This window comes from Agrobacterium sp. 20P9.1.2 (genome assembly GCF_057799395.1).
The window spans coordinates 398,375-452,561 of record NZ_JBYOKI010000004.1; the positions used below are offsets into that span (position 1 = coordinate 398,375).

The 54,187-nt window shown below is 57.9% G+C and carries 58 protein-coding genes (2 of these 58 cut by a window edge); 35 read left to right on the plus strand and 23 right to left on the minus strand.

Features of this window, described 5'->3' with window-relative positions:
* Positions 1-541 carry the 5' portion of a 3'(2'),5'-bisphosphate nucleotidase CysQ gene (gene cysQ / locus AC27VJ_RS14575; RefSeq protein ID WP_488684625.1) on the minus strand. It extends 233 nt beyond the left edge of the window, so the window shows 541 of its 774 coding nt (coding positions 1-541); its start codon is at positions 539-541; the stop codon falls past the left edge of the window.
* On the opposite strand from cysQ, the gene AC27VJ_RS14580 reads away from it, so the two are divergent.
* From AC27VJ_RS14580 to AC27VJ_RS14615, 8 genes are all read left to right on the plus strand, one after another.
* The gene (locus AC27VJ_RS14580) at positions 492-800 is read left to right on the plus strand and encodes a hypothetical protein (protein WP_488684626.1); all 309 of its coding nucleotides are present in this window, start codon (positions 492-494) and stop codon (positions 798-800) included. The genes cysQ and AC27VJ_RS14580 overlap by 50 nt on opposite strands.
* A gap of 98 nt (positions 801-898) precedes the next feature.
* A complete protein-coding gene (locus tag AC27VJ_RS14585) occupies positions 899-1,801 on the plus strand; it encodes a branched-chain amino acid ABC transporter permease (RefSeq protein ID WP_488684627.1) in 903 nt (300 codons plus the stop codon).
* A 4-nt stretch (positions 1,802-1,805) separates the two neighbouring features.
* Entirely contained in the window at positions 1,806-3,203 is a 1,398-nt protein-coding gene (gene livM, locus AC27VJ_RS14590) for a high-affinity branched-chain amino acid ABC transporter permease LivM (protein WP_488684628.1), read from the plus strand.
* The gene (locus AC27VJ_RS14595) at positions 3,203-4,066 is read left to right on the plus strand and encodes an ABC transporter ATP-binding protein (RefSeq protein WP_353577461.1); all 864 of its coding nucleotides are present in this window, start codon (positions 3,203-3,205) and stop codon (positions 4,064-4,066) included. The genes livM and AC27VJ_RS14595 overlap by 1 nt, the downstream gene beginning before the upstream one ends.
* Positions 4,066-4,794 carry an ABC transporter ATP-binding protein gene (locus AC27VJ_RS14600; protein WP_113088847.1) on the plus strand — a complete coding sequence of 243 codons (729 nt, stop codon included), beginning with the start codon at positions 4,066-4,068 and terminating at the stop codon, positions 4,792-4,794. Before AC27VJ_RS14595 ends, AC27VJ_RS14600 begins: the two co-directional genes overlap by 1 nt.
* 165 nt (positions 4,795-4,959) lie before the next feature.
* Positions 4,960-5,313, plus strand: coding sequence for a DUF6867 family protein (locus AC27VJ_RS14605; protein WP_488684629.1), 354 nt, complete (start codon positions 4,960-4,962; stop codon positions 5,311-5,313).
* A gap of 116 nt (positions 5,314-5,429) precedes the next feature.
* Entirely contained in the window at positions 5,430-6,548 is a 1,119-nt protein-coding gene (locus tag AC27VJ_RS14610; RefSeq protein WP_113088845.1) for a branched-chain amino acid ABC transporter substrate-binding protein, read from the plus strand.
* A 143-nt stretch (positions 6,549-6,691) separates the two neighbouring features.
* Positions 6,692-7,432, plus strand: a complete 741-nt coding sequence (locus AC27VJ_RS14615; RefSeq protein ID WP_488684630.1) for a polysaccharide deacetylase family protein — start codon at positions 6,692-6,694, stop codon at positions 7,430-7,432.
* Here the strand turns inward: AC27VJ_RS14615 and AC27VJ_RS14620 are convergent.
* Positions 7,410-7,952 (minus strand): AAA family ATPase, encoded by a 543-nt coding sequence (locus tag AC27VJ_RS14620; RefSeq protein WP_488684631.1) that lies wholly within the window; start codon positions 7,950-7,952, stop codon positions 7,410-7,412. The genes AC27VJ_RS14615 and AC27VJ_RS14620 overlap by 23 nt on opposite strands.
* A gap of 124 nt (positions 7,953-8,076) precedes the next feature.
* Here AC27VJ_RS14620 and AC27VJ_RS14625 point away from each other — a divergent pair, with 124 nt between their 5' ends.
* Positions 8,077-8,307, plus strand: a complete 231-nt coding sequence (locus AC27VJ_RS14625) for a hypothetical protein (RefSeq protein WP_113088842.1) — start codon at positions 8,077-8,079, stop codon at positions 8,305-8,307.
* A gap of 51 nt (positions 8,308-8,358) precedes the next feature.
* Here the strand turns inward: AC27VJ_RS14625 and AC27VJ_RS14630 are convergent, their stop codons facing one another.
* From AC27VJ_RS14630 to AC27VJ_RS14645, 4 genes are all read right to left on the minus strand, one after another.
* Complete coding sequence (locus tag AC27VJ_RS14630; protein ID WP_488684632.1) at positions 8,359-9,285, minus strand: response regulator; 927 nt, start codon at positions 9,283-9,285, stop codon at positions 8,359-8,361.
* Positions 9,282-12,680: a hybrid sensor histidine kinase/response regulator gene (locus AC27VJ_RS14635; protein WP_488684633.1), complete on the minus strand. Its 3,399-nt coding sequence runs from the start codon at positions 12,678-12,680 to the stop codon at positions 9,282-9,284. Before AC27VJ_RS14635 ends, AC27VJ_RS14630 begins: the two co-directional genes overlap by 4 nt.
* A 94-nt stretch (positions 12,681-12,774) precedes the next feature.
* A complete protein-coding gene (locus AC27VJ_RS14640; RefSeq protein WP_488684634.1) occupies positions 12,775-13,545 on the minus strand; it encodes an SDR family oxidoreductase in 771 nt (256 codons plus the stop codon).
* 153 nt (positions 13,546-13,698) lie between these two features.
* Positions 13,699-14,733, minus strand: a complete 1,035-nt coding sequence (locus AC27VJ_RS14645) for a glutamine synthetase beta-grasp domain-containing protein (RefSeq protein WP_045228543.1) — start codon at positions 14,731-14,733, stop codon at positions 13,699-13,701.
* 486 nt (positions 14,734-15,219) lie between these two features.
* Here AC27VJ_RS14645 and AC27VJ_RS14650 point away from each other — a divergent pair, with 486 nt between their 5' ends.
* The 19 genes from AC27VJ_RS14650 to ureG all read left to right on the plus strand — a co-directional run bounded on the left by AC27VJ_RS14650 (position 15,220) and on the right by ureG (position 31,212).
* Positions 15,220-15,420 carry a DUF2735 domain-containing protein gene (locus AC27VJ_RS14650; RefSeq protein ID WP_113088838.1) on the plus strand — a complete coding sequence of 67 codons (201 nt, stop codon included), beginning with the start codon at positions 15,220-15,222 and terminating at the stop codon, positions 15,418-15,420.
* Positions 15,421-15,587: 167 nt separating this feature from the next.
* Positions 15,588-16,877 carry an urea ABC transporter substrate-binding protein gene (urtA, locus tag AC27VJ_RS14655; RefSeq protein WP_113088837.1) on the plus strand — a complete coding sequence of 430 codons (1,290 nt, stop codon included), beginning with the start codon at positions 15,588-15,590 and terminating at the stop codon, positions 16,875-16,877.
* 297 nt (positions 16,878-17,174) lie between these two features.
* Complete coding sequence (gene urtB, locus AC27VJ_RS14660; RefSeq protein WP_488684635.1) at positions 17,175-18,791, plus strand: urea ABC transporter permease subunit UrtB; 1,617 nt, start codon at positions 17,175-17,177, stop codon at positions 18,789-18,791.
* Complete coding sequence (urtC, locus tag AC27VJ_RS14665) at positions 18,788-19,966, plus strand: urea ABC transporter permease subunit UrtC (RefSeq protein ID WP_488684636.1); 1,179 nt, start codon at positions 18,788-18,790, stop codon at positions 19,964-19,966. Before urtB ends, urtC begins: the two co-directional genes overlap by 4 nt.
* A gap of 5 nt (positions 19,967-19,971) precedes the next feature.
* Entirely contained in the window at positions 19,972-20,733 is a 762-nt protein-coding gene (gene urtD / locus AC27VJ_RS14670; protein ID WP_488684637.1) for an urea ABC transporter ATP-binding protein UrtD, read from the plus strand.
* A gap of 214 nt (positions 20,734-20,947) precedes the next feature.
* Positions 20,948-21,643, plus strand: a complete 696-nt coding sequence (urtE, locus tag AC27VJ_RS14675; RefSeq protein ID WP_353577447.1) for an urea ABC transporter ATP-binding subunit UrtE — start codon at positions 20,948-20,950, stop codon at positions 21,641-21,643.
* 255 nt (positions 21,644-21,898) lie between these two features.
* Positions 21,899-23,122, plus strand: coding sequence for a CE1 family esterase (locus AC27VJ_RS14680; protein ID WP_488684638.1), 1,224 nt, complete (start codon positions 21,899-21,901; stop codon positions 23,120-23,122).
* Positions 23,053-23,880, plus strand: coding sequence for an urease accessory protein UreD (locus AC27VJ_RS14685; protein WP_488684639.1), 828 nt, complete (start codon positions 23,053-23,055; stop codon positions 23,878-23,880). The genes AC27VJ_RS14680 and AC27VJ_RS14685 overlap by 70 nt, the downstream gene beginning before the upstream one ends.
* A 19-nt stretch (positions 23,881-23,899) precedes the next feature.
* Complete coding sequence (locus AC27VJ_RS14690; RefSeq protein ID WP_062451978.1) at positions 23,900-24,202, plus strand: urease subunit gamma; 303 nt, start codon at positions 23,900-23,902, stop codon at positions 24,200-24,202.
* 12 nt (positions 24,203-24,214) lie between these two features.
* Complete coding sequence (locus AC27VJ_RS14695; protein WP_488684640.1) at positions 24,215-24,472, plus strand: DUF1272 domain-containing protein; 258 nt, start codon at positions 24,215-24,217, stop codon at positions 24,470-24,472.
* 18 nt (positions 24,473-24,490) lie between these two features.
* Positions 24,491-24,796, plus strand: a complete 306-nt coding sequence (locus AC27VJ_RS14700; RefSeq protein ID WP_488684641.1) for an urease subunit beta — start codon at positions 24,491-24,493, stop codon at positions 24,794-24,796.
* A 2-nt stretch (positions 24,797-24,798) separates the two neighbouring features.
* Positions 24,799-25,155, plus strand: coding sequence for a GFA family protein (locus AC27VJ_RS14705; RefSeq protein ID WP_488684642.1), 357 nt, complete (start codon positions 24,799-24,801; stop codon positions 25,153-25,155).
* Between the two features lie 17 nt (positions 25,156-25,172).
* The gene (locus AC27VJ_RS14710) at positions 25,173-25,592 is read left to right on the plus strand and encodes a lysozyme inhibitor LprI family protein (protein ID WP_488684643.1); all 420 of its coding nucleotides are present in this window, start codon (positions 25,173-25,175) and stop codon (positions 25,590-25,592) included.
* Positions 25,593-25,640: 48 nt separating this feature from the next.
* A complete protein-coding gene (gene ureC / locus AC27VJ_RS14715; protein WP_488684644.1) occupies positions 25,641-27,350 on the plus strand; it encodes an urease subunit alpha in 1,710 nt (569 codons plus the stop codon).
* A 159-nt stretch (positions 27,351-27,509) separates the two neighbouring features.
* Positions 27,510-28,046, plus strand: coding sequence for a peroxiredoxin (locus AC27VJ_RS14720; protein WP_113088826.1), 537 nt, complete (start codon positions 27,510-27,512; stop codon positions 28,044-28,046).
* Between the two features lie 459 nt (positions 28,047-28,505).
* The gene (locus AC27VJ_RS14725; protein ID WP_488684645.1) at positions 28,506-29,249 is read left to right on the plus strand and encodes a GGDEF domain-containing protein; all 744 of its coding nucleotides are present in this window, start codon (positions 28,506-28,508) and stop codon (positions 29,247-29,249) included.
* A 110-nt stretch (positions 29,250-29,359) separates the two neighbouring features.
* A complete protein-coding gene (gene ureE, locus AC27VJ_RS14730) occupies positions 29,360-29,839 on the plus strand; it encodes an urease accessory protein UreE (protein ID WP_488684646.1) in 480 nt (159 codons plus the stop codon).
* 3 nt (positions 29,840-29,842) lie between these two features.
* A complete protein-coding gene (locus AC27VJ_RS14735; RefSeq protein WP_488684647.1) occupies positions 29,843-30,514 on the plus strand; it encodes an urease accessory protein UreF in 672 nt (223 codons plus the stop codon).
* A gap of 86 nt (positions 30,515-30,600) precedes the next feature.
* Positions 30,601-31,212, plus strand: a complete 612-nt coding sequence (gene ureG, locus AC27VJ_RS14740; protein WP_488684648.1) for an urease accessory protein UreG — start codon at positions 30,601-30,603, stop codon at positions 31,210-31,212.
* 24 nt (positions 31,213-31,236) lie between these two features.
* Here ureG and AC27VJ_RS14745 read toward each other — a convergent pair whose 3' ends face one another.
* The 10 genes from AC27VJ_RS14745 to AC27VJ_RS14790 form a co-directional block, all read right to left on the minus strand.
* Complete coding sequence (locus AC27VJ_RS14745) at positions 31,237-31,908, minus strand: Crp/Fnr family transcriptional regulator (protein ID WP_488684692.1); 672 nt, start codon at positions 31,906-31,908, stop codon at positions 31,237-31,239.
* Between the two features lie 251 nt (positions 31,909-32,159).
* A complete protein-coding gene (locus tag AC27VJ_RS14750) occupies positions 32,160-35,489 on the minus strand; it encodes an efflux RND transporter permease subunit (protein ID WP_488684649.1) in 3,330 nt (1,109 codons plus the stop codon).
* Positions 35,490-35,502: 13 nt separating this feature from the next.
* Complete coding sequence (locus AC27VJ_RS14755) at positions 35,503-36,684, minus strand: efflux RND transporter periplasmic adaptor subunit (RefSeq protein ID WP_488684650.1); 1,182 nt, start codon at positions 36,682-36,684, stop codon at positions 35,503-35,505.
* A gap of 330 nt (positions 36,685-37,014) precedes the next feature.
* On the minus strand, positions 37,015-38,007 hold the full coding sequence (locus AC27VJ_RS14760; RefSeq protein WP_488684652.1) for an ABC transporter substrate-binding protein: 993 nt from the start codon (positions 38,005-38,007) through the stop codon (positions 37,015-37,017).
* A gap of 22 nt (positions 38,008-38,029) precedes the next feature.
* Positions 38,030-38,902 (minus strand): ABC transporter permease, encoded by an 873-nt coding sequence (locus tag AC27VJ_RS14765; protein WP_488684653.1) that lies wholly within the window; start codon positions 38,900-38,902, stop codon positions 38,030-38,032.
* On the minus strand, positions 38,899-39,774 hold the full coding sequence (locus AC27VJ_RS14770; RefSeq protein WP_488684654.1) for an ABC transporter permease: 876 nt from the start codon (positions 39,772-39,774) through the stop codon (positions 38,899-38,901). The genes AC27VJ_RS14765 and AC27VJ_RS14770 overlap by 4 nt, the downstream gene beginning before the upstream one ends.
* Before the next feature lie 213 nt (positions 39,775-39,987).
* Positions 39,988-40,782 (minus strand): ABC transporter ATP-binding protein, encoded by a 795-nt coding sequence (locus AC27VJ_RS14775; RefSeq protein ID WP_077117880.1) that lies wholly within the window; start codon positions 40,780-40,782, stop codon positions 39,988-39,990.
* Positions 40,779-41,141 carry a hypothetical protein gene (locus tag AC27VJ_RS14780; protein WP_488684655.1) on the minus strand — a complete coding sequence of 121 codons (363 nt, stop codon included), beginning with the start codon at positions 41,139-41,141 and terminating at the stop codon, positions 40,779-40,781. Before AC27VJ_RS14780 ends, AC27VJ_RS14775 begins: the two co-directional genes overlap by 4 nt.
* A 2-nt stretch (positions 41,142-41,143) precedes the next feature.
* Positions 41,144-42,598, minus strand: a complete 1,455-nt coding sequence (gene hydA, locus AC27VJ_RS14785) for a dihydropyrimidinase (protein ID WP_488684656.1) — start codon at positions 42,596-42,598, stop codon at positions 41,144-41,146.
* Complete coding sequence (locus AC27VJ_RS14790; RefSeq protein WP_488684693.1) at positions 42,595-43,866, minus strand: Zn-dependent hydrolase; 1,272 nt, start codon at positions 43,864-43,866, stop codon at positions 42,595-42,597. Before AC27VJ_RS14790 ends, hydA begins: the two co-directional genes overlap by 4 nt.
* Before the next feature lie 263 nt (positions 43,867-44,129).
* Between AC27VJ_RS14790 and AC27VJ_RS14795 the strand changes: the two genes are divergently transcribed.
* On the plus strand, positions 44,130-44,786 hold the full coding sequence (locus AC27VJ_RS14795; RefSeq protein ID WP_488684657.1) for a TetR family transcriptional regulator C-terminal domain-containing protein: 657 nt from the start codon (positions 44,130-44,132) through the stop codon (positions 44,784-44,786).
* A gap of 99 nt (positions 44,787-44,885) precedes the next feature.
* Entirely contained in the window at positions 44,886-45,296 is a 411-nt protein-coding gene (locus AC27VJ_RS14800; protein WP_113088954.1) for a DUF2325 domain-containing protein, read from the plus strand.
* 3 nt (positions 45,297-45,299) lie between these two features.
* On the opposite strand, the gene AC27VJ_RS14805 is transcribed toward AC27VJ_RS14800, so the two are convergent.
* The 3 genes from AC27VJ_RS14805 to AC27VJ_RS14815 all read right to left on the minus strand — a co-directional run bounded on the left by AC27VJ_RS14805 (position 45,300) and on the right by AC27VJ_RS14815 (position 47,856).
* On the minus strand, positions 45,300-45,668 hold the full coding sequence (locus tag AC27VJ_RS14805; protein WP_488684658.1) for a DUF423 domain-containing protein: 369 nt from the start codon (positions 45,666-45,668) through the stop codon (positions 45,300-45,302).
* Positions 45,665-46,066 (minus strand): group II truncated hemoglobin, encoded by a 402-nt coding sequence (locus tag AC27VJ_RS14810; RefSeq protein ID WP_488684659.1) that lies wholly within the window; start codon positions 46,064-46,066, stop codon positions 45,665-45,667. Before AC27VJ_RS14810 ends, AC27VJ_RS14805 begins: the two co-directional genes overlap by 4 nt.
* Positions 46,067-46,440: 374 nt before the next feature.
* Positions 46,441-47,856 carry a phosphomannomutase gene (locus AC27VJ_RS14815; RefSeq protein ID WP_488684660.1) on the minus strand — a complete coding sequence of 472 codons (1,416 nt, stop codon included), beginning with the start codon at positions 47,854-47,856 and terminating at the stop codon, positions 46,441-46,443.
* A 208-nt stretch (positions 47,857-48,064) separates the two neighbouring features.
* On the opposite strand from AC27VJ_RS14815, the gene AC27VJ_RS14820 reads away from it, so the two are divergent.
* A complete protein-coding gene (locus AC27VJ_RS14820) occupies positions 48,065-48,274 on the plus strand; it encodes a hypothetical protein (RefSeq protein ID WP_113088958.1) in 210 nt (69 codons plus the stop codon).
* Here AC27VJ_RS14820 and AC27VJ_RS14825 read toward each other — a convergent pair.
* From AC27VJ_RS14825 to AC27VJ_RS14835, 3 genes are read right to left on the minus strand one after another with little or no spacing between them, the layout of a single operon-like run.
* Positions 48,247-48,798: a hypothetical protein gene (locus tag AC27VJ_RS14825; RefSeq protein WP_488684661.1), complete on the minus strand. Its 552-nt coding sequence runs from the start codon at positions 48,796-48,798 to the stop codon at positions 48,247-48,249. The genes AC27VJ_RS14820 and AC27VJ_RS14825 overlap by 28 nt on opposite strands.
* A 3-nt stretch (positions 48,799-48,801) precedes the next feature.
* A complete protein-coding gene (locus AC27VJ_RS14830) occupies positions 48,802-49,833 on the minus strand; it encodes an SAM-dependent methyltransferase (protein ID WP_488684662.1) in 1,032 nt (343 codons plus the stop codon).
* A 1-nt stretch (position 49,834) separates the two neighbouring features.
* The gene (locus AC27VJ_RS14835) at positions 49,835-50,623 is read right to left on the minus strand and encodes a DUF1295 domain-containing protein (RefSeq protein WP_488684663.1); all 789 of its coding nucleotides are present in this window, start codon (positions 50,621-50,623) and stop codon (positions 49,835-49,837) included.
* A 180-nt stretch (positions 50,624-50,803) separates the two neighbouring features.
* On the opposite strand from AC27VJ_RS14835, the gene AC27VJ_RS14840 reads away from it, so the two are divergent.
* From AC27VJ_RS14840 to AC27VJ_RS14850, 3 genes are all read left to right on the plus strand, one after another.
* Positions 50,804-51,175: a DUF2147 domain-containing protein gene (locus AC27VJ_RS14840; RefSeq protein ID WP_488684664.1), complete on the plus strand. Its 372-nt coding sequence runs from the start codon at positions 50,804-50,806 to the stop codon at positions 51,173-51,175.
* Between the two features lie 25 nt (positions 51,176-51,200).
* Entirely contained in the window at positions 51,201-51,617 is a 417-nt protein-coding gene (locus AC27VJ_RS14845; protein WP_353577420.1) for a DUF2177 family protein, read from the plus strand.
* Positions 51,618-51,741: 124 nt separating this feature from the next.
* Positions 51,742-52,746, plus strand: a complete 1,005-nt coding sequence (locus AC27VJ_RS14850; RefSeq protein WP_488684665.1) for an alpha/beta fold hydrolase — start codon at positions 51,742-51,744, stop codon at positions 52,744-52,746.
* A 44-nt stretch (positions 52,747-52,790) separates the two neighbouring features.
* On the opposite strand, the gene AC27VJ_RS14855 is transcribed toward AC27VJ_RS14850, so the two are convergent.
* Entirely contained in the window at positions 52,791-53,576 is a 786-nt protein-coding gene (locus AC27VJ_RS14855; RefSeq protein WP_113088965.1) for a DUF4394 domain-containing protein, read from the minus strand.
* A 185-nt stretch (positions 53,577-53,761) separates the two neighbouring features.
* Here AC27VJ_RS14855 and AC27VJ_RS14860 point away from each other — a divergent pair, with 185 nt between their 5' ends.
* Positions 53,762-54,187 carry the 5' portion of a sigma-70 family RNA polymerase sigma factor gene (locus AC27VJ_RS14860; RefSeq protein WP_488684666.1) on the plus strand. The gene runs 135 nt beyond the window's last position, so only the first 426 of its 561 coding nucleotides appear in the window; it begins with the start codon at positions 53,762-53,764; its stop codon lies beyond the right edge, outside the window.

Sequence of the window (54,187 nt, forward strand, 5' to 3'; positions counted from 1 at the left end):
TGCTGTCGATCAGGCCATGCTCGGCGACGAAGGCCTCCGTCTTCGGCGTGCAGTGCGAGCGGCTGATGACGGCAATCGGAATGGTCGGCTTGGCGCGGCAGCGCACCTTGCGCGCCTCTGTCTGCTCGAATTCATCGGAAACATGCACCTTGCAGGCCACATTGCCATCGCCCGTCCACAGCACTTTCAACGCCGGTGCGTAGACCACACCAAGAACCGGCGCGCCATTGCGGACGAGCGCGATGTTGACGGTGAAATCCTGCTTGCCGGAGATGAATTCCTTGGTGCCATCGAGCGGATCGACCAGAAAAAACTCGTCGCCTGCCTCTGGCACGATGCCGTTGGCAGCGGCTTCTTCGGCAATGACGGGGATGTGGGGAAAATGCTCGGCCAGCGCATCCAGTATGATCGTCTCGGCACGCTGGTCCGCCTCGGTGACGGGGGAACAGTCGTTCTTATAGGTCACATGCGGACCGGCGGCATGGACCGACATGATCTCTCTGCCCGCCTTCAACGTGGCCGCTGTTAATATTTCGAGCATCGAAGTCCCTTTTGCCGGTGGCCGGACGCGTCGTTCCGACGAAAACGACATAAGCTTTCAAAGCGCAATTTACAACGCAACCGGTTTCTGGCGCAGACATGAAAATAGACGGCGCTTGGCAGGATTTTGCGATGATGAGGCGCTTTTTGTGGCAGTTTCTGCCAAAATTATGATCGTTGTGAGTGCTGAGGAAGCATTCAATGTGGAAATTCCAAATAAAAAGCTGTTTTACAGATTTTTGACTTCACATTTCGCCTGAACGCGATATGGATTTCAACCAAGGGGGACAAAAAATGCAGCCCCCGGAATCAACATAAACGAGACCTGTTCCGTTGAGAGTAGGTCCGGGGGAAAGATATGGAGTACTTTATCCAGCAGCTCATAAACGGGCTGACTCTTGGATCGATCTATGGCCTTATCGCTATTGGCTATACGATGGTTTACGGCATTATCGGCATGATCAACTTCGCCCATGGCGATATTTTCATGCTCGGCGGCTTCGCTGCCCTGATCGTCTTCCTTATTCTCACATCGTTTTTTGCAGGCATTCCCGTCGCGCTTCTGCTTCTGGTGATGATGGTCGTCGCCATGCTGATGACCGGCCTGTGGAACTGGGCAATCGAGCGCGTGGCCTACCGCCCTCTGCGCGGCTCTTTCCGCCTTGCGCCGCTGATTACGGCTATCGGCATGTCGATTGCGCTGTCCAACTTCATTCAGGTGACGCAGGGCCCGCGCAACAAGCCTATCCCGACGCTCGTGACAGAGGTCTACCATTTCGGTGCCATCACCATTTCGCTGAAGCAGTTGTTGATCGTGGTCATCACGTCGGTTTTGCTGCTCGCCTTCTGGTATATCGTCAACAAGACGCCGCTTGGTCGTGCACAGCGCGCAACCGAGCAGGACCGCAAGATGGCGGCACTTCTGGGTGTGGACGTCGATCGCACGATTTCCATCACCTTCGTCATGGGTGCTGCGCTGGCTGCCGTCGCAGGCTCCATGTATCTGATGTATTACGGTGTTGCCTCGTTCAACGACGGCTTCATTCCGGGCGTCAAGGCGTTCACGGCGGCTGTTCTGGGCGGTATTGGTTCGCTTCCGGGCGCGGTGCTGGGTGGTTTGCTCATCGGCCTCATCGAAAGCCTGTGGTCTGCCTATTTCTCTATCGCCTACAAGGACGTCGCAGCCTTCGGCATTCTCGCTTTCGTGTTGATTTTCAAGCCGACCGGTATTCTGGGCCGTCCGGAAGTCGAGAAGGTTTAAGATCATGGCAAATATCGCTTCCGAAAACGGAACGTCCGGCCCGAGCCTGATGGCGCAGGCTGTGAAGGAAGGCATCTTCGCAGGCCTCGTGTCGCTGGGAATGTTCATTCTCTATGTCGGCATCGTTACCTATCAGGACATCAACAACCAGCTGATCTGGGGTACGCGCTGGGGCCTGCTGGCCATCTTCGTTGGCATCGCCGCCGTTGGCCGCTTCCTCGTCGTCGGCTTCATCCGCCCGCATCTCAACCGTCGCAAGCTGGCGAAAGCCAAGTCCGGCGTACTGGAGATTTCCGAAGACAAGGGCTTCTTCCACAAACATTTCCTCAAGATCGCGCTCATCTTCCTGCTGATCTATCCCGGCATTGCCGTCGGTCTCTTCGGTTTTCAGGGATCGCTGAAGCTGGTGGACAATTTCGGCATCCAGATCCTGATCTATGTGATGCTGGCCTGGGGTCTGAACATCGTGGTCGGTCTCGCTGGCCTGCTCGATCTGGGTTACGTCGCCTTCTATGCGGTCGGCGCTTACTCCTACGCGCTCCTGTCCAGCCATTTCGGATTGTCCTTCTGGGTTTTGCTGCCCATGGCCGGTATTCTGGCTGCTTTCTGGGGCATCATTCTCGGCTTCCCGGTTCTGCGTCTTCGCGGCGACTATCTCGCCATCGTGACGCTTGCCTTCGGTGAGATCATTCGTCTGGTTCTTCTGAACTGGACCGATGTGACCAGGGGTACTTTCGGCATCTCGGGCATCGCCAAGGCATCCATCTTCGGCATCTGGTCCTTCGATGTCGGTGCGCCAAACAATTTTGCCAAGGCCTTCGGCCTGCCGATGTCCTCGGCCTATTACAAGATCTTCCTGTTCTACGTCATTCTGCTGCTCTGCATGCTGACGGCCTATGTGACCATCAAGCTGCGCCGCATGCCGATTGGCCGTGCCTGGGAAGCTCTTCGTGAAGACGAAATCGCCTGCCGTTCGCTCGGTATCGATACGGTCAAGACCAAGCTCACGGCCTTTGCAACGGGTGCGATGTTCGGTGGTTTTGCTGGCTCGTTCTTTGCGGCGCGTCAGGGCTTCGTTTCGCCAGAAAGCTTCGTGTTCCTGGAATCGGCGGTCATTCTTGCCATCGTCGTTCTCGGCGGCATGGGGTCGCTGACGGGCATTGCCATTGCGGCGGTCGTCATGGTCGGTGGTACGGAACTGCTGCGCGAGATGGAATTCCTCAAGCACATCTTCGGCCCTGATTTCACGCCGGAACTCTACCGCATGCTGCTGTTCGGCCTGGCGATGGTTATCGTCATGCTGTTCAAACCACGCGGTTTCGTCGGTTCGCGTGAACCCACGGCTTTCCTGAAAGAGCGTAAAGCCGTCTCCGGCAGCTTCACCAAGGAAGGTCACGGCTGATGGCTTCCGGAAACAGTGCAATGACGAAAGACACCATTCTCAAGGTCGAACACCTGTCCATGAAGTTCGGCGGCCTGATGGCCATCAACGACTTCTCCTTCGAGGCCAGACGCGGTGAGATCACCGCGCTGATCGGCCCCAACGGTGCGGGCAAGACGACCGTGTTCAACTGCATCACCGGCTTTTACAAGCCGACGATGGGCATGATCACCATGCGGCGCAAGACGGGCGAGGAGCATCTGCTCGAGCGTCTGCCGGATTTCGAAATCACCAAGAAAGCCAAGGTCGCTCGTACCTTCCAGAATATCCGGTTGTTTTCCGGCCTGACGGTTCTGGAAAACCTGCTGGTTGCCCAGCACAACACGCTGATGAAGGCGTCCGGCTACACGATCCTGGGTCTCTTAGGCCTGCCGACCTACAGCAATGCAGCGGCAGCGGCCATCGAGAAGGCCAAATACTGGCTGGACAAGGCCGATCTGACCGAGCGAGCCGACGATCCCGCAGGTGACCTTCCCTATGGCGCGCAGCGTCGTCTGGAAATTGCCCGCGCCATGTGCACGGAACCGGAACTTCTGTGCCTGGACGAGCCTGCTGCAGGTCTCAACCCGAAGGAATCGCTGGCGCTCAACAATCTGTTGCGCGGCATTCGCGCCGAAGGCACGTCGCTGCTTCTCATCGAGCATGACATGTCTGTTGTCATGGAGATTTCCGACCACGTCGTGGTGCTCGAATATGGCCAGAAGATTTCCGATGGCACGCCTGACCATGTGAAGAACGACCCGAAGGTCATCGCCGCCTATCTGGGTGTCGAGGATGATGAAGTGGAAGACGTAATTGCAGAAGAACTTGGGGGGACGATTTGATGTCCGGTGAACCCCTTCTCAAAGTCCAGGGCGTAGAAACCTATTACGGCAATATCCGTGCATTGGCTGGCGTCGATGTCGAAGTCAACAAAGGCGAAATCGTCAGCCTTATCGGCGCCAACGGTGCTGGCAAATCGACGCTGATGATGACGATCTGCGGCAGCCCGCAGGCACGCACCGGTTCGGTGATTTTCGATGGTGAAGACATCACGAAGGTGCCGACGCATCTCATCGCCCGCCGTCGCATTGCGCAATCGCCTGAAGGCCGTCGCATTTTTCCGCGCATGACCGTTCTGGAAAATCTCCAGATGGGTGCCAATCTCGACAATCTGAAATACTTCAAGGAAGACGTCGAGAAAATCTTCACGATGTTCCCGCGTCTGAAGGAACGTCAGAGCCAGCGTGGCGGCACGCTTTCGGGTGGTGAGCAGCAGATGCTGTCCATCGGCCGCGCGCTGATGTCGCGTCCCAAGCTGCTTCTGTTGGATGAGCCATCGCTTGGTCTCGCACCTTTGATCGTCAAGGGTATTTTCGAGGCGATCAAGACGCTGAACAAGGAAGAGGGGCTGACCGTCTTCCTCGTGGAGCAGAATGCCTTTGCGGCGCTGAAGCTTTCCGACCGGGCCTATGTCATGGTCAACGGCAAGGTCACGATGAGCGGTTCCGGCAAGGAATTGCTGGCCAACCCGGAAGTGCGCGCTGCCTATCTCGAAGGCGGTCGTCACTAGGAATATCGGTGCCTGTCATCTGGCGGGCGCTGGTTAACGGCAGGTTCCGTCACTGCGACGGGGGCTGCTGGGTCAACATAACAATAAAGCCTGCCGGCAAACGGCGGGCGAGAAATCAAAGGCAGGTCCCGCGGTAAAAAGCCAAGGGCGCTGATGGGGAAAAAGATGCAGGGACTTTTTTTCGAAAGTGACAGCGGCGTTCGCTACGTGTTGCGTGGGCTGGTTGTGCTTCTCGGGTTCTGGACGGCATGGCGCACCGGCAAGTCCGTGGCCGATGGCTGGGGCGAATATCCAAGGGTTGTCATCTACACGCTGCTTCTGGGCGTCGTGATGCGCTTTTTGCACTATGCGCTGTTTGCCGGGCCAATGCTGGACGGCTTTTATTACCTGATGGATGTGGTCGTTCTGCTGGTTTTTGCGACTGTCGGTTTCCGCATGCGCCGGACCAGCCAGATGGTCGATAACTACTACTGGCTCTACGACCGAACTTCATCATTTTCTTATAAGAAGAAAGATTGACAGCGGCGTTTTTCTGAATTCAGAATACCCGCAAGAGTGGAACAGCCTGAGCAGTTAAGGTGGGTGCTGAGCAGGCAGGGATAATCAACCCAACCAATGGAACTGGGAGTAATATAATGAAGAAGTCTCTTCTTTCCGCAGTTGCGCTGACCGCAATGGTCGCCTTCAGTGGTTCCGCCTGGGCTGACATTCTCGTCGGCGTCGGCGGCCCGCTGACCGGCCCGAACGCGGCTTTCGGCGCACAGCTCCAGAAGGGTGCTGAACAGGCTGCGGCAGATATCAATGCTGCAGGCGGCATCAATGGCGAAAAGATCAAGATCGTGCTGGGCGACGACGTGTCCGACCCTAAGCAGGGTATCTCGGTTGCCAACAAGTTCGTTGCTGATGGCGTCAAGTTCGTTGTCGGTCACTTCAACTCTGGCGTTTCCATTCCGGCGTCTGAAGTCTACGCGGAAAACGGCATTCTCGAAATCACGCCTGCTGCGACCAACCCTGTCTTCACCGAGCGCGGCCTGTGGAACACGTTCCGTACCTGCGGTCGTGACGACCAGCAGGGCAGCATTGCCGGCAAGTATCTCGCAGATCACTTCAAGGACGCGAAGATTGCCGTCATCCATGACAAGACGCCTTACGGTCAGGGCCTTGCCGATGAAACCAAGAAGGCGCTCAACGCTGCTGGCATGAAAGAAGCCATCTACGAAGGCGTTAACGTTGGCGACAAGGACTTCTCGGCCCTCATCGCAAAGATGAAGGAAGCTGGCGTCTCGGTCATCTACTGGGGTGGTCTCCACACCGAAGCCGGTCTCATCATCCGTCAGGCTGCCGACCAGGGTCTGAAGGCCAAGCTCGTTTCCGGTGACGGTATCGTTTCCAACGAACTTGCGTCCATCGCTGGCGACGCCGTTGAAGGCACGCTGAACACCTTCGGTCCTGATCCAACCGTCAACCCTGCCAACAAGGACCTCGTTGCGAAGTTCAAGGCAGCAGGCTTCAACCCTGAAGCCTACACGCTCTACTCCTACGCAGCCGTGCAGACCATTGCCGGTGCTGCAAAGGATGCAGCCTCGCTCGACCCAGAAAAAGTCGCTGCTGCGATGAAGAAGGGCAAGTTCTCCACCGTTCTCGGCGAAATCTCCTTCGACGAAAAGGGCGACCCGAAGCTTCCAGGTTACGTCATGTACGAGTGGAAGAAGGGCCCAGACGGCAAGTACAGCTACTTTCAGCAGGGCAGCTAAGCCTTAAGCGGAATTGCACCAGAAAGCCCGGCAGCGATGCCGGGCTTTTTTCGTTTTGAGTTTGGTTGTTTTGCAATTGCCATAATGGAGCCAACAAGGCAGAGAAGATCAACGGCTCGCGGAAATTGCAAACAGAGGTAGCAATGGCGGTAAAGCGGTTTGTTCTCTGGTTCCTCGTTCTTGTCGTCCTCGCCGGTGCCTTGGCGGGCATGCACCTATTCAGCAAATCCCGCACCAGCCAATTGTTCGGCGACATCATCGCGCGGGTGGAAACCGACAAGCCTGTTGTGGCGCTGACCTTCGATGACGGCCCGTCACCGCGCTTCACGCAGGACGTCTTGAGCATTCTGAAAGATCGCAATGTCACGGCGACGTTTTTCCTGACCGGCAAGGAGATCGAGGAAAACCTGCCGCTGGCACGATTGGTCATGGCGGCTGGCCACGAGATCGGCAACCATTCCTATTCGCATTCCAGCATGGCATGGATGGGATCGACGCGGGTGAAGGAGGAGATCGAGCGGACCGATGTGGCTATCCGCGCCGCAGGCTATCAGGGTGAAATCCTGTTTCGTCCACCCTATGGCAAAAAGCTCGTGACCTTGCCTTGGTATCTTTCGCAGCATGATCGAAAAACCATCATGTGGGATGTCGAGCCGGAATCATTCCCCGAGGTGGTCGATAATGCCGAGGCGATGACGCGATATGTCGTCGATAACGCCAAAAATGGATCGATCATCATCCTGCATGTCATGTATCGCAGCCGCGACGTGTCACGTCAGGCCCTGCCGCAGATCATCGATGGCCTGCGTCAACGCGGCTTCGAATTCGTCACCGTGTCGCAGCTTTTGCAGAATGGCTCGCTCAATCCAGACGGCCCAAAATGAAATTGGCACGTTCAGGCACGCTCAGTTTCGGCAATATGATGGTTTCATAGCCAAGGTCGCTATAATCGCGACGCAGGCGCTCATATTCTTCGATAGCTGCTGCGAGATCATGCTGCCGCTCTCCATCCGTCACATAGATTTCCGGCCATGGCGGTGTCAGAAAGACAAGGGGATTGTAGCGATGCTTCTGCTTCAGCTCGTGAAGAAAGCCATCGCCGCAAACGTGGTGAAGCGCCGAAGCCGCATCGATGAGGCCACGATCAAAGAAGACCCTGCCGCTGTCAGGCGCATTATCCAGATCTGCTAGCGCCATGGCTACCGCGCGGCGGGCGAAGGCTTCCATGTCGATCCATGGAAGGGCCGTTCCCTGCTGCTCTGTTTCCTGTATGACGACACGCCGTCCCGGTTCCTCGACCGTGGTGTAACCACGCTTCGCAAGTTCGTCCAGCAGGGTGGATTTGCCGCCGCCGGAGCAGCCGGACAGGACGATCATATTATTCGTTTCTTCGCTAATATTCATTCTCCTATGTCGCTGGAAGGGTTGCGCTTTTTTGGATGAGCAACATTACGCAGGTTTAATGTTTTTCGCGGGAACCAGTGGCAGGATCGAACGTTTGTTCGCAACCTAACAATGAGGTCTCGCCATGAAAACACTTCTCATCTCTTCTTTGATTGCAGTTTCTTCCGTCTTCGTTTTTTCGGCCCCGTCCTATGCTGATACGGTGACAGTCACCACTACGCAGAAGGTTCGTACGCCGATGCGCGAAGAGTATCGTCCTCGTCATCACCGCGTTGCCCGCGATTGTTTCGTGAAGAAGGTTCGCACGCACCATCACGGTCGTGTCGTCATCAAGGAAACGCGCGTCTGCCGTTAATCCGCTGATACAGTCGTTTGACAGACGGGTGCAGCTTCTGCGCCCGTTTTGTTATGCGTCGTGCAGTATATGGGCGGCTTTGACGGCTGCTGAAGCGCGGTTTTCCACGCCGAGTTTGACGTAAATCTGCTCCAGATGCTTGTTCACGGTGCGGGCAGACAGGCCGAGAATATCGCCAATATCCCGGTTTGACTTGCCCTTAGCGATCCACAGCAACACTTCCGATTCACGGATCGTCAAAGCAAAATGCTGGCGCAGCAGCGCATCAGCGGGTTTGTCGCTTGCCGCCGTCAGCCGGAACAGATGCTCGTCCGGCCCCATGGCACCGAGAAACGTCAGTTGCAGCGTGGCCCGGTCTGCCTGCTGAATGGTCAGCGGGCCATCACGCAGCGCATCGTTGCCTCGATTGGCGAGCCATCCCGCGATATGCTGCGTGACGATTTCCAGCCCGTCATCACGACCCGTCGCGGCATTGACCAGCCGCGTTGCCTGTGGGGTCGACCAGTGAATGGCACCGTTGGCCCGCACCGCCAGCAAGTGACGACCTGCGGCATCCAACGCCACGCGCGCACTTTGGGCAGAACGTGCATTCGATAGATGCACGCGAATGCGGGCGCGCAACTCATCGATATTGATCGGCTTTGTCAGATAATCGACACCACCGGATTCCAGCGCCCGCACCACATGTTCCGTCTCGGTCAGGCCGGTCATGAAGATGACCGGCACTTGCGTGACGGCAGCATTGGATTTCAGCCTCGTGCAGGTCTCGAAACCATCCATGGATGGCATGACGGCGTCGAGCAGGATGATATCGGGGGTGATGCGCTCTGCGATATTGAGGGCGGACTGCCCGGAGGTGGCGATCAGAACGGAAAAGCCGGACTGCTCCAGCGCATCGGTCAGAAAACCCAGCGCGTCCGGGCTATCATCCACCAGAAGCACGATATCCTTCGCTAGCGCGGCAGACGGGACGCTCATGGCTGACGCTCCTTTTTGATGCTGGGCTGGTTTTCGAAACGGCTGAGAAAGGCGGCGTAGCCCGCCATATCGAAGGACTGTACGTAACCTGTCAGTTCTTCGGTAAAGGCCAGATTTTCAGATGTGCGGGCGAGATCGGCAAGTTTTGCCTCGATGCCTCTGATATAGCCGATTTCACCCAGCTGCTGCAAATCCTTGATGTGCGATGGCCCAGGCGTGGTGATCTCGGCCCTGGCGGGTGTGGGCAGGGCAGGGGCATCCGTATCATAAACCCATGTCAGGCCCAGATGCACGGCGAGCTTGTCGCACAGGCGGCGGATATCGACTGGCTTGGCAATCGTGTCGTTGTGATTGTCCTCGCCCGCCCCGGCAATCGAACCATCGCCAATATTGGCCGAGAGCATGATAAGAGGCGCGGCCTGGCCCGCCTCGCGCAGCTTCGTCACCAGCTGCCAGCCGCTCATGCCGGGCATGGAAATGTCGATCAGGAACAGATCGGGTTTGACGCCTTCAATGAGGGTCAGGCAATCCGGGCCGCTCTGGGCTGTCAGCACCACGAAATCGAGCGGGCCAAGTACCTCGCGCATCAATTCGCGATGGTCCTCATTATCGTCAACCACGACGATGGTGCGGCGCGGGCCGGAATAGGAGACAATGGTTTTTTCCGGCGCAGGCGCTGTGCTGGGACGATCCACCGCGGAAAGCATCAGACGCACCTTGAAGGTCGAGCCCTTGTCTTTCTCGCTGACCACGGAAATTTCGCCGCCCAGCGTGTTGGTCAACAGCTGGGTGATGGTCAGCCCGAGGCCTAGGCCGGGCATGGGGCGAATGCTCTCGGCTTCGCCACGCTGGAACGGTTCGTAAATGCGGTTCAAATCCTTCTCGGCAATGCCGCGTCCTGTATCGGAAATGGTGAAGGTCGCGACCTGGCTGCGATAGGCGACATCGAAGCGCACCTGTCCCGCATCGGTGAATTTGATGGCGTTGGACAGAAGATTGACGAGGATCTGGCGCAGGCGCTTTTCATCCGTTCGGACATATTGCGGCAGCGCGCGGGTGCGCTCATGCAGCAGCTCCAGCCCCTTTGCCTGCGCCTGCGGGCGGAAGAGATCGATGATCTGGTCGAGAAAATCCTGAATGTTGATTTCGTTGGAATAGACCTGCAAGCGGCCCGCTTCGATCTTGGAAATATCCAGCAATCCATCAATCAGCCCTGAGAGGTGATCTGCGGAGCGGCGGATGACCTTGATGGCAGATTGGCGCGGCTGCGGGATGGTGTCGTCTCGCTCAAGGATCTGCGCATAGCCGAGAACGGCATTCAGCGGCGTGCGCAACTCATGACTAAGGCCGACGACGTAGCGGCTTTTCGCGCGGTTGGCGGCTTCCGCCGTGTCCTTGGCGTTCTGCAAGGCCGCGTCAGTCTTTTTGTGGGCGGCGATCTCCTTCAGCAGAAGAGTATTCTGGCGCGAGGATTCTTCCTCGGCTACCACGCGGCTGTCATGGGCGAGAACCAGAAACCAGCAGACGATGCCCGCGATGACGGCAAAGACGAAGAAGACCGCAAGGATCGTGCGGTTCACCACATCCACAGTGGCGGGGGAGGAGGTGCCCACCTGATGGGCAATCAGGGCCAGCGTTGCGCCCAAGACGATGATGGCCAGCGCCGCAGACATGGCGTAGCGCCCCAGCCGGGTGGCGAGCCGGGCCACCAGATCATTCGGCAAGAAGGTGCGCGCGACGGTGGCGACCTGATAGTTCAGCTTGGCCTTGGGCTTGCACATATCGTGGCAACGGCTGTCCAGCGAGCAGCAGAGCGAACAGATCGGCGCGGCATAAGCGGGGCACCATGCCATGTCTTCCGGCTCGAACGGATGTTCGCAGATGGAGCAGGTGATGCTGCTTTCCAGTTTCCACTTCTGTCGCGGTTTGCGCGCAAGGTAGAATTTACCCTTCGTGCCCCAGGCAATCAGCGGCGATACCGTAAACGCAACGATGAGGGTGAGGTAGGGCGCAAGCGACGCGGCCAGCGTACCGAACAGGCCGAAATGGGCCGTCAGCGCGATGGTTGCCGATAGCGCCATTGTGCCGACGCCGACGGGGTTGATGTCGTAGAGATGCGCGCGCTTGAACTCGATGCCCGGCGGCGCAAGGCCGAGCGGCTTGTTGATGAAGAGATCGGCTGAGATGGTGCAGAGCCACGCCATGGCGATGATGGAGAAGATGCCAAGCGTTTCTTCCAGCAGCCGGTAGATGCCGAGTTCCATCAACAGCAGCGCGATGATGACGTTGAACACCAGCCAGACGACGCGGCCCGGGTGGCTGTGGGTGAGGCGGGAGAAGAAGTTCGACCACGCCAGCGACCCGGCATAGGCGTTCATGACGTTGATCTTGAGCTGCGAGACGACGACGAAGGCCACCATCAGCAACAAAGCCGCGTTCTCGTTGGGGATCATGTAGCCGAAGGCGGTCAGATACATTTGCGAGGGGTCGGCGGCGCGGTCTACGGGAACGCCGGAGCTGAAGGTCAGCACCACAAGGAAGGAGCCAGCCAGCAGTTTCGGCACACCGACCAGAACCCAGCCTGCACCGGCCAGAAACACGGCAAAGCGATGCCGCAGTTTCAGCTTGCCATCGGCAGGCAGGAAGCGAAGGAAATCCACCTGCTCACCGATCTGCGACATCAGCGCCAGAATGACGGCGGACGCCGCACCGAATTCGATGAGGTTGAAATCCGCTGTCGTCCCCGGTGGGCCGGAGGCGTGGTGAATACCCGCAAAAGCCCGCCACAGATCGAATTTTCCCCAGTCCATAAAGGCGATGAAGATGAAGGGCAGGATGTTGAGAATGATCCAGAAAGGCTGAGTGATGATCTGGAAGCGGCTGATCAGCCGCACGCCGTGGGTGACGAGCGGAATGACCATGACGGCGGAGATGATGTAGCCAATCCACAAGGGTATGCCGAGCGCTAGCTCCAGCGCGCCGGACATGATCGATGCCTCGATGGCAAAGAGCATGAAGGTGAAGGCGGCATAGATGAGCGAGGTGATGGTGGAGCCGATATAGCCGAAACTCGCACCACGCGTTAGAAGGTCGATATCGACGCCGTAGCGGATGGCGTAGCGGCTGATCGGCACACCCACCGCCAGCATCACGGTGGCAGCGACGAGGATGGCGAAGAAGGCATTCGTGGTGCCATAGGACAGTGTAATCGCGCCGCCGATGGCTTCCAGCGCCAGAAACGATATAGCGCCGATGGCGGTGTGGGAAATGCGGCTGGAGGAAAACTGCCGCGCGCTTTTGGCGGTAAAGCGCAGCGCATAATCTTCCAGCGTCTGGTTGGCGACCCAGCGGTTATATTCGCGCCTGACGGGGATGATGCGTTGCCGTGCGGCCATGCCTAAAAACCAGCGCCTTTTTGGGTGTGATGCTCAATTGTGCAGTTTCCAGCCAAAGGCCTTTGTTTGCAAGGGAAATACGGCAGTCTTCGCCTCAAAGACGCACCGACATGCCGCCATCCACAGTCAAGACATGACCATTGACGAAGGAGGCCGCATCGCTGGCCAGAAACAGAGCTGCGCCAGCGATTTCATCCGGTTTTCCCCAACGCTCCAAGGGAACACGCAGCTTGGCGAAGGCCAGCATATCCGGGTCTTGCGCAAGGGCGGCGTTGGTTTCCGTGGCGAACATGCCGGGCGCGATGGCGTTGCTGGTAATGCCGCGCGCGCCGTATTCAACGGCAATGCTGCGCATCAATCCGGTTAGTCCCTGTTTTGCGACGGGGTAGATCGCATCGCCCGGTCGCACAACATGGCCTAGAATGGAGGTAATGGTAATGATGCGCCCGTAACCATTTGCTGCCATGGCCTCCGCCGCATCGCGCGAAAGGCAGATGGAGGAGGTGAGGTCGGTGCGGATGAGATCCAGCACGTCCTCGTCCCTAAAGTCGCGCAGCGGACGCCGGTCGCGCGCGCCGACATTGTTGACGAGAATATCGAGGTGTCCGACCTCGTCCATGATGCGGCGGACGAGATCGTTGCCAGCGGCAGTGTCCGCTATATCGAAGGCGGCGTAGTCAGCTTTTCCGCCTGCGTTGCGCAGGATGTCGACCGATGCTTGCAGCGTCTCGGCGTTACGTCCGGTCAGCCAGACATGCGCACCCGCCTCGGTAAAGGCCTTGGCAATCTCAAAGCCGAGACCGCGCCCGCTGCCGGTGATGATGGCCGTGCGGTTTTCCAGAGAGAATTTTTGGAGAATGCCCATCGCTCACCATCCCGTTTTGATTGGTTCATCAGCGCGAAGAATACGCGGGGCGAAGAGGAGGGAGAAAGGTCAACTGATCGACCAGCGGTTCGCAAGTGTGGACTCTGGACAGAAAAATGGCGTCGCCCGGATCGAGCGACGCCATTTCAAATATTAGGCAGCAGCCGACTTTGCGAGTGGCACTTCTGCAATCGTCTTCAGAACGACGGAAGCGATCTGGTATGGGCAGCCCTGGGAGTTCGGACGACGGTCTTCGAGGTAACCCTTGTAGCCGTTGTTGACGAAGGAGTGCGGAACGCGGATCGACGCGCCACGGTCAGCAATGCCGTAGGAGAACTTGTTCCAAGGCGCTGTTTCGTGCTTGCCGGTCAGGCGCAGATGGTTGTCTGGGCCGTAAACGTCGATGTGCTCTTTCCAGTTCTTTTCGAAAGCACCCATGAGCGCTTCGAAATACTCCTTGCCGCCAACTTCACGCATGAACTTGGTGGAGAAGTTGCAGTGCATGCCGGAACCGTTCCAGTCGGTGTCGCCGAGCGGCTTGCAATGGAATTCGACGTCGATGCCGTACTTTTCGCAAAGGCGAAGAAGCAGGTAACGCGCGATCCAGATCTGGTCGGCAGCGCTCTTGGAGCCCTTGCCGAAGACTTGGAATTCCCACTGGCCCTTGGCCACTTCGGCGTTGATGCCTTCGTGGTTGATGCCAGCTTCGAGGCAGAGGTCCAGGTGCTCTTCAACGATTTCGCGAGCGATGGAGCCGACGTTCTTGTAGCCGACGCCTGTGTAGTATGGGCCCTGTGGAGCTGGGTAACCCTGCTCAGGGAAGCCGAGCGGACGGCCATCTTCGTAGAAGAAGTATTCCTGCTCGAAGCCGAACCATGCGCCTTCGTCGTCGAGGATCGTCGCGCGGCTGTTGGAAGCGTGCGGTGTTACGCCATCTGGCATCATGACTTCGCACATAACGAGTGCGCCGTTGGTGCGGGCCGGGTCTGGATAGATGGCGACAGGCTTCAGAACGCAATCCGAGCTATGGCCTTCGGCCTGCATCGTGGAGGAGCCATCGAAGCCCCAGAGCGGAAGCTGCTCGAGTGTCGGGAATTCGTCGAATTCCTTGATCTGCGTCTTGCCGCGCAGGTTAGCTACCGGCTTGTAACCATCCAGCCAGATGTACTCGAGTTTGAACTTAGTCATTACGAACCTCTCATAGGTTAAGATGCGAAGCCTTGATATCCTTATGCGAGCAAAGCCGTCTTTTCAGACCACTCTCTCTTTCAAGTGCTGCCAAGGTAGATGCATTCGCCGTGCCAGTTTGAAAGGTGAAGTCAATTGCCGCGCTATTTTTTTGGAAGCTGCACCGGGCAAATCTCGAATTTCAATTATTTTAGAAAATTTCAATTTAAGAAAAACGCATAGATTTCCGATGCTTTTGTGCGGGCAGGGCCATTTTTCTGATCAAAAATGATGCCGTTTTTGAAAAGACGCGTATTTTTTCGTTCAAAATTTCGATTTTCGCTCACCAACTGCATAAAGACTGTTCTTTGAACTTATGCTTTGGTGATATGCCTAAATTTTAGTCTTTTTGATATTTTTTTAATCAAAAGGGGTGAAATGAAGCTTGGTTTGTATTATATTCGTAACGAAGCAAATGCTTGAGGTATTCAACGAAGAGTAACTGTCATGAGAAGCGAACCGAACATGGAAAGTGCAAAGATTTATCAGTTTCCGGTTGGTGGCCGCGCAGGCTTTAAGGGTTTCCGAAAGGATGCCGTCTCAAAGGTGCAGGCTGTTAGCGCGCAGACGACATATGTAGACTTCGACAGCTGGTATCATCAGGAAGCGATCTCGGAAAGTTCCGACGCCGACAAGCCGCACAACTGATAGACAGGCACGCCGCATCACAGCGGCGTCACGCTGTTCCTGTTTCGCCACCCCTCCTACGTCAATTGACGTATACGGTTTCAATCTCGTGAGGCCGATAGTCCCCTCCAGCAGCGGTAACAAAACCGCTGAGCCCACAGAGGCTAAACAGGAGAGGGGTTCTTCCGATGACATTTCAAAAGATGCTGAGTGGCGCTTTGCTTGGCGCTATTATGTCCACCACCGCATTCCACGGTGCCTTTGCCGCTGACGACACCATCAAGGTCGGCGTGCTGCATTCGCTGTCCGGCACTATGGCGATTTCCGAAACGACCCTTAAAGACGCCATGCTGATGCTCATCGATGAGCAGAACAAGAAGGGCGGCGTTTTGGGCAAGAAGCTCGAAGCCGTGGTTGTCGATCCGGCCTCCGACTGGCCGCTCTTTGCTGAAAAGGCTCGCCAGCTGATTTCTCAGGATAAGGTCGCCGCCGTCTTTGGTTGCTGGACCTCGTCTTCGCGCAAATCCGTTCTGCCGGTTTTCGAAGAGCTGAACTCCATCCTCTTCTATCCCGTGCAGTATGAGGGTGAAGAATCCTCCCGCAACATCTTCTACACCGGCGCCGCACCAAACCAGCAGGCCATTCCGGCGGTTGATTACCTTGCCAACACCGAAGGCGTCGAGCGCTGGGTTCTGGCCGGTACGGACTATGTCTATCCGCAGACAACCAACAAGATCCTGAAGGCCTACCTGATGTCGAAGGGCGTCAAGGAAGAGGACATCATGATCAACTACACGCCATTCGGTCATTCCGACTGGCAGACGATCGTGTCCGACATCAAAAAATTCGGCTCTGCCGGCAAGAAGACCGCCGTGGTTTCCACCATCAATGGTGACGCCAACGTGCCGTTCTACAAGGAGCTGGCAAACCAGGGCGTGAAGGCGGAAGATATTCCGGTCGTTGCCTTCTCCGTCGGTGAAGAAGAACTTGCCGGTCTCGATACCGGCCCGCTGGTTGGCCACCTTGCCGCCTGGAACTACTTCCAGTCCGTCGATGCCCCTGTGAATGCAGAGTTCATCAAGGAATGGCACGCTTTTACCAAGAACGACAAGCGCGTGACCAATGACCCGATGGAAGCCGCCTATATCGGCTTCAACGCCTGGGTCAAGGCCGTAGAAGCTGCTGGCACGACTGATACCGACAAGGTGCTGGACTCGATCATCGGCGTTTCCGTGCCGAACCTCTCCGGCGGCTACGCCACCGTCATGCCGAACCACCACATCACCAAGCCGGTGCTGATCGGTGAAATCCAGTCCGACGGCCAGTTCCAGATCGTTCAGCAGACCCCACAGGTCGTGGGCGACGAATGGTCGGATTATCTGCCGGACTCGAAAGACCTGATTTCCGATTGGCGCAAGCCAATGTCTTGCGGCAACTTCAACGTTGCGACAGGCAAGTGCGGTGGCAAGGGTAGCTGATTTAAGGGCTAATCGTCCCCGCCTTCTCTTGTAGCGGGCGGGGCCTTCTGACGCTCGAATAGTCAAAAACTGAGCCAGGATTACCCCCCTCTGCCCTGCCGGGCATCTCCCCCACAAGTGGGGAGATCGATAGCGGAGACCTCTCGGCAAACTCTGTCGTCGAGATTGAAGCGACGTCGGCACACCCAGCCAATCTCCCCCCTTGAGGGGGAGATGCCCGGCAGGGCAGAGGGGGGTGAACCACACCCACGGTGCTCAACCAAACGCACTGAAGCATCGTCGCAATGAGGAGATGACATGACGATCCGATTTCTTCTCCGAGCCGTGCTCCTATGGCTAACGCTCGGGATCGCTGCTCCGACCTACGCGCAGCAAGCCGATCCTAAACCCCTCATCGACGCACTCGGCACGGCCGATTTCAAACAGGCCGAAGCCCTGATCGGGCAGATTGCGACGACGGGAGACCCGCGTGTGGTCCCGCCGCTCAATGCCTTTGCGGAGGGCGAGCTTTACGTTCGCAAGTCCGACACTCTCGTTTTCATGACCAAGCCTGCTGGCGCCAACTTTACGCTCATCGATCCGCTGACCGGCGAAAGTGTGGGCGAAGCGCCCAAGGCGTCGGTTGCCAAGATCAAGGTCAATAACAATCTCCGTCGCGTCATTCGTGCGGCACTCGGCGGTTTGACGCTGCTCAGCCCGGAAAAATCCGTTCGCCTGTCGGCAGCCGATGCGGTGTTGAAAGCGCCGAGCGCGGAGAACCTGCAATTGCTGGAAACGGCGCTTGCCAAGGAAACGGATGCGCAGGTGCGTGGCCGTATGGAAGAGGCGCGCGCCGTTTCGCTGCTGGCTTCGGATCGGTCGGTTGAGGAAAAGCGCGCGGCCATCGAAACCATCAAGAAACTCGGCGGGCGGGATGCGATCAGCATTCTCATGGTCGCATCACCGGCGGTCGATGCCAGTCTGAAACCCGATATCGACGCGGCGATTTCCGGCATTCAAAGTTCGCTTGCGCTGTGGGATTATGCGCAGAACATCTGGTACGGTCTGTCGCTGGGCTCAGTGCTGCTGCTGGCGGCCATCGGGCTTGCCATCACCTTCGGCGTCATGGGCATCATCAACATGGCGCATGGCGAGATGGTCATGATCGGCGCCTACTCCACCTTCATGGTGCAGGAGGTGATCCGCAGCCATTATCCCGGCCTGTTCGACTGGTCGCTGACGATTGCGCTGCCGGTTGCGTTTCTGGTCACCGCTGCCGTTGGCCTCGTCATGGAGCGTGGTGTCATACGCTTTCTCTACGGACTGCCGCTGGAAACACTGCTGGCCACATGGGGCATTTCACTCATCCTGCAGCAGGGCGTGCGCTCCATCTTCGGCCCTACCAATCGCGAAGTCGGCAACCCCAGCTGGATGTCCGGGTCTTTCAGCGTCGGCTATATGAATTTCACCTGGAACCGCGTCTGGATCGTCTGCTTCTCGCTTTCCGTTTTCTTTGCGCTGCTTCTTCTGCTCAAGCGCTCGGCCTTCGGCCTGCAAATGCGCGCCGTGACCCAGAACCGGCGCATGGCTTCTTCCATGGGCATTCGCACCTCCTGGGTGGATGCCTTCACCTTCGCACTTGGTTCCGGCGTGGCCGGGCTGGCTGGGGTGGCGCTCTCTCAGATCGATAATGTCTCGCCCAATCTCGGCCAGTCCTACATCATCGACAGTTTCATGGTGGTGGTCTTCGGTGGGGTCGGCAATCTCTGGGGAACGCTGGTCGGCGCACTGTCGCTCGGCGTGCTCAACAAGTTTCTTGAGCCCACTGTCGGTGCGGTTCTCGGCAAAATTCTCGTTCTCGTTCTCATCATCCTGTTCATTCAGAAGCGGCCACGCGGTCTCTTCGCACTCAAGGGAAGGGCCATCGAAGCATGATTACCGGCTTCCTCCTTCGGGCGCTCGACCGCCGGATCCTCATCGCCATCGGCATCATCCTCGCCATCGCGGTTCTCGTGCCCGCGTCCAACCTGCTGCTTCCCGCAGACAGCCCGTTCCGCATTCCTACTTACATCATGTCCATGCTGGGCAAATATCTGGCCTATGCCATTCTGGCGCTGGCGCTCGATCTGGTCTGGGGTTATTGTGGCATTCTCTCGCTCGGTCACGCCGCCTTCTTCGCGCTCGGCGGTTATGCCATGGGCATGTATCTGATGCGCCAGATCGGCACGCGCGGCACCTACGGCCATCCAGTGCTGCCTGATTTCATGGTGTTTCTGAACTGGAAGGAACTGCCGTGGTTCTGGCATGGCTTCGACATGTTCTGGTTTGCCATGCTGATGGTGCTTGTCGTGCCGGGATTGCTGGCCTTTGTCTTTGGCTGGTTTGCCTTTCGCTCCCGCGTCAACGGCGTCTATCTCTCGATCATCACGCAGGCCATGACCTATGCGCTGCTGCTGGCCTTCTTCCGCAACGATATGGGTTTCGGCGGCAATAACGGCCTGACGGACTTCAAAGACATTCTCGGCTTTTCCGTACAGGCGGATGGCACGCGTGCCGTTCTGTTTGCCATGACAGCCATCATGCTGGCGCTGTGCCTGCTGATTGCATCCGGCATCGTCAACTCCAAATTCGGCAAGGTGCTGGTGGGTGTGCGCGATGCGGAAAGCCGGGTGCGCTTTCTGGGTTTCCGAGTGGAAAACATCAAGCTCTTCACCTTCGTCGTCTCGGCCATGATGGCCGGTATTGCCGGTGCTCTGTTCGTGCCACAGGTCGGCATCATCAACCCCGGCGAATTCTCGCCTGCCAATTCCATCGAGGTCGTCGTCTGGACGGCAGTCGGCGGGCGCGGCACGCTGATCGGGCCGATCCTCGGCGCAATCCTCGTCAATGGCGGCAAGAGCTATTTCACCGGCGCATTCCCCGAGTTCTGGCTGTTTGCGCTGGGCGGGCTGTTCATTGCGGTCACGCTGTTCTTCCCCAAGGGCATTGTCGGCACTGCCCAGCATTATCTGGCGGGACGGCGTGAAAAGCGGGTGGAAGCATCTAAGGATGCGGCCAAGCGCGCAGAAAATGACGCTGCCGTCAAACCGGCGCAACAGGCTGCGGAGTGACGGATATGAACACGATTGCCGAAAACAGAACGAAAAGCCTGCTCTATCTCGACGGCGTCTCCGTTTCCTTCGATGGTTTCAAGGCGTTGAATTCGCTGTCCTTCGTGGTCGAGCCCGGCGAACTGCGCGCCATCATCGGCCCCAACGGCGCGGGTAAGACGACCATGATGGACATCATCACCGGCAAGACCCGCCCTGACACAGGCAAGGTGCTGTTTGAAGACAGCATTGACCTCACCAAAAAGGACGAGGCGGATATCGCCCAGCTCGGCATTGGTCGCAAATTCCAGAAGCCCACTGTGTTCGAAAGCCATACGGTCTGGGACAATCTGGAACTGGCGCTTAACCGCAAACGCGGTGTCTTCGCCACGCTGTTCTATCGCCTGACGGAAGAGGACAAGGCGCGTATCGAAGAGATTTTGGCCACGGTCCGCCTCAGTTCACGCCGCAACGATCTGGCTGCCAATCTCTCCCACGGGCAAAAGCAATGGCTGGAAATCGGCATGCTGCTGGCGCAGGAACCGAAGCTCCTTCTGGTGGATGAGCCGGTGGCGGGCATGACGGATGCGGAGACGGCAGAGACGGCGGTGCTGCTGAAGGAAATCGCCAGGACACGCTCGGTGGTGGTGGTGGAGCACGACATGGGCTTCATCCGCGAACTGGGCGTCAAGGTGACGTGTCTGGCCGAGGGATCGGTGCTGGCCGAAGGGTCGATCGATTTCGTGTCGAGCGATCCGAAGGTGATCGAGAATTATTTGGGGCGGTGATGGAAAACACACTGGTCTTGGCGCCCCCCTCTGCCCTGCCGGGCATCTCCCCCACAGGTGGGGAGATCGGCAAGGCGATCCAGCGACGCTTCATCCGCAACGTTAAAGAGGGCCGAGAGGCTGCCACTGGTCAATCTCCCCACCTGTGGGGGAGATGCCCGGCAGGGCAGAGGGGGGTGAGCCACACCCACAACGCCGCAACGGGAGCGACATCATGCTAAGCGTCGAAAACATCAATCTCCATTACGGCGCAGCGCAAGCCTTGCGCGGCATTTCGCTGAATGCGGAAATGGGCAAGATCACCTGCGTGCTGGGGCGCAACGGCGTCGGCAAGAGTTCTTTGCTCAGAGCCGTCACAGGTCAGCACCCGCTCAGCGGCGGTACAATCAGTTTTGGCGGTGAGAGCCTCAACGGGCTTGCGCCTTACCAGCGCGCCAAGCGCGGTGTGGGCTATGTGCCGCAGGGGCGTGAGATTTTTCCATTGTTGACGGTTCAGGAAAATCTGCAATCGGGCTATGCGCCGCTGCCGCGCAAGGAACGCTTCATTCCAGATGATATTTTCAGCCTGTTTCCGGTTCTGCAATCCATGCTGTCACGCCGGGGAGGCGACCTCTCGGGCGGGCAGCAGCAGCAACTGGCCATTGGCCGCGCGCTGGTAACACGCCCCAAAATCCTGGTGCTGGACGAACCGACGGAAGGCATTCAGCCATCGATCATCAAGGATATCGGTCGTGCGATTAAATATCTGCGGGACTCGACGGGCATGGCGATCCTGCTCGTTGAACAGTATCTCGACTTCTGCCGCGAGCTTGCTGATTACGTTTATATCATGGACCGAGGCGAGATCGTGCATGAGGGTGCGGCAGAAACGCTGGATACAGTTGAAGCGCGGCGACATTTGACGGTATAATAATACCTTATACTGTCAAATCTACCTCACGAACCGATAAAAATGATGTAATTCGTGACCGATATTACAATGATGCATAGCATTCATGCGTAATTTTAGCGTTTCACTGAGAAAAAACCTGTGTTATTTGGCAGCGCAAATGCTGCATGCGAGACACAGTGGTTTAACCATCCGCACGCCGCTTCCGTCGATCCCTTACATTCCACGTAATTTCCGGCATAGTATGTCGGGAACAGTGCCAATAAAGGCGTGCCGATGAATTTTACGACTGCTGCTGGCCGGTTTTTCCGGTTCGTCCGTCCCGCTCGCGCTCTTGTCGCGGGCTTTGTCATTCTCACAGCAACCAGCGCCGCAGCTTTGGCTTCAACCTGCGGTCAGACAATGGAACCCGGCAGACACGCGTTTTCGCTGATGTCTGAAGGGTCTGAACGTGCGGGCGTTTATTTTGTTCCGTCTTCTTATGACGGAAATAAAAAAATGCCTGTGGTGTTCGATTTTCATGGCAGCAACAGCAATCCAAATGGACAGTTGGACCGCAGCGGCTGGGATAAGGTCGGCGAGCGCGAGGGCATCGTGGTTGTGGCGCTTCAGGGTAGCCTCAGCGGCGAGTTGCCTGACACTAACGCGTGGAACGTGCCCGGCGTGACCAAGCGCGAGGGTGGGCTGGATGAGCCTGGCTTCATTCGTGATGCCATCACCATGGTCAAATCCAAATTCTGCGTGGATGAAGAACGCTTCTACGGATCCGGTTATTCCGGCGGCGGCCGCATGCTGTCGCAGTTCCTCTGCAATGGCAGCAACGACTTTGCCGCTGCAGGTTTCGTCGCCTCGCTCCGCGCCGGATATCCAGTCGAGACCGAAGGCAAGTGGGCGCCGGATGCGACAAGCTGCACGCCTGCAAAGCCCCTGTCCATCGTTGCCTTTGCTGGTCTCAAAGACCCTGCCAATCCCTATCAGGGTGGCGGCAAGTCTTACTGGCAATATAGCGGGGAAACCGCGCTGAAGCGCTGGGCGGAAATCGATGGATGCAAGGGCTCGGTCAAAAGCAAGCCGAGCGATAGCTTCACCCTGAATTCCTACGATGTCTGCAAAAGCGGTGCACGCATCCATTCCTATGTCATCGATGCCTGGGACCATGCCTGGCCGCGCGCGACGATGAAGGCGGATATCGTTGCCTCCGCCGCCACCATCATTCGCAAGCCTTCGAGCGATACCGCTGGCAAGGTGCAGCAGGCCGTTGAACGCAAGATGCCCACAACGGATACGGTGCAGCGGGTTGATGCGGCCGAAAGAATGTGGGAGTTCTTCCAGAACAAGGAAGGGCAGATGGTTGTCGATGCAACTGCGAAAACCGATTGCTCGGTGAAAGCGGTTCCCGCTTCCGCATCCGCGAAAGCTTCGGAGACGTCGTGCAGCCAGACGAGCAAAGCATCCCTCAACACCGCCCGCAGCGCGCCAGAGGCCGCGGGCGCGTTGTAACCAAAGCGCTGAATGGGCGCAGCCGTCTGGACGAATTGTTTCAGGAAGGCTGCGCCAAGATCAGATTGCCTGATACGTTTTCCAATGAAATGGAGGCCATTCTCATCAACTCCTCCGGCGGCTTGACCGGGGGAGACGAGATCGAATGGCAGGCGGTTGCCGGTGAAGGCACATCGCTCGTCGTCACGACGCAGGCCTGCGAAAAGGTCTACAAAGCCGCCGCTGGCACGACCACCGTGACGGCCCGCGTCGCCGCCGGCCCCAATGCCAGGCTTCACTGGCTGCCGCAGGAAACCATCCTTTTCGACCGCGCTTCCCTGACCCGCAGGCTGGAAGCGGATATCGATGCCTCCGCTGAATTCATTGCTGTGGAGGCCGTTTTGCTCGGTCGTCAGGCCATGGGCGAGGCGATGGAGGAGGGGCTGTTTCGCGACCGCTGGCGCATTCGCCACGGTGGCAAGCTGGTTCATGCGGAAGAACTGCGTCTCGATGGAAAGATTGCCGAACTGACCAGCGCAGCGCCGGTTCTCTCCGGTCAGGTCGCATTCGCAACTCTTCTTTACATCGGCCCGTTGGCTGAGGCGCTTTTGCCTAAAATACGGGCTGTTGCCGGGTTTTCCGGCGGTGCCAGCGAGTGGCAGGGAAAGCTCGTCGTGCGCCTGTCCGCGCCGGATGGATTCACCTTGAGAAAAATGCTGTTTCCGATCATTTCGCTCTTGCGAAATGGCGCGCCAGTGCCGAAAGTCTGGAATCTCTGATGAATGAAACGGGACGACAATGAACCTCACCCCCAGAGAAAAAGACAAGCTTCTGATTTCCATGGCAGCCATGGTGGCGCGTCGCCGTCTGGAGCGGGGCGTCAAGCTCAATTACCCAGAAGCCATTGCGCTCATTACCGATTTCGTCGTCGAAGGCGCGCGCGATGGCCGCGCCGTGTCCGAGTTGATGGAAGCGGGCGCGCATGTCATTTCGCGTGATCAGGTCATGGATGGCATTGCCGAGATGATCCATGACGTGCAGGTGGAAGCGACCTTCCCTGACGGTACCAAGCTGGTGACCGTGCACGAACCCATTCGCTAAAGGAGCGGCACCATGGCCCTTGAACTGCGCCCGAACTGCGAATGCTGCGACAGGGATTTAGCCCCCGACAGTTTCGACGCGATGATGTGTTCTTTCGAATGCACCTATTGCCGCGACTGCGCAACAACGGTGCTGGACGGAAAATGCCCCAATTGCGGTGGCGAACTGGTGCGACGTCCCATCCGCCCCGCGGCAAAGCTGGTGAACAACCCGGCTTCGACCAAGCGGGTTTTGAAGGCAGAAGGCTGCACACCCGTCAAAGCGGCGTGACGACGAGAGGAAAAGATCATGATTCCAGGTGAAGTCATAGCGGCAGACGGTGTGATCGAGCTCAACGCCGGTCAGCCCACCATAACCATCGAGGTGGCCAATACGGGTGACCGGCCCGTTCAGGTCGGCAGCCATTATCACTTTGCCGAAACCAATGCGGCTCTGGATTTCGAGCGCGAGAAGGCGCACGGTATGCGTCTGGATATTCCCGCCGGAACCGCGGTTCGTTTCGAGCCCGGCCAGAAGCGCGAGGTGACGCTGGTGCCGCTTTCCGGCAAGCGGGAAGTCTATGGTTTTCGTAAACTCGTCATGGGGAGGCTTTGACAATGAGTACCGAACATTATCATGGAAGTTGCCAGTGTGGTGCGGTGAGCTTTGAGGTGGATGCCGATCTCGACAAGTCGGTGACCTGCAATTGCTCCCGCTGCAAGCGGCTTGGGTCTGTGCTGGCCTTTGCGCCGAAGGAGAAGTTCACGCTTTTGTCCGGTGAAGATCACCTGAAGGAATATCTCTTCAACAAGAAGAAAATCCATCATCTTTTCTGCGGTGATTGCGGCATTGAAAGCTTTGCCTATGCCGACGCGCCCGATGGTACGCCGATGGTCGCCGTCAATGCCAATTGTCTCGATGGTGTCGATCCGCGTGCGCTGACACCGCATGCTCATGATGGCGCCGCCGCCTGATGTGGGTCAGCAGCGTGATGCCACGTTTTTCATGCGGCCTTCTGCTTTTGTGCGCAGGCCTGTTTTCGTCCGTTGCTCTTCATGACGCCAAGGCGCAGGAAGAGCCGGATTGTGACTCGCCAACGACGCAGGCGGATATGAACGCCTGCGCGGCGATTGAATATGAAGCGGCCGACAAGGATTTGAATGCCGCCTATCAGCAGGTTCGCAAGAAGATGAGTGCCTGGGACAAGGCCGCTGACGATGACAGCAAAGGCGCTGTCGATGCGCTGGTTGCTGCGCAGCGCGCCTGGGTCTCCTTCCGCGATGCCAATTGCGAAGCGGCAGGCTTTCAGGCGCGTGGCGGCACTATGGAGCCAATGCTCGTTTCGTCCTGCCTTGCCGATATGAGCACGAAACGCGCCGAAGAACTTCGCGCTCTTGCCGACGGTTTTTGATGTGATCGCTGCCTTTGTTTTCTCCGCCTCCCAAGGAGTCTGATTTCCATGCCTTACAAGATTTCCCGCGCAGCCTATGCCAGCATGTTCGGCCCCACAGTGGGCGATAAGGTGCGTCTTGCCGATACCGAACTCTTCATCGAGATCGAGAAGGACTTCACCACCTATGGCGAAGAGGTGAAATTCGGCGGCGGCAAGGTCATTCGTGATGGCATGGGGCAGAGTCAGGCGACGCGGGCGGAAGGTGCGGTCGATACGGTCATCACCAATGTCGTCATTGTCGATCACAGCGGTGTCTACAAGGCGGATGTCGGTTTGAAGGATGGTCGCATTCATGCCATCGGCAAGGCGGGTAATCCGGATACGCAGCCGGGTGTGACCATCATCGTCGGCCCTTCCACGGAAGCGATTGCAGGGGAGGGCAAAATCCTCACGGCTGGCGGCATGGATGCGCATATCCATTTCATCTGCCCGCAGCAGATTGAAGAAGCGCTGATGAGCGGTGTGACCTGCATGCTGGGCGGTGGTTCCGGCCCGGCTCATGGCACGCTGGCCACCACCTGTACGGGCGCATGGCACATCGAGCGGATGATCGAGAGCTTCGATGCGTTTCCGATGAACCTCGCGCTTGCGGGCAAGGGCAATGCCTCGCTGCCAAAACCATTAGAAGAGATGATCCTTGCGGGCGCGTCTTCGCTGAAGCTGCATGAAGACTGGGGTACGACGCCCGCTGCCATCGACAATTGCTTAAGCGTTGCCGATCAGTTCGACGTGCAGGTGATGATCCACACCGATACGCTGAATGAAAGCGGCTTCGTGGAAGATACGATTGCGGCCATCAATGGGCGCACCATCCATGCCTTCCACACGGAAGGTGCGGGCGGCGGTCACGCGCCTGATATCATCAAGATTTGCGGCAACCCCAACGTCATTCCGTCCTCCACCAATCCGACGCGACCCTACACGGTCAACACGCTGGCGGAACATTTGGACATGCTGATGGTCTGCCATCACCTGTCGCCATCGATACCGGAAGACATTGCGTTTGCGGAAAGCCGTATCCGTAAGGAAACGATTGCCGCTGAAGATATTCTGCATGATATCGGTGCCTTCTCCATCATCTCCTCCGACAGCCAGGCCATGGGCCGTGTGGGTGAAGTGGCGATCCGCACATGGCAGACAGCGGATAAGATGAAGCGCCAGCGCGGTCGCCTGAAGGAAGAAAAGGGCGAGAACGACAATTTCCGCGTTCGTCGTTACATCGCGAAATATACGATCAACCCGGCCATCGCTCACGGCATCAGCCATGAAATCGGCTCCATCGAAGTCGGCAAGCGTGCCGATCTGGTGCTATGGAACCCGGCCTTCTTTGGCGTGAAGCCGGAAATGGTTCTGCTGGGCGGCTCCATTGCCGCCGCACCCATGGGGGATCCCAATGCGTCCATTCCCACACCACAGCCGATGCATTACCGGCCCATGTTTGCCGCTTATGGCAAGCTGCGCACCAATTCCTCCGTGACCTTCGTTTCGCAGGCCTCGCTGGATGGTGGAATCGTGCAGCGTTTGGGCGTTGCCAAGAAGTTGCTTGCGGTGCGCAATGTGCGCGGCGGGATCTCAAAGGCGTCGATGATCCACAATTCGCTGACACCGCATATCGAGGTTGATCCCGAGACTTACGAGGTGCGGGCGGATGGCGAGCTTCTGACGTGCGAACCGGCGACGGTCCTGCCAATGGCACAGCGCTACTTCCTGTTTTGACCGCTACCCTTGCGGGCCAAGGGTTTCCTTCTGTGCATGACTGCCCTGCGCGCGGCAATTTTTGCTGCACTGCAAAGGATTTTGCGGTATCGCAGGGTTAGCTTTCCCGCGTGAATTGTTCCCAAGGCCTTTCACGCTACAATCGCACAGGAGAAACCCATGCTCGGCAAAAAAGTGCCTGCTGTAACATTTCGCACGCGCATTCGCGACGAGGCCGTCGGTGGCCCAAATCCTTATCGTTGGCAGGATGTGACCTCCGACGATTACTTCAAGGGCAAGAAGGTCGTTCTCTTCTCCCTGCCGGGTGCCTTCACGCCGACCTGCTCGACTTTTCAGCTGCCCGATTTTGAAAAGCTGACACCAGAATTCCGCGCGCTCGGCATCGATGAAATCTACTGCCTTTCCGTCAATGACGCATTTGTGATGAATGCCTGGGCCAAGGGCCAGAACCTTGAAAACGTTAAGGTCATCCCTGACGGTTCGGGTGAATTCACCCGCAAGATGGGCATGCTGGTTTCCAAGGACAATCTTGGCTTTGGCATGCGCTCCTGGCGTTATGCGGCCATCGTCAATGACGGTGTGGTCGAGCAGTGGTTCGAAGAAGAAGGCCATTCGGACAATTGCGAGAGCGATCCTTACAGCGTGTCCTCGCCGCAGAACATTCTCGAGCACCTAAAGGCCCGCGTAGCGGCCTGATTTTACAAAACTTTTACATGGAAAGCCCGGATATGATCCGGGCTTTTTCGTTTTCTATGCTTTTTTCGCATGGAACGCCGTTAATAATTTGAGCCTCAAATGCCTGACCCTTTTGTGTCAATAAGAGAATACTCATATTGCATTGCGCCATCACCAATCCGCTGAAGTGTAGAATAAATGAGATCGCTTTAACCTTGTATCTCAAGGGGTTTAAGCAGTGCCTTCCCTTACGTCAGCGCATGATCAGTAAATCGTTACCGTGCAAAGTAATTCACAAATATACCCCTGGTCGTTAAATATTTAGACATTTGGTTTACTTACGGCCAATCTCTGATCTTTATCGATTAAGTCATGCAAGGGTGAGGTGTGATGGCTGAACGTTTGAAAAAATTTATTTCATTGGAAATGAGTTTGAGTGACCCGAGCGCAGTGCAGAGTTTCCGCACTTTTGCGATAAAGATGGTATTTCTTTCGATCATTCTGACTGTCATCGTCAGCTGTCTCGCAAATGCCGTGGCGGCTTATTTCAACATTTTGCCGCTGCCCTTGCTGGAAGCTCTAAGCTACAGCGTCATTATGGCGTGGATCGTAGGCAGCGTCGTGACGGGCTTGCTGGTTGGTGTGCTGGGCACTGCCATCCGTAAGCTTCATGCGTCGCATGCGGAATTTGAGCGTTTGAGCAAGACGGACACCTTGTCCGGCCTCGCAAACCGTCGCGCATTCAACCAGAGCTTCGATGAGGTTTACGACGATGCGTCGCTGGCGATCTTCGATCTCGACCGGTTCAAGAGCATCAACGACAATTACGGCCATGCGGCTGGCGATCTCGTCATCAAAAGAGCGGCTGCAGCCATTGCCGATGTGTTCGGTGAATTCCACTGTGTCGCACGGCTGGGCGGTGAAGAGTTTGCGGTGATCGTTCGGGGCGGCATTCGAAGGGATCGGCTGACGCTCATCGAACTGGCGCGCATTCGCGTATCCTGCATGACGGTCAATTTCGAGGGTACGCAGGTGCAGACCACGGTCTCCGTCGGCGTTGCCGATATTGGGCCTTCCCGTTCCAAGCACGATACATTTGCCGTGGCCGACAAGGCGCTCTATCTCGCCAAGGCTTCGGGCCGCAACTGCGTTTGCCATGAGGAAGAACTGTCCATTGCTCAGGCGGTCGAAAATCTGAAATCGACCTTGCTCGTGGCGTCGTAACGACTGGCGGATGCGTGACCGTTCGGGCGCGCATTTTCTCATCGGCAGCTTGCATTCGCCGGTGCTATCCTTCAGGATTTCCGCAGACGTAAACTCACCCTGGAAATATCATGCTGCGCGTTCAATCCTATCTTCCCGCTGGAACCCCCGCGGACGAACCCACCGGTTATGTCACACTTGCCCACGACCAGAGACATCTGCGCCGCAAGCTGCTGCATCTGCAGAATGACGAGATGGTGATGCTGGACCTGAAAGAGCCGGTGCTGTTTGCGCATGGCGATCTGCTGGTCATTGAAAACGGCGATCTGGTGGAAGTTCGCGCGGCCAGTGAAAAGCTGTTCGAAATAACCGCGAAAGATACGCTGCATCTCATCGAACTCGCTTGGCATCTGGGCAACCGCCATCTCTCGGCGCAGATCGAGGAAGGCCGCATTCTCATCCTCCGAGACCACGTCATCCGGGCCATGCTGGAAGGCTTGGGTGCGGCGGTGCGCGACGTGGAAGAGCCGTTCCAGCCAGCCCGTGGTGCCTATCACGCCCATGGCGGCCACTCGCATGGTCACGATCACCACCACCACAGCCACGACTGATCCATGGCGCACACAGGTCGCGTCGATGCTTTGCTGCGGTTGTTGGCATGGATGTCTCCGGCCTTTCCAGTCGGAGCGTTCTCCTATTCCGGCGGGCTGGAAAGTGCAGTGAATGATCGGCGTCTTTCGACCGCTCTCGATCTTCGGAACTGGATCAGCCTGCTTTTGCAGCGTGGAACGCTCTGGAACGACGCCGTTCTATTGGCGCAGGCATGGCGCTGCCATGAGGACCGCGACGAACTGGCCGAGCTGACGCAACTGGCACAGGCGCTGGCCGGTTCGGCGGAACGTTACCGCGAAACGTTGTTGCTGGGCGATGCCTTCACGGATGCCGCTTCCGCATGGCCGCATGATGTGTTTCAGCGCCTAGTGAAATCAACGCCTTATCCGGTTACGGTGGGCGCAGTGGCCTCGGCGCATGGTGTGGCGCTTGAAGATACGTTGGCCGCCTACCTGCATTCCGGTGTGTCGCAATTCGTGTCGGCGGGTATTCGTCTGGGTGTTGCAGGCCAGAAGGACGGCGTTGCCATTCTGGCGCATCTGGAAAGCGATATCGCATCCGTGGCACAGCGGGCGGCGGTTTCGACGCTGGATGATCTTGGCTCTGCGACTATTCTGGCCGATACGGCCTCCATGCGTCACGAGGTGCAGGAAACGCGGCTGTTTCGGTCATGAGAATGGCGTGAAATTTGCTTGGCTATTCTCTGCGACATGTCGAATTTACTGATATGGAATAAAATATCATCCGGAAGGAAAATGGAATGAAATCGGGAAATGGCCCGCTTCGGGTCGGTATCGGCGGGCCTGTCGGCTCTGGCAAAACGGCTTTGACGGAAAAGCTGTGCAAGGCGATGAGTGCCGATTATTCGGTCGCCGTCGTCACCAACGATATCTACACCAAGGAGGATGCCGAAGCGCTGGTGCGAATGCAGGCTTTGCCGTCCGAGCGCATCGTCGGCGTGGAAACCGGTGGATGCCCGCATACCGCAATCCGCGAAGATGCCACCATCAATCTTCAGGCGATTGCGGGTCTCAATGAGCGTTTCCCCGATCTCGATATTGTCTTCATCGAATCCGGCGGTGATAATCTGGCGGCGACCTTCTCGCCTGATCTGGCCGATATTACCATCTATGTGATTTCGGTCTGCCAAGGAGAGGAAATTCCCCGCAAGGGCGGCCCCGGTATTACGCGCTCCGACCTGCTGGTCATCAACAAGAAGGATCTCGCGCCCTATGTCGGTGCTGATCTCAGCGTGATGGATACGGATGCGACGCGTATGCGCAAGAACATGCCCTTCGTCTTTACCGACATGAAACGCGGTGACGGCGTGGACAATATCGTCGGCTTCCTGAAGCAGCACGGCGGGCTGTAAGCTACGGCGACCGCTGGAGCAGAATCAAATCTGTTTCAGCGCGCCGATATCATTGACCTGAATAACGCGCCCTCGGACGATGACGCCTGCATCGCGAAGGCTGGAGAAGGCGCGGGAGAGGGCTTCTGGCGCTAGGCCCAGCTTGCCGGCCAGCACGCTCTTCTGGAAGGGTAAACGCAGCGAATAGGATGTCGCACCACTTGGTCCGTGGGTGATGAGGTAGTTCGCCACGCGCTGCGGCGCGGTTTGCAGCCGGTCATTGGCAAGGCAGTCCATGGTGGTGCGCAGGCTGTTGGACATGGAGTACAAAACGGCCCTCACCACTTTCGGCTCTTCTTCGATCATGGCTCTAATATGGGTGAGATCAAAGCGGGCGATGGTGCAGCTATCAGCCGCCTGCGCATTGTGCTGATACTTGTCGGCACCGAAAATCAGGCATTCATTGAACGTATCGCCGGGCCCGCAAATGCGCACGTCCGCCTCGCGTCCATCCTTGCTCAGACGATATAGCCGGACATAACCGTTGAGAACGCAGAACAGATACTGCGCGGCCTCACCCTCGCGAAACAGAATGTTGCGGGGAGGGGCGGTAACGATTGTCGCCGCTTCCATGAACCTCGCCGATACCGTTTCATCGCCCGCGCCAATGAAGGGCGCATGAAGAAGAATGCTTCTTTCCCTGCTGTTGAGCTTCATCGTGTTCACGTCCGTCACGCTCCCGAAACCTTCAGACGGTGAGACTGCCTGATGTTCCGAGCGGTGTGAGTTTATCGCGGAACGGGCCTGTCTCGGTCTGAAGACGTTATTCCCATGGCGTGGACGATAGCAGCCGCCGGATAGCAGGACTTGATTTCGATCAATTGGCGCGAATTTTTGCGGTTGCGTTTTGGCGCTGAAATACAAAACGCCGGGACATGCCCGGCGTTTGAAGTCGTTGGCGGCTAAGCTTACTCTGCGGCGAGTGGGGGAAGCCGCAGGACATTGCTGCCGGATTTATCGGCGCTTTTCGGTCCTGTGCCGCTCTTCTGCTCGACATTGGCCAGACGCTCCTCAAGCCCGGACAGGGCCTCCTGACTGGTCCGTGCTGCTTCCGACAATTCTTCGTTGGACAGAACCGGATGCTCCTCTTCCTTCTTGCCGATGAAGCGACCGAAGAGGTGGGCGAGAAGCCGCGACAGATCATCCATGATGAGGAAGAAGGCCGGGACCACGATCAGCGAAAGGACCGTCGAGACGATGATACCGCCGATGACGGCGGTGGCCATAGGTGCGCGGAACGAGCCGCCTTCGCCGACGCCCAGTGCAGATGGCAACATGCCTGCGGACATGGCAATCGAGGTCATGATGATGGGGCGGGCGCGCTTGCGGCCAGCTTCCACCATGGCATGAACCCGTTCCATGCCGTGCCGGCGCATTTCGATGGCGAAATCCACCAGCAGAATGGCGTTTTTGGTGACGATACCCATCAACATCAGAATACCGATGAGAACGGGCATGGACAGCGCTTGGTTGGTGATGATGAGCGCCACCGCCACGCCGCCGATGGCGAGCGGCAGTGAGAACAGGATGGTGAAAGGCTGGATCACATCCTTGAACAGCAGGATGAGAACGACCAGCACCAGCAACAGACCCAGCAACATGGCGTTGGTAAAGCCACGCTGCATTTCGCCCTGAACCTTGGCGTCACCGCTTTCGGCAAGACGCACGGTGGCGGGCAATTGCGTTTCCGCCACGATGCGGCGGAATTCCGCCGACGAGGTGTCCAGCGCCGTGCCGAAGGGAACGTCGGAGCCGATGGAGACCACGCGATTACGGTCGTTGCGCTTGATGGAGCTTGGACCTTCCGAATAGTCGATATCGGCAACGCTGTAGAGCGGAACGGTCGCACCCGTCGCGGTCTTGATTTTCAGCGCACGGATGGCGGCCAGATCCCGCCGGACATCGAGCGATGCCTGAACGCGGATGGGGATCTGCCGGTCATCCAGCGAAATCTTGGTCAGCTGTGCATCGATATCGCCAATCGTTGCCACGCGCACGGTCTGTGAAATCTGCTGTGGCGTGATGCCGAGGCGTGCGATCTCATCCTTGCGTGGACGGATTTGCAGTTCGGGGCGAGGAAGCGCACCTTCCGAGCTGACATTGACGAGGATTGGCGAGGCACGCAGGCGCGATTCCAGAATGCCGACGGCCTTTTGCAAATCCTCTTCGCTCGACGACAGGAAGTTGAAGCTCAACTCGCGTTCCGCACGGTCATTCAGCTTGATGATGCGCACATCGGGGATCGTGTTTACTTTGGCGAAAATATCCCGCTCGACATCCCATTGCGGACGCGTTCTGCCGGTGTCTTCGACCTTCGGAAGATAGTGTCCGATCAACGGAATGGAACCAAGCCCATCATTGACGAGGGTCTTCAGCAGCGAGTGGTCGATATGCTGGAGAATGACGCGCACGGTTGCGCGGCGCAGTTCCAGATCGCCCTTGGGCGATGCGCCGCCAAGAATGAAGACGCTTTCGACGCCGTTGATATCCTTCACGGCCTGATAGATTTTCGATGTCGTGGTATCGGTTTCCTCGAGCGTCGCATTGGGCGGAAGCTCGATGGACAGCACGACGCGCGAGGCGTCATCCGGTGGCAGGAAGCTACCGGGAACACCGGACAGGAGGATGACAGAGCCGATCAGGAAGCCAATGGCGCCGAGCAGCGTCAGATAACGTGCCCACCACTTGCTGGTGGTCGCCGTTACCATGCGCGTATAGGCCTTCATCAGGCGACCATCATTGTCATGGTGGTCATCCACGGCATCATCGGCGCGCATGAGATAGGCGGCCATCAGCGGGGTTATGAGACGCGCGACCATAAGCGAGAAGAAGACCGAGAAGGCGACGGTGAGGCCGAACTGAATGAAGTACTGGCCGGGAATGCCCGGCATGAAGGACACCGGCACGAAAACGGCGATGATGGTGAAGCTGGTCGCAATGACCGCAAGGCCGATTTCATCGGCGGCTTCGAGCGAGGCGCGATAGGGCGATTTGCCCATCTTTATGTGGCGGGAGATATTCTCCACCTCCACAATGGCATCGTCCACCAGAATACCCGTGGCCAGCGTCAGCGCGAGGAAGCTGACGAGGTTGAGCGAGAAGCCCAGCACATCCATGATCCAGAAGGTCGGGATGGCGGACAAAGGCAGGGCAACGGCGGCGATCAGGGTCGCGCGCCAGTTTCGCAGGAACAGCAGAACCACGATGACGGCGAGGATGGAGCCTTCTACCAGCGTATGAAGCGCGGCCTCATAGTTGCCGTAAGTGAAGTAGACGGCGTCGTCCACCATGTCTATCGCGACATTGGGGTGGTCTGCGCGCACCTTGTCCAGATTTTGCGCCACGGTTTCCGCAACGGAGACTTCGCTGGCACCTTTGGAGCGGAAGACGGCGAAGGTCACACCCGGGTTGCCGTTGAAGCGCGAGAAGGATTTCGGCTCCTCATAGGTGTCGGTCACGCGTCCCAGTTCCGACAGTTTGACGAAGCGGCCATTGGACAGCGAAATCGTGGTGTTGGAAAGCTGCGTCACATCACGCGTGTCACCCAGCGTGCGGATGGTCTGTTCGTTGCCCGCAACCTGTCCGCGACCGGAACCGAGATCGACGTTGGTGCCGCGCAGCTGCGCGTTCACGTCAGACGCGGTAATGCCGTAAGCATCGAGCTTTGCCGGGTTAAGCGAAACGCGCACTTCGCGATCCGCACCGCCGTAACGGTCGATCTTGCCGATGCCGGCCTGGCCCTGAAGCGCACGCTTGATGGTGTCATCCACGAACCAGGACAGTTCTTCCAGCGTCATGTTCGGCGAGGAAACCGCAAAGGTCTGGATGGCCTGACCCTCGACATCGATCTTGCTGACGACGGGCTCTTCGATATCCGCGGGCAATTCGCTGCGGATTTTGTCGATGGCGTCCTTGGTGTCCTGAACGGCTTCTTCGGTTGGTTTTTCGATGCGGAACAGAACCGTGGTCAGGGACTGACCGTCCGTAACCGTAGACTGGATTTCATCGATGCCGCTGATGGAGGCAACCGCGTCCTCGACTTCCTTGGTAACCTGCGCCTCAAGCTCAGATGGCGAAGCGCCGCTCTGCGTGACGGTAATCGCCACGACAGGCACATCGATATTGGGAAAGCGCGTGATCGGCAGATCGTAGAAGGCTTTGACGCCCAAAAAAAGCAGCAAGGCAAAGCAGAGCAGCGGCGCGATCGGATTGCGGATGGACCATGCGGAAAAGTTCATGGTGTTCTCTCAGTCAGTTCGAGGCTGCGGCGTCAGCCGGGACCGGGTTGATCTTATCACCATCGCGCACGAATGCGCCTGCTTTTTCCACCACCACATCACCGGCGGAAATTCCGCTTTTGATTTCAACGAAACCGCCATCCTGAATGCCGATTTCAACAGGCACCTGTTTGACGACACCATTTTCAACGCGTCTGGTGGTCGAACCATCACGGCCCGACGTGACGGCGGAAAGGGGCAGGGCGAGGGCATTGGCGGAGGCGATCACCACCTCTGCGCTGCCATACATGCCAGCGCGGGCCGGGCTGTCTGTTGGCAAAACGATATGGACGGAACCGAGGCGGGTGGTTGCATCCACCGTGGGCGAAACGATCCGCACCTTGCCTTCGATCTTGTTGCGGCCACCGGCAACGGTGATGATGGCTTTTTGGCCGATCTTGACCTGCTGAATATCGGTTTCCGAGAGATCGGCGACCAGTTCGATCGCGTTGTCCTTGATGACGGTGAACAGCGGATTGCCGGAGCCGCTGGCAATGGCGCCGACGCGGGCATTCTTGGCCGAGACGACACCTGCAACCGGTGTCTTGACGCTGGTGCGTGCCAGCTTGAGATCGATATCCTCGATCTGCGCATCCACGACCTTGATATCGGCTTCGCCCACGGTCACCGCCTGTTTGGAGGCCTGAAGCCGCGCATTGGCGACATCGGCGGCGGCAGCGGTCTGTTCGACCTGCGATACGGAGCCCGAGCCGGATTTTCCGAGCCGGTCTGCGCGATCACGCTGGCGCACGGCATCATCGTAATTGGCCTGCGCCTCGATGACCTGCGCCTTGTTTTGTGCAACACCGGCTTCGGCCTTGGCGCGGTTTGCCTGTAATTGGCTTTTTTGCAGGAGCAGGCTGTCTTTCGATAGCTCCGCCAGCACGGCACCCGCCTCAACCTTATCGCCAATATCGACATTCAGCCTGTCGACCGACAGACCATCGACCAGCGGCTGGACGTAAATTTCATCGACCGGCTTGATCGTGCCCGTGGCAATGACGCGGTCGACCAAATCCCGGGTGGCGGCCTTGCTGACGACGATGGAGGGCAGGTTTTTCCGGTCTGCTGCGGTCTGCGCACCAGCAATGCCGGGCAAAACGAGAGCCGAAACCATGATGACCGCGAGCCGGGGGGCGATTGTCTTACGCTGCATGTGCCTGTCCGTTCAAATCTCGGATCGCACGTCCACCGCACATTCCGTGCCCTGAAGGTCATGCGACGATGAATGCAATAATAGGGGTGACTAGACTTCCCTCACCTCGCAGATGTCTGCGTCCTCCACAAAACATGCCCTCCAACAGGGCAAAGTTTATCACAAGGTAAAAACCCAAGTCTGTCGAGCCAGAATGTAATTCGTCGCGAAGGGTAATTCAATCCGTCTAGCTGGTAGGTCGGATATACGTTTTTGTATATCATTTTATACAGGCATCGCGGCTTGCGGTGAGCAAAGGCGCGCACATCGCGCGCCTTTGCGTTCTCAATCCTACTTCAAAGCGGCATCCGTAATCTCAGTGGTAAATGCGCCGGTCGGCTCCTTTGTGATGACGGGGTCGGAGCCACCGCCCAGAAGCGTTTTGACGGTGCGGTCATAATCCGCCTTGTCGAGCGCACCCTTTGAGCTCGCCGTCAGCTTGGCGACCTCGGTCATCATGCCCTTCTGGTGTGCTTCGGTCTGTGCGCCGGAGGCATCGTTTTCAAGAACGATATCGGCAGCATCGTTCGGGTTCTCTTCCGCCCACTTCCAGCCTTTCATGGAAGCGCGCACGAATTTGACCATGTTTTCCTTGAACTTGGCGTCCTTCAGCTTGTCTTCCAGCACATAGAGGCCGTCTTCCAGCGTCGCCACGCCTTCGTCTTCATACTTGAAGGTCACGAGATCGCTGGCCTTTACGCCCGCCTCCAGCACCTGCAAATATTCATTGTAGGTCATGGTGGAAATGCAGGCCGCTTGCTTCTGCAACAGCGGATCAACGTTGAAGCCCTGTTTCAGCACGGTCACACCATCGGCACCGCCAGTCGTTGGTATCTTCAGGTGCGCCATCCATGAGAGGAAAGGATACTCGTTGCCGAAGAACCAGACCCCCAGTGTCTTGCCCTTGAAATCGGCAGGCTTGGTAATGCCGCTTTCCTTGAGGCAGGTCAGCATCATGCCGGATTTTTTGAAGGGCTGGGCGATGTTGACGAGCGGCACGCCTTTCTCACGGGTCGCGAGCGCAGACGGCAGCCAATCCACGACCACATCTGCACCGCCGCCTGCCAGAACCTGCGCGGGGGCGATATCCGGACCGCCGGGCTTGATCTCGACATCGAGGCCTTCGGCCTCGTAAAAGCCCTTGTCCTTGGCAACGTAATAACCGGCGAACTGGGCTTGGGTGACCCATTTCAGCTGAAGCGTGACCTTTTCGGCGGCTTGTGCGCCGAACGCCGTCATTAGCGTCGCTCCGGCCAGAAGCATGGATGCAAGTCTGTTTCTCATCGCTGTTCCCTTTTTTCGTTGTTTACGTGCGTCCAATGCGGACGGACGGATGCCAGAAGGTGACGGCGCGCTCTGCCAGCGCCACCAAACCGTAAAAGCCAGAGCCTGCGATTGCCGCGACGGCAATTTCGGCCCAGACCATATCCACATTGCTCCGGCCCATTTCGGCGGAGATGCGAAATCCCATGCCCACGATGGGCGTGCCGAAGAACTCCGCCACGATGGCCCCGATCAGCGCCAGCGTGGAATTGATCTTCAAGGCGTTGAAGATGAAAGGCCAAGCGGCAGGCAGGCGCAGTTTCACCAGCGTCTGCCACCAGCTGGCGGCATAGGTGTGCATCAGGTCACGCTCCATGTGGCTGGAGGCGGACAGCCCCTGCACCGTGTTCACCAGCATGGGAAAGAAGGTCATGATGACGACGACGGCGACCTTGGACTGCCAGTCGAAACCGAACCACATGACCATGATGGGCGCGATGCCGACGACCGGTAACGCCGAGACGAAATTGCCGATGGGCAAGAGACCGCGTTGCAGGAAGGGCGAACGGTCGATGATGATGGCAACGGCAAAGCCGAGACCGCAGCCCAGCACATAGCCCGTCAGCACCGCTTTCAGAAACGTCTGCCGGAAATCCGCCCAGAGGATGGGAATGGAGCCTATGAGCCGCAGGAAGATGGCGCTTGGGGCAGGCAGGAGGATGGAGGGAATGGCAAAGCCACGCACCATGCCTTCCCACAGCACGATGATGGCGGCCCCGAAGATGAGAGGTATTGCGATGCTGCTCGCGCGCTTTGCGGTTGATGTCTGAAAGCGCTGGCGCACCAGCCATTCGTTCAACGCCCAGGCAGCAAGCCAGAACAGGACCGCGCCGATAACCCAGTTGGGGTTGCTCATGGCCGCTCTCCCATTCTTTTCAGCACGGCGGTGTGGGCGATGCCGACAATCGATACCAGAATGGCCGCAACGGCTGCAGCCATGAACAGGGCCGCCCAAATCTGCACCGTCTGGCCGTAATAGGAGCCGGAGAGCAGCCGTGCACCAAGCCCTGCGACGGCACCTGTCGGCAACTCACCGACGATGGCCCCGACCAGCGAAATGGCGATGGCGATTTTCAGCGAGGTGAAGAGATAGGGCAGGGCCGATGGCCAGCGCAGCTTCCAGAAGATTTGCGACGGTGCGGCGTGATAGGTGTGCATCAAATCCAGCTGAATGCTCTCAGGGCTGCGCAGCCCCTTCACCATGCCGACGACGATGGGGAAGAAGCTGAGATAGGTCGAAATCAGCGCCTTCGGCAGCAGGCCGGAAATGCCCATGGAATTCAGCACGACAATGATCATCGGCGCCACCGCAATGATGGGGATCGTCTGGCTGGCAATGATCCAAGGCATGACCGAGCGATCCATGGCCCGGTTATGGACGATGGCAACGGCCAGCAGAATGCCGAGCGCTGTGCCGATGGCAAAACCCAGCAGCGTTGCCGAAAGCGTGATGCCCGCATGGTAGACGAGGCTGCGCTTGGAGGTGATCGCCTTGTTGACGGTCGTATCCCATAGCTCCGCGATGATCTGGTGTGGGGCAGGCAGGACGGGGCGTTCCTGTGCGAAGGTTTGTGGCAGGAGTTCTGAAAAGGTCAGTTGCTGGCCTGCTCTGGCGGCCTGGTCACGCGCGAAGGGCATGTTGAGGTAAACGACGGCGATATGCCAGAGGATGAGGATCGCAAGGAGGATTGTGAGGACAGGGAGGATGCGGTGCCGGAGGGTGGTCATGGGTGGCCTCCTCTTCCGTCGCGCCCGTCGCTACCCCCCTCTGCCCTGCCGGGCATCTCCCCCTCAAGGGGGGAGATCGACTTGTGGAGAGCTCTCGGCAAACTCTGTCGTTGAGACTGAAGCGACGTCGGTGCGCCCAGCCAATCTCCCCCCTTGAGGGGGAGATGCCCGGCAGGGCAGAGGGGGGTAGCCACACGCGCAAAGGACAACGGTTCACCCCTCATAACTATGCCCCGCCTTCAACCCCTCACGCACCCGGTGCGCAATCTCCAGAAACTCCGGCGTTTCGCGAATCTCCAAAGGCCGCTCGCTGGGCAAAGTAGATTCGATGATGTCAGTCACCCGACCGGGGCGGGGGGACATGACGACGATTTTGGTGGAGAGATAGACTGCCTCTGGAATGGAGTGGGTGACGAAGCAGATGGTTTTGCCCGTAGTGCTCCAGAGTTTCAAAAGCTGCTCGTTGAGGTGATCGCGAACAATCTCGTCCAGCGCGCCGAAGGGCTCGTCCATCAGCAGGAGGTCGGCATCGAAGGCCAGCGCGCGGGCGATGGAGGCGCGTTGCTGCATGCCGCCGGACAGTTGCCATGGGAATTTCTTGGCAAAGCCGCTGAGGTTGACCAGATCGAGTGTGCGTTCGATCCGCGCCTGCTGCTCCGCCTTGGTATAGCCCATGATTTCGAGCGGCAGAGCGATGTTCTTCTCGATCGTGCGCCACGGGTAAAGGGCTGCGGCCTGAAACACATAACCGTAAGACCGGTCCTTGCGTGCATTTTCCGGCGTCGTGCCGTTGACGGTGATCTCGCCCGACGTGTGCTTTTCCAGATCGGCAATGACCCGCAGAAACGTTGTCTTCCCGCAGCCGGAAGGACCGATGAAGGATACGAACTCGCCCTTTTTCACCTCTAGATCGACATTGGAAAGCGCATGCACCGGCCCGTCCCCGGTTTCAAAGGTGAGGCCGAGATTTTTGGCGGAAACGACGGAGAAGGGAGCGGGTTCTGTCATTGGCATTTCGGAAGCGGTCCCCAGCTTGTGCCATCCTTGAAATTGATGGTGTATCCATCGGCACTCTTTTTGATCTCGACGGTTTCCTTTTGCCCCTTGTCTCCCTCACTTTCGCATTGGGTGACGATTTTAAAACCGGTCGCTGTTTTTGTCGGCTTGCCGGAAAAGGCGCAGAAGGCCGTCGCGGTGGTGACGCCCTCATCATTCAGCAGGAAAAATTCGTCGGCACCGCTCGATTCGCCTGTTTTCGAATAGGTGCAGCCTTCTTTTTCTCCATAAGCGCCATCGAGAAATGTCGCGCTGTTGGCGGTGGAACCGAGCAACGCCGACATGATGGCTGCTATCAAAATCGTCTTCATCATCATACTCCGCTTGCCGGAATGCCGGTGCGCTCCACCTTGCGGGGCGCGACCAGTTCTTTCCATGTGGACAGTGCTTTGCTCACGGCTGGGTAGGGTTCGCGGGCCACGAACTGGCCGTGGCCTTCCCGCGTCTTCACCGTGCCTTCCTCGATTGCCACAACACCGCGAGAGAGCGTAAAGCGCGGCAGGCCCTTCACCGTCTGGCCTTCGAAGACATTGTAATCGATGGCAGATTGCTGGTTTTTGGCGGTGATTGTCTTTTCCAGCGCCGGGTCCCAGACCACGATATCGGCATCGCTGCCGACGAGGATCGCACCCTTTTTGGGATAGAGATTGAGGATCTTGGCGATATTGGTTGAGGTCACGGCGACGAATTCGTTCATCGTCAGGCGGCCCGTTGTTACGCCGTGCGTCCACAAAAGCGGGAGGCGGTCTTCGAGCCCGCCGGTGCCGTTTGGTATCTTGGTGAAATCGCCGATGCCGTTGCGCTTCTGCTCGGTCGTAAAGGCGCAATGGTCGGTCGCCACGCATTGCAGCGATCCTGCCGCCAGACCGGTCCAGAGGCTGTCCTGATGCTGCTTGTTGCGGAACGGTGGCGACATGACGCGGCGGGCGGCGTGGTCCCAATCCGGGTTGGCGTACTCGCGTTCATCGAGAATGAGATGCTGGATCAGCGGTTCGCCATAGACCCGCATGCCGTTCTGCCGCGCCCGGCGGATGGCCTCGTGCGCCTGTTCGCAGGAGGTATGGACGACATAAAGCGGCGCGCCCGCCATATCCGCGATGATGATCGCGCGATTGGTGGCTTCGCCCTCGACGGAAGCAGGACGGGAATAGGCATGCGCTTCCGGCCCATTATTGCCTTCTGCCAGCAGTTTGGCCTGCATCTGCGCGACGATATCGCCGTTCTCCGCATGCACCATGGGCAGCGCGCCAAGCTCCGCGCAGCGTGAGAAGGAGGCGAACATCTCATCGTCATTCACCATCAGGGCGCCCTTATAGGCCATGAAGTGCTTGAAACTATTGATGCCCTTATCCTGAACAACGGTCTTCATCTCGTTGAAGACCTGCTCACCCCACCAGGTAATCGCCATGTGAAAGGCGTAGTCGCAAGTGGCGCGTGTCGCCTTGTTGTCCCAGCGGTTGAGCGCGTCGAGCAGCGATTGGCCCGGCTCCGGCAGGCAGAAATCCACCACCATCGTCGTGCCGCCGCTCAAGGCAGCCCGCGTGCCACTCTCGAAATCATCCGCCGAATAGGTGCCCATGAAGGGCATTTCCAGATGCACATGCGGATCGATGCCGCCGGGCATCACATAGCAGCCGGTCGCATCCAGAACCGTACTGCCTGAAAGGTTTTGCCCGATCTCGATGATGACCCCGCCATCGATTTTGACATCGGCCTTGTAGGTCAGATCCGCAGTGACGATGGTGCCGTTTTTGATGATGGTGGTCATTCCACGATCTCCGCAGTTTCCAGCACGGCGTGGAGCAAAACGTTGCAGCCAGCGGCGGCCCATTCGGGAGAAATGTCTTCGGCTTCATTGTGGGAGAGGCCGTTGACGCAGGGGCAGAAAATCATGGTGGAGGGTGCGAGTTGGGCTGCCCAGCAGGCATCGTGTCCCGCGCCGGAGATGATGTCCATGTGGCTATAGCCAAGTTTCTCTGCCGCATTGCGTACGCGCCCGACCAGAACCGGGTCGAAGGTAACGGGGTCGAAATGGCCGATAGCTTCGATTGTGCAGCCGACGCCGAGTTCGTCTGCGATGAGCGGCACCTCGCGTTCGAAGATGGCGCGCATGGCGTCCAGTTTCTCCTGCGAGGGCGTGCGCAGGTCGATGGTGAAGACCACTTTGCCGGGGAGCACATTGCGGGAGTTGGGCGTAAAGATCATTTGGCCCACCCCGGCCACCGCACCCGGCTGGTGGGCCATGGCGACCTCCTGCACTTTTTCCAGAATGCGGGCGGCGGCGAGGCCGGCGTTGACGCGCATGGGCATGGGGGTGGAGCCGGTGTGGGCTTCCTTACCGGTCAGCGTCACTTCCAGCCACCACAGGCCCTGGCAATGGGTGACGACGCCGATCTGTTTGTCCTGCGCTTCGAGGATCGGTCCCTGCTCGATGTGATATTCGAAATAGGCGTGCATCTTGCGCGCGCCGACCTCTTCTTCACCCAGCCAGCCGATGCGCTTAAGCTCCTCACCATAGGTCTTGCCCGCTGTGTCGGTACGGCTGTAGGCATAGTCCAGATCGTGAATGCCCGCGAAAACACCGGATGCCAGCATGGCGGGCGCAAAGCGCGCGCCTTCTTCATTGGCCCAATTGGTCACGACGATTGGGTGTTTCGTGCGGATGTCGAGATCGTTGAGGCTGCGCACCACTTCCAGCCCGGCCAGCACGCCCAGCACACCATCGAACTTGCCGCCGGTTGGCTGGGTGTCGAGGTGGCTGCCGATATAGACGGGCAGGGCATCCGGGTCTGTGCCGGGCCGGGTGGCGAACATCGTGCCCATGGCATCGACACCCATGCTCATGCCTGCGGCCTCGCACCAGCGCTTGAACAGGTCGCGACCTTCGGCGTCCTCATCCGTCAGGGTCTGGCGGTTGTTGCCACCGGCAATGCCGGGGCCGATCTTCGCCATGTCCATCAGGCTGTCCCAAAGGCGTTCGGTGTCGATGGTCAGATTTTTCGCGGCTATTGGATTTTTTGCGGGTGTTTCCGGCATGCCAGTCTTTTCCTCACCTGTTTTGATCGTCATCATGCAAGGGGCGTGCCGTTCCATTAGGACGCAGCGAAATGCGTGGGCTAAGCGGGCAGTCGATTAATTTGACCGACTGGTAAACATTGTGAATGTTGGCTTTGGTGCCTAAAAGAAACCGGGGGATTTTTGCTGTGTAAAGCGGTATTTTCTGATTGAGCTTTCATCAACGATTATTTTTTGCCCAAACCTGCCTTCCAATTGCATTCAAAACAGACAGAGACCCTTAGATGGCCATACCCAGAGCGGCGAAAACGCAGAAGCGAACGCGGATACAGGAAGAAAAAGAAGAGGCCATTTTGGAAGCGGCGCTCGACGTTTTCTCGGTCAGCGGCTTTCGCGGCACGACGATTGATCAGATTGCCGACGTGGCGGGAATGTCGAAGCCGAATGTGCTCTATTATTTCCGCACCAAGGAGGCGATGCACCGCGCGCTGATAGAGCGCGTGCTGGATACCTGGCTGGACCCGCTGCGGGCTTTCGATGCCGAGGGCAATCCGGAGGCGGAAATTCGCTCCTATATTCGCCGCAAGCTGGAAATGGCGCGCGACTATCCGCGCGAAAGCCGTCTGTTCGCCAACGAAATCCTTCAGGGTGCGCCCCATGTGGAAGACGAGTTGAAGGGCCCCCTGAAGGAACTGGTGGATGAGAAGGCTGGTGTCATCCGCGCCTGGGCCAAGGCGGGACGCATGGCACCGTGTGATCCGTACCACCTGATTTTCTCCATATGGGCGACGACTCAGCACTATGCGGATTTCGACGTGCAGGTGCGTGCGGTGCTGGGAGGCAATGCCGGAGAAGGGCGTTTTGAGGACGCGGCGCGGTTTCTGGAACAGCTGTTCATGGGTGGTTTGGGCATATTTTCCACACCATCTGCAAAAACATGACGTTTCGCATCAAGTTTATACTTTACTCTAAAACTCATCTTTATTATCGTGGCACCAACCTGATCGCACAGGTGGTGGTTTTCAACGATAAGGTGAGGCATGGCGCGCAAGGACAAGAAGAAGGCGGAGCGAAACGGCAAGCGGGGCAATGCGCCGCAGCAGGCAGAGCAATCCGTCTCCCAACAAGCGCCTGCCGGGCCTAAGAGCTTCCTCTATGTCGGCGGCCGTGACTGTCAGGTTGCGCATCTTCGCCAGATTGCCAGCAACTTCGATGCCGAACTCATCCACCACGATGGCGGTCTGCGCGAAGCGGTTTCCCGCATCGATACGCTGCTTCCCTCTGTGGACTGCGTGTTTTGCCCCATCGACTGTATCAGTCACGATGCGTGTTTGCGGGTAAAGTCTGGCTGCAAGAAGTTCGGCAAGACCTTCATTCCGCTGCGCAATGGCAGCAAATCCAGCCTGGAGCGCGCGCTTCAGACGATGAACGACCGCGCTGCCGCCAATTGAGAACTACTGGCGCGCCGTCCTGAAAAAGGCGGCGACTGCCACGGCGATCCAACCGAGGATCATTCCCATGCCGCCAATTGGTGCGGCCATCGGGAAGGCGCCGCTGCCGGTGAAATGGCGTGAGACGAGATCTCCGGCAAAGAGTACAGTTCCGAGACCGAGAAGGATGGCCGCCGGCGCTGCGGTTTTGATGCGCTCCCAACCGATATAGAGGCCCAGAAGAATGGGCGCATGGGCAAGGCACATTGTGGATGCGTTGCCCAGCAGTTGCGTTGCGCCCGTATGTGTTGCCGCAGCCGCAAGCGCCACGCCGCTGGCACCCAGAAGGCCGGAGAGGAAAAGGCTCGTTGCGCGTAGCCAGCTGTTGCTCATGATGCGGTATCTTCCTGATTTTGCATGTGGAATGCCAGCCGCTCTATCGGCGTCCAGATGATTTCGCGAAGTTTTGGGTTTTCGATGGTCTCATCCATCGCACGGCGAAAGCACAGAAGCCACTCGTCCCGTTCCGCAGCACCAATGGGTGCCACGAAATGGCGTCGCCGCAGCATCGGATGGCCATATTTTTCGACATAGACTGGCGGTCCACCGAGATAGCCGAGCAGGTAATCGGTAAATTTGCTCTCGCTGCCGGAAAGGTCTGGCGGATGGATAGCGCGGCAGCGTGCGGCTTCGGGCAGCGTATCCATCAACTCGTAAAAGCGTTTCGCCAATGCACGGACGGTAGTCTCACCGCCAATGGCCTCATAAAGCGTGATGGTCTCGTCCGACACCGCGTGCAGTCTCCGTTTCCTGTCGGTTTTGCCGCTTCATGGCAAAAAGAGCAACAGCAAAGGGCAGGTGCGGCAATTCGCTTCGCCGCACCCTAGAGCGTTTCCTTGTTAAATGGAAACGTTCTGCCGGAGCAGATTTTCGTCAGGGCTAAGGCGATCGGCGGAGGGCATACCCATAGGTACGGTCGAGCCGATCGCCTTAGCCCTGGCGGAAATATGCCCGGCCCTTCGGGTTGGTTGAAACGGGCCGTCTGCTTGCCCGGACGGCTTGGCCGTATGCTAAGGCTACGGCACGCGCCGTCCGGACAAGCAGTCGATCCCGTTTGAACCAACAGAACTGTTTCCATTTAACAAGGAAGCGCTCTAGCGTTCTCTCAACCAAAGTTACGAATGAGATCGAGCCCCTTGTTCAGCAGGGCATCGGCATCGTCTTCATTGGCAGCTTCCACATAGCAACGCATTTCCGGGGCGTTACCGGAGGGGCGGAAGTGGATGGTATCGCCGTTTGTCAACGTAACCCGCAGACCATCAATATCGCTGGTCTCTTTGACCGCACCGACGGGCTTAAGGAAGCTTTCGAGATTGGTGCGTGAGGAGCGCAGATGCTCCATCAGCGCAGCACTCTTTTCCTGCGCGAAATCCTGCAAACGGTCTGCTGCGGCGACGGGTAGCTTGTAGGCGGCGGCGATTTCGGAGAGCGGTTTTTTCTGTTCTGCTGCAAGTTTCAAGGCGGCGAGCAGGGGGAGGAAGCAATCGCGGGTCGGTAGGGCGGAAACCGTCTTGCCATTCAGCGTGAAAGGCGATGCCGTCAAGAAACCGCCATTGGCTTCGAAGCCGATCACGCCCTTGCCCGCCTTTGAAAGAGCCTGTTCCATGCCTGCAATCACGAAGGGCGAGCCGACCTTGGTGCGCAGAACCTCGAATTCGCCGCTGTCTTCGATGCCGGAATTGGAGGTGACGGGAGTGACCACGACATCCGCTTTCAGGAAGTTTGCGGTGATGAGGCCGATGAGATCGCCGCGCAGGGGATCACCATGTTCATCTGCCAGCAAAGGTCGGTCACCGTCACCATCGGCGGAGATGATGGCATCGAGTTTGTGCTCAGTGGACCAAGCCTTGAGCTTCTCCAGAGTGTCGGCAGAGACCGCTTCGGTATCAACCGGAATGAAGGTTTCAGAACGGCCAAGCGGCAGAACATCTGCGCCATAGTGCTTCAGAACCTCGACGAACAGGTCGCGGGCAACTGTGCTGTGCTGGTAGACGCCGATCTTGAGGCCGGACAGCGAATTTTCGGGCAGGAGCGAGGCGTTGCGTTCGAAGAAGAAGGCATTGGCCTTTTCTGCCCGGTTTTCAGCGCTTGCCGATGTGACCGGAATATTTTCGGCGTCGACCACCTTCGCAAGATCGGCAATGGCCGTTTCGTCCTGCTTGTCGATTTCGCCATCCGGGCGATAGAACTTGATGCCATTGCGATCTGCGGGAATGTGGGAGCCGGTGATCATCAGCGCCGCTGCCTTGAGGGACAGGCTGTAGAGCGCCAAGGCCGGTGTCGGCAGCGCGCCGCAATCGATAGGCTTCAAGCCGGCCGCTGCGAGCGCACCGATGCAGGTCTGCGCAATGGCGGGGCTTGAGTCTCGAAAATCCTGTCCAATCAGAATGGGATCGCCAGCTTTCGCCTGTCCCGAAGCCAGAAGATGTCGCGCAAAGGCTGTGGCGTAAACGGCGGACGCCTTGCCTTTCAAATCCTGCGAAAGGCCGCGAAGACCGCTTGTTCCAAACTTCAGGCTCATGTGAAATGCTTCCTTATTCTAAGTCGTTTTATCGCTTATCGGCCAAACTGATATCCAACATAACGCAAAAGCCGCTGCATTGATCCCATCTATGACATGCCTCTGGTTGGTAGACGATCCGCAATAATCTCTCAAGTTTTGACAGCTGCCGCCCGCTCGCCCTATATCAGCCGCTCGCACAGTGGCGAGCTTGGTGGAAGGATTTCAGATGGAAACGGTATCGATCGACAATCGCGGTGATTTTGGTCTTTGGGCGATTGAGCGCGCCAAGGCGATCATTGCGGCAGAGGGATCGGACCTTGCTATTGCATCACGCGAAGGCGATGAAAACGCGATCCGTGAAGCGGCCAACAGTCTGGGTGCTGCCATTTCCGCAGCCCTGCTGGAGGTTTATGACGGCCTTGTTCCCGAGGAGTGATCTCCCCGGTACAGCCCCGCATAGCGAAGGGCGATGAAGGCCGTAAGGCAGGCCACGGCAAAGGCGTTGAGGTTCAGCAGCTTAGCAAGGTCAGGCGCGTCCCAGATGTGTAGCGCGTCGCCAATCATGTAACGTGTCAGCAGAAAACCGGCGAAGACGACACCCGTCATGCCGATCTGCCACAGCCTTTCGCCAGCGCGGAATGACACGGCGACGAGCATGATGCAGGCCGCGAAAAACAGCTCCGTGCCGGAGCCTGTGCCAAAGAGTTTGGTTTCAAAAACCGTATCGATGGTGCCGATGAGGGGCAGGGCGATGCGGGCGGCAAGCGCCGACCGCCGGGCGATAAAGGGAATCACAAGAAAGAACAGCGCCGAGACGACGCTGATCAGCGATGCCTCGACGCCATTTCCAACCAGCCACCAGATCGTCAGAGGATAGAAGGGCTTGTTGATGATGATCACCCAGGCGACGGTGATCGTCGCCGCCGTCAGGGGATCGCGCGTTCCATCCTCCGTTGTCATGCCTTAGGCTTTCGCAGGCGTCAGCAGGTAGTGACCGACACCCCAGACCGCGCCTTTGTCATGTCCGAAGAGCCCGGCGGTCGCCAGAAAGAACAGCCGCCAGCGCCGACGCCACAGATTGGCATCCTTGCCATAGACGTTCTGCAAAATCGGCGTGATGTTTTCGGATTCGCGGTCGAAATTGGCGAGCCAGTCCATGGCCGTGCGGCGGTAATGATCGCCCGACCAGCGCCACTCGGCCTCGACATTGTAGATATCCTCGAAGCGATGCGGCAAATCCAGCGCTGGCATAATGCCGCCGGTGAAGAAGTGGTGTGCAATCCAGTCTGCCGGATTGTTCTGGTCGAAGCGGTAGGAGCGGTCCTTGTGATTGAAGACGTGGATGAACAGCTTGCCATCCTCCTTCAGCCAGCTGCGCGTACGCTCAAACAGCGCGCGCCAGTTGGACATGTGTTCGAACATTTCCACCGAGACGATGCGGTCATAATGGCCTGAGGGCGCGAAATCATTCATGTCGGCAGTGATGACCGTCAGATTGGTGATGCCCTGTTGTGCCGCGAGCCCGAGAATATAGGCCCGCTGAGATGAGGAATTGGACACCGACGTAATGCGCGCGTTGGGAAACTGCCGGGCAAGGTAAAGGGACAGCGAGCCCCAGCCGCAGCCGAGTTCCAGAATATCCATGCCATCATAGATATCGGCGTGTTTGACCGTTTCGGCCAAAGCTGCCGTTTCGGCATCGGCAAGAGTCGTGGTCGCGCTGGGGTAATAGCAGCAGGAATATTTGCGCTGAGGACCAAGGACGAGGGCGAAGAATTCAGCCGGTACTTCGTAATGCTGGCGATTGGCCTCATCCGTATGAGTGGCAACGGGGAAGTTGGCCATATCCCGCGCGAAAGCAAGCTCTTCCGCATGCGGCACTTTTTCCAGCCGACGTTTTGTCCGGTTGCACAGAAAATCTATGCCGGTCAGTGTCAGGCTGTCGGAAAGCGGTGCTTTCTCTGCGGTGTTAATGGCGAAAGCCAGCATATTCATCTTATACCTCCTCTTTTCTTGGTCCCGGGAAAAACGCGTTGACGCGCCGTTGAAGTGAACGGAATTTCTCGCCGCGAGAGCGCAGCATATGCTCTTCCAGCGGCGGGATGCCCGATGCATGAACCAGCAGCCAATACATGAGTGCTGGTGCCAGCAGCGCTGCCCAGCTCCATGGCGACGGGCCGGTCAGCGCCAGCAACGGCCATGCGCACCAGAACAGCCACTCGAAGAAATAATTGGGGTGGCGGGAATAGCGCCACAGGCCTTCCTCGCAGATTTCGGTTTTCGCCTCCGGCTTCTTGCGGAAATGGGCGAGCTGGCGATCCGACAGGGCTTCACCGCCGAGCGCGATGATGGCCACGAGAATGCCGACGATATCGAGCGCGGTCGGGAAGGGGGCCGTGTTGGACGCCGCGACATAGATGGCGACAACGAGGATCAATCCGGCCAGTGCCTGGATTTGCAGGAACTGGAACAGGCGGATGCTGGCCTTTGTGCCCCATTCCTCCACCAGCTTGGCGTAACGCGGGTCTTCGCCGCCGCCTTTGGTGCGCGAACCGATATGGCTACCGAGCCTGAGGGACCAGATGGCGATGATGAGAAAGGCGGCTGCGCGCCGCTCGAACGTGCCATAGGCAAAGAGGATTGCAACAAGGCCGCCAATTCCCACGGAGAAAGACCAGATCGTATCGATCCAGCCGCTGGCGCCGGTTTTTCTCTGGATGGCCCATGCCGCAGTCATGACAAGGCTGAGGCCAATAGCAATGAAGATCAACAATCCATAATTCATCGCAATCTACTTCCACCCCATAATGCTGCCGCTACAGATAGACTACGGCGAGGAAGACGAATTGGTTTCCTCTGCGCGGAAAAAAACTGAAGCGCGGATTCTTTGTGATCCAATGAAACCTTTCGACCGTTCTAGTCTTCAAAGGCGGGGTGCAGACGCATTTCGTTGGAGGAGATGATCATGAATACGGCATGGAAATACGCAATCTGCATTGTGGCGGCATCTTCGGGTGTTGCTTCGGCTGCGGATATCAATGGCCAATGGGCGCGCGGTGATGGCAATGCGAAGGTCAAGATTGCGCCCTGCGGATCGGACATTTGCGCCACCAACACCTGGATCAAGCCCGGCACGCCGAAGGAAAAAGCCGGCGACCGTCTGGTGATGACAATCAAGCCGACATCCGACGGCGAATATTCCGGCACGGCTTTCGATCCACAGCGTGACCTGACCTACAAGCTGACCGTTTCGGTCAAGGGCGACACGATGACGACCAAGGGCTGTGTTCTCGCAGGTATTCTCTGCAAGGGCGTAGACTGGTCGCGCATTCAGTAATGATTTGAAAGGCTGGGATTTGCGAATGAAGAAACGTGTTGTTGCTTATGTCTCGACGCTGGTGGTGTTTGTCGCCATCGACTTCGTGTGGCTGAGTGTGATGGCCAATGTGCTGTACCGGCCAGCACTTGGCGACATGCTGGCAGCTGATTTCCGGCCCGTTCCGGCGGTTCTGTTTTACCTGATCTATGCCGCTGGGCTGACCTTCTTTGCCGTTCGCCCCGGTCTCGTGACTGCTAAATTCGGAACCTCGTTTCTCTATGGCGCACTTCTGGGCTTCGTGGCCTATGCCACCTATGACCTCACCAATCAGGCAACGCTGGCAAACTGGTCCACGACTTTGACCATTGCCGATCTGATCTGGGGTTCCGTTCTCTCCGCCGTGTCCGCCTGTGCGGGACACTGGATCACTGAAAAACTGAATGGGCGTATCGCCCATTAACGGACCCGGCCGCCCGCGTAATGCGTCTCCAGACGGCCGGGTTCAAATTTTCTGCCGCATGGTCAATCCGGCATCCTGCGCGCGACGTAGTAGAAGAATAGTTTCGCAGCAGTTCAGGATTATCATGGCGTCTCATCTCGTTACCGTGTTTGGTGTTTTCTTTGCGATCATGCTTGGAGGAAGCGCTCTGGCCTCGGAAAAAACCGAAAGAGCAACGACAACAGGCGAAGCCCTGATCGATGTCGGCGGCTTCAAGCTGAACAGCGTGCTGCTGCCCGCCAAGAAAGGCGCCACGCTGCCGCCCATCGTCTTCATCCACGGCGCCAGCACCAGCCTTTATGACCCGATGTATGCGTTTCGTGACAAGCTGGAAGGCAAGGCCACACTCCTCTTCGTCGACAGGCCCGGCCATGGCCGCTCCGATGTGGGGCCAAAGGCCAATATTCTGCCGGATGCGCAGGCGGACGCCATCGCAACGCTGATGAAGAAGCGCGGTATTCGCAAGGCCATCATTGTCGGGCATTCCTTCGGCGGCGCTATAACAGCGGCGTTCGCGGTACGACACAAGGATATGGTGGAGGGCCTAGTGTTTCTTTCGCCCGCGCTTTACCCGTGGCCAGGTGGTGTTTCCTGGTATTACGATGCTGCGCGCGTGCCCGTTGCTGGAGTGGTATTCAGCACGCTGGTTGCGCCCGCTGCCGGGGCTCTGGTTATCGATGGGGCGGTAAAATCCGTCTTTGCGCCCAATCCACGACCTTCGGACTACATTGCCAAAACCAAGGCCTATCAGGCGCTGCGTCCCGTTGCCTTCCGCCATAATGCGCAGGAAGTGGGCGGGCTGAATGCCTGGGCGAAGACGGCTTCCGCGCAGTTTCGCGACATAAAGGCCCCGACCGTCATCATTGCGGGAGATGCCGACAAGGTCGTGTCCACCGACATCCATTCACGCCATCTGGCGCGCGACATCCGTGGTGCGGAACTGATCGTGGTGCACAATCTCGGCCACAAGTCAGATTATGTGGCGAGCGATCTGGCCATCGCGGCCATGGAAAAGATTGCTGGCAAGAAGCGCAATCTCAAATCCATCGCAAAAACGCTGGAAGCAAAAATTGCCAATGACGGCAAATAAGTAGACTGGCCGGTGCAAGACCGGCCAGTCCCTGTCTTTCTGACTTACATCGACAGAACGGCGATGGCGCGAACCGGGTTTTCAACGCCCGTGATATCGCCTGCCTTGGTTGCCTTACCGGTTTCCAGATCGACGGTGTAAAGCGTCTTGTCTGCTGCCAGCCATGCGGTGTTCTTGCCTTCTGCCGTCGTCTGGATATCGAAGGCATAGGTCGCAGGCTTGCCATCGATGCCAAGCTTGCCGATGGACTTCAGCGTGCCGTCATTTGGCTTGGTCTGCTGAACCAGCGCGCCTGTGGTGGCGTCGATGTTGTACATGGCTGTCTTTTCAGGCTTGCCGAAGGAGTTGGTATAGGCTGCTGCCACGACATTTGGCGTTTCGCCCTTGTGCATGTCGCCATCTTCATAGGCCAGTGTTCCATCGACAGTCACGGCACCCGTATCAGGGTGGACGCGGTGGTTGGTTGTGCCGGTCATGTAGCGCAGACGGTCTGCCATGGGGTTGAAGTCAACGATAACAGGTGCCTGCGTCATGGTCAGCGGCTTGTCCATTTTTGCCACTTCGGTTGCTGCACCCGTTTCCAGATTGATGGAAACGATTGTGTTATCAGGTGTCACGCCAATAACCGTCTTGTTGCCGGGACGGAAATCGATGCCGACCAGCTTGTCGACGCCGGTTACATCCATGGACTTGGTGACTTCAGGCTTTTCGGTATCGAACATGACAAGTGTCTTGTCGCCGGTCAGACCGAGAACGGGTGCTGCCGAGGCATAGGTTGCTGTTGCAGCGAGCAGGGCAGAAGCAATCGTTGCTGTGCGAATGATGGTCATATCTTTCTCCCGTGTTAAATCCGTTTCGAGAGGCGGCCAGCGCTGCGCTGTTCATCGCTCTCAAAGGGTAGACACATGGGGAGGGGCCTTTGGATGCAGCGGTGCAAAATTTTTTTTGATTTGCATCCAACGTGGCGTTTCCTGTGTATGGTTTTCTAGAGAACATGCACAGCGGGAGAGGCTCTTTGGACGTAAAGCAGACACAAGCAGACGATTTTGGCGCGGCCCTTACCGCCTGCGCCAGGGGGGATCGAAACGGCTTGCGGCTGATTTTCGACAGGGAAGCCGGGCGGCTTATCGCCGTGGCCCAGCGTATCGTGCGGCGGCGCGATCTGGCGGAAGAGGTGGTGCAGGAGGCCTTCATCCGCATCTGGAAGAACGCGCACCAATATGCGCCGGAGCGCGGCTCTGCGCGTGGCTGGATTTACGCCATCGTTCGCAACCGGGCGCTCAATATGCTCAGAGACGGCAAGCGCGAGGATCTGGTGACGGACGATCATCTGGAGACCTTGCAGGAAGCGCAGCATGTGGAGCAGATCATGGCGTCCTGGCACCGGCTGGACCAGAACAGCAAGCTTCGCGATTGTCTCTCCACGCTGGATGAAACCCGC

What these genes read in the sequence shown, in the direction of transcription:
- AC27VJ_RS14780 (WP_488684655.1), bottom strand. Translation starts at nt 41,141, where the DNA reads ATGAAGACGATTTTGATAGCAGCCATCATGTCGGCGTTGCTCGGTTCC.
- AC27VJ_RS14745 (WP_488684692.1), bottom strand. Translation starts at nt 31,908, where the DNA reads ATGAAGCTCAACAGCAGGGAAAGAAGCATTCTTCTTCATGCGCCCTTC.
- urtA (WP_113088837.1), top strand. Translation starts at nt 15,588, where the DNA reads ATGACATTTCAAAAGATGCTGAGTGGCGCTTTGCTTGGCGCTATTATG.
- AC27VJ_RS14805 (WP_488684658.1), bottom strand. Translation starts at nt 45,668, where the DNA reads ATGAGCAACAGCTGGCTACGCGCAACGAGCCTTTTCCTCTCCGGCCTT.
- AC27VJ_RS14645 (WP_045228543.1), bottom strand. Translation starts at nt 14,733, where the DNA reads ATGACTAAGTTCAAACTCGAGTACATCTGGCTGGATGGTTACAAGCCG.
- AC27VJ_RS14825 (WP_488684661.1), bottom strand. Translation starts at nt 48,798, where the DNA reads ATGACAACGGAGGATGGAACGCGCGATCCCCTGACGGCGGCGACGATC.
- AC27VJ_RS14635 (WP_488684633.1), bottom strand. Translation starts at nt 12,680, where the DNA reads ATGGCCGCACGGCAACGCATCATCCCCGTCAGGCGCGAATATAACCGC.
- AC27VJ_RS14600 (WP_113088847.1), top strand. Translation starts at nt 4,066, where the DNA reads ATGTCCGGTGAACCCCTTCTCAAAGTCCAGGGCGTAGAAACCTATTAC.
- AC27VJ_RS14610 (WP_113088845.1), top strand. Translation starts at nt 5,430, where the DNA reads ATGAAGAAGTCTCTTCTTTCCGCAGTTGCGCTGACCGCAATGGTCGCC.
- AC27VJ_RS14800 (WP_113088954.1), top strand. Translation starts at nt 44,886, where the DNA reads ATGGCGCGCAAGGACAAGAAGAAGGCGGAGCGAAACGGCAAGCGGGGC.
- AC27VJ_RS14855 (WP_113088965.1), bottom strand. Translation starts at nt 53,576, where the DNA reads ATGACCATCATTCGCACAGCAACGATTGCTTCTGCCCTGCTCGCTGCA.
- AC27VJ_RS14700 (WP_488684641.1), top strand. Translation starts at nt 24,491, where the DNA reads ATGATTCCAGGTGAAGTCATAGCGGCAGACGGTGTGATCGAGCTCAAC.
- AC27VJ_RS14595 (WP_353577461.1), top strand. Translation starts at nt 3,203, where the DNA reads ATGGCTTCCGGAAACAGTGCAATGACGAAAGACACCATTCTCAAGGTC.
- ureE (WP_488684646.1), top strand. Translation starts at nt 29,360, where the DNA reads ATGCTGCGCGTTCAATCCTATCTTCCCGCTGGAACCCCCGCGGACGAA.
- AC27VJ_RS14585 (WP_488684627.1), top strand. Translation starts at nt 899, where the DNA reads ATGGAGTACTTTATCCAGCAGCTCATAAACGGGCTGACTCTTGGATCG.
- AC27VJ_RS14705 (WP_488684642.1), top strand. Translation starts at nt 24,799, where the DNA reads ATGAGTACCGAACATTATCATGGAAGTTGCCAGTGTGGTGCGGTGAGC.
- AC27VJ_RS14795 (WP_488684657.1), top strand. Translation starts at nt 44,130, where the DNA reads ATGGCCATACCCAGAGCGGCGAAAACGCAGAAGCGAACGCGGATACAG.
- AC27VJ_RS14835 (WP_488684663.1), bottom strand. Translation starts at nt 50,623, where the DNA reads ATGAATTATGGATTGTTGATCTTCATTGCTATTGGCCTCAGCCTTGTC.
- AC27VJ_RS14710 (WP_488684643.1), top strand. Translation starts at nt 25,173, where the DNA reads ATGCCACGTTTTTCATGCGGCCTTCTGCTTTTGTGCGCAGGCCTGTTT.
- AC27VJ_RS14680 (WP_488684638.1), top strand. Translation starts at nt 21,899, where the DNA reads ATGAATTTTACGACTGCTGCTGGCCGGTTTTTCCGGTTCGTCCGTCCC.
- urtB (WP_488684635.1), top strand. Translation starts at nt 17,175, where the DNA reads ATGACGATCCGATTTCTTCTCCGAGCCGTGCTCCTATGGCTAACGCTC.
- AC27VJ_RS14765 (WP_488684653.1), bottom strand. Translation starts at nt 38,902, where the DNA reads ATGAGCAACCCCAACTGGGTTATCGGCGCGGTCCTGTTCTGGCTTGCT.
- AC27VJ_RS14820 (WP_113088958.1), top strand. Translation starts at nt 48,065, where the DNA reads ATGGAAACGGTATCGATCGACAATCGCGGTGATTTTGGTCTTTGGGCG.
- AC27VJ_RS14640 (WP_488684634.1), bottom strand. Translation starts at nt 13,545, where the DNA reads ATGGGCATTCTCCAAAAATTCTCTCTGGAAAACCGCACGGCCATCATC.
- AC27VJ_RS14605 (WP_488684629.1), top strand. Translation starts at nt 4,960, where the DNA reads ATGCAGGGACTTTTTTTCGAAAGTGACAGCGGCGTTCGCTACGTGTTG.
- AC27VJ_RS14720 (WP_113088826.1), top strand. Translation starts at nt 27,510, where the DNA reads ATGCTCGGCAAAAAAGTGCCTGCTGTAACATTTCGCACGCGCATTCGC.
- AC27VJ_RS14620 (WP_488684631.1), bottom strand. Translation starts at nt 7,952, where the DNA reads ATGAATATTAGCGAAGAAACGAATAATATGATCGTCCTGTCCGGCTGC.
- AC27VJ_RS14580 (WP_488684626.1), top strand. Translation starts at nt 492, where the DNA reads ATGATCTCTCTGCCCGCCTTCAACGTGGCCGCTGTTAATATTTCGAGC.
- AC27VJ_RS14650 (WP_113088838.1), top strand. Translation starts at nt 15,220, where the DNA reads ATGAGAAGCGAACCGAACATGGAAAGTGCAAAGATTTATCAGTTTCCG.
- AC27VJ_RS14690 (WP_062451978.1), top strand. Translation starts at nt 23,900, where the DNA reads ATGAACCTCACCCCCAGAGAAAAAGACAAGCTTCTGATTTCCATGGCA.
- ureG (WP_488684648.1), top strand. Translation starts at nt 30,601, where the DNA reads ATGAAATCGGGAAATGGCCCGCTTCGGGTCGGTATCGGCGGGCCTGTC.
- AC27VJ_RS14615 (WP_488684630.1), top strand. Translation starts at nt 6,692, where the DNA reads ATGGCGGTAAAGCGGTTTGTTCTCTGGTTCCTCGTTCTTGTCGTCCTC.
- AC27VJ_RS14845 (WP_353577420.1), top strand. Translation starts at nt 51,201, where the DNA reads ATGAAGAAACGTGTTGTTGCTTATGTCTCGACGCTGGTGGTGTTTGTC.
- AC27VJ_RS14775 (WP_077117880.1), bottom strand. Translation starts at nt 40,782, where the DNA reads ATGACAGAACCCGCTCCCTTCTCCGTCGTTTCCGCCAAAAATCTCGGC.
- AC27VJ_RS14840 (WP_488684664.1), top strand. Translation starts at nt 50,804, where the DNA reads ATGAATACGGCATGGAAATACGCAATCTGCATTGTGGCGGCATCTTCG.
- ureC (WP_488684644.1), top strand. Translation starts at nt 25,641, where the DNA reads ATGCCTTACAAGATTTCCCGCGCAGCCTATGCCAGCATGTTCGGCCCC.
- AC27VJ_RS14760 (WP_488684652.1), bottom strand. Translation starts at nt 38,007, where the DNA reads ATGAGAAACAGACTTGCATCCATGCTTCTGGCCGGAGCGACGCTAATG.
- livM (WP_488684628.1), top strand. Translation starts at nt 1,806, where the DNA reads ATGGCAAATATCGCTTCCGAAAACGGAACGTCCGGCCCGAGCCTGATG.
- AC27VJ_RS14750 (WP_488684649.1), bottom strand. Translation starts at nt 35,489, where the DNA reads ATGAACTTTTCCGCATGGTCCATCCGCAATCCGATCGCGCCGCTGCTC.
- AC27VJ_RS14725 (WP_488684645.1), top strand. Translation starts at nt 28,506, where the DNA reads ATGGTATTTCTTTCGATCATTCTGACTGTCATCGTCAGCTGTCTCGCA.
- hydA (WP_488684656.1), bottom strand. Translation starts at nt 42,598, where the DNA reads ATGACCACCATCATCAAAAACGGCACCATCGTCACTGCGGATCTGACC.
- AC27VJ_RS14850 (WP_488684665.1), top strand. Translation starts at nt 51,742, where the DNA reads ATGGCGTCTCATCTCGTTACCGTGTTTGGTGTTTTCTTTGCGATCATG.
- AC27VJ_RS14735 (WP_488684647.1), top strand. Translation starts at nt 29,843, where the DNA reads ATGGCGCACACAGGTCGCGTCGATGCTTTGCTGCGGTTGTTGGCATGG.
- AC27VJ_RS14815 (WP_488684660.1), bottom strand. Translation starts at nt 47,856, where the DNA reads ATGAGCCTGAAGTTTGGAACAAGCGGTCTTCGCGGCCTTTCGCAGGAT.
- AC27VJ_RS14755 (WP_488684650.1), bottom strand. Translation starts at nt 36,684, where the DNA reads ATGCAGCGTAAGACAATCGCCCCCCGGCTCGCGGTCATCATGGTTTCG.
- urtD (WP_488684637.1), top strand. Translation starts at nt 19,972, where the DNA reads ATGAACACGATTGCCGAAAACAGAACGAAAAGCCTGCTCTATCTCGAC.
- urtE (WP_353577447.1), top strand. Translation starts at nt 20,948, where the DNA reads ATGCTAAGCGTCGAAAACATCAATCTCCATTACGGCGCAGCGCAAGCC.
- AC27VJ_RS14625 (WP_113088842.1), top strand. Translation starts at nt 8,077, where the DNA reads ATGAAAACACTTCTCATCTCTTCTTTGATTGCAGTTTCTTCCGTCTTC.
- AC27VJ_RS14830 (WP_488684662.1), bottom strand. Translation starts at nt 49,833, where the DNA reads ATGAATATGCTGGCTTTCGCCATTAACACCGCAGAGAAAGCACCGCTT.
- AC27VJ_RS14630 (WP_488684632.1), bottom strand. Translation starts at nt 9,285, where the DNA reads ATGAGCGTCCCGTCTGCCGCGCTAGCGAAGGATATCGTGCTTCTGGTG.
- AC27VJ_RS14790 (WP_488684693.1), bottom strand. Translation starts at nt 43,866, where the DNA reads ATGCCGGAAACACCCGCAAAAAATCCAATAGCCGCGAAAAATCTGACC.
- AC27VJ_RS14695 (WP_488684640.1), top strand. Translation starts at nt 24,215, where the DNA reads ATGGCCCTTGAACTGCGCCCGAACTGCGAATGCTGCGACAGGGATTTA.
- AC27VJ_RS14770 (WP_488684654.1), bottom strand. Translation starts at nt 39,774, where the DNA reads ATGACCACCCTCCGGCACCGCATCCTCCCTGTCCTCACAATCCTCCTT.
- urtC (WP_488684636.1), top strand. Translation starts at nt 18,788, where the DNA reads ATGATTACCGGCTTCCTCCTTCGGGCGCTCGACCGCCGGATCCTCATC.